Annotated in this window: 70 protein-coding genes and 1 tRNA gene (2 of these 71 running past the window's edge); 37 read left to right on the top strand and 34 right to left on the bottom strand. The window is 62.6% G+C overall.

Translation table 11 applies throughout. The annotated features are described in order from the left end of the window. The 10 genes from JKL46_RS01650 to JKL46_RS01695 all read right to left on the bottom strand — a co-directional run. Positions 1-780 carry the 5' portion of a replicative DNA helicase gene (locus tag JKL46_RS01650; RefSeq protein WP_201829617.1) on the bottom strand. 666 nt of this gene lie to the left of the window's left edge, so the window shows 780 of its 1,446 coding nt (coding positions 1-780); the start codon lies at positions 778-780; its stop codon lies beyond the left edge, outside the window. Then, a complete protein-coding gene (locus tag JKL46_RS01655; RefSeq protein WP_201829619.1) occupies positions 777-1,013 on the bottom strand; it encodes a hypothetical protein in 237 nt (78 codons plus the stop codon). The genes JKL46_RS01650 and JKL46_RS01655 overlap by 4 nt, the downstream gene beginning before the upstream one ends. Further along, positions 1,013-1,312: a hypothetical protein gene (locus JKL46_RS01660; RefSeq protein WP_201829621.1), complete on the bottom strand. Its 300-nt coding sequence runs from the start codon at positions 1,310-1,312 to the stop codon at positions 1,013-1,015. The genes JKL46_RS01655 and JKL46_RS01660 overlap by 1 nt, the downstream gene beginning before the upstream one ends. Beyond that, positions 1,309-1,656: a hypothetical protein gene (locus tag JKL46_RS01665; RefSeq protein WP_201829623.1), complete on the bottom strand. Its 348-nt coding sequence runs from the start codon at positions 1,654-1,656 to the stop codon at positions 1,309-1,311. The genes JKL46_RS01660 and JKL46_RS01665 overlap by 4 nt, the downstream gene beginning before the upstream one ends. Positions 1,657-1,676: 20 nt before the next feature. Continuing rightward, positions 1,677-2,051: a DUF1064 domain-containing protein gene (locus JKL46_RS01670; RefSeq protein WP_201829625.1), complete on the bottom strand. Its 375-nt coding sequence runs from the start codon at positions 2,049-2,051 to the stop codon at positions 1,677-1,679. Then, on the bottom strand, positions 2,051-2,311 hold the full coding sequence (locus JKL46_RS01675; RefSeq protein ID WP_201829626.1) for a DUF2312 domain-containing protein: 261 nt from the start codon (positions 2,309-2,311) through the stop codon (positions 2,051-2,053). The genes JKL46_RS01670 and JKL46_RS01675 overlap by 1 nt, the downstream gene beginning before the upstream one ends. A 10-nt stretch (positions 2,312-2,321) precedes the next feature. Beyond that, positions 2,322-2,612, bottom strand: coding sequence for a helix-turn-helix domain-containing protein (locus JKL46_RS01680; protein ID WP_201829628.1), 291 nt, complete (start codon positions 2,610-2,612; stop codon positions 2,322-2,324). Further along, positions 2,612-3,118: a phage regulatory CII family protein gene (locus JKL46_RS01685; protein WP_201829630.1), complete on the bottom strand. Its 507-nt coding sequence runs from the start codon at positions 3,116-3,118 to the stop codon at positions 2,612-2,614. The genes JKL46_RS01680 and JKL46_RS01685 overlap by 1 nt, the downstream gene beginning before the upstream one ends. 434 nt (positions 3,119-3,552) lie before the next feature. Beyond that, complete coding sequence (locus JKL46_RS01690) at positions 3,553-4,089, bottom strand: GIY-YIG nuclease family protein (protein ID WP_210381148.1); 537 nt, start codon at positions 4,087-4,089, stop codon at positions 3,553-3,555. After that, positions 4,089-4,340 carry a hypothetical protein gene (locus JKL46_RS01695; RefSeq protein ID WP_201829634.1) on the bottom strand — a complete coding sequence of 84 codons (252 nt, stop codon included), beginning with the start codon at positions 4,338-4,340 and terminating at the stop codon, positions 4,089-4,091. Before JKL46_RS01695 ends, JKL46_RS01690 begins: the two co-directional genes overlap by 1 nt. Before the next feature lie 208 nt (positions 4,341-4,548). On the opposite strand from JKL46_RS01695, the gene JKL46_RS01700 reads away from it, so the two are divergent. Genes JKL46_RS01700 through JKL46_RS01710 form a run of 3 tightly spaced genes read left to right on the top strand, consistent with a single transcriptional unit; the run spans position 4,549 to position 6,064 of the window. Further along, positions 4,549-5,214 (top strand): LexA family transcriptional regulator, encoded by a 666-nt coding sequence (locus tag JKL46_RS01700; RefSeq protein WP_201829636.1) that lies wholly within the window; start codon positions 4,549-4,551, stop codon positions 5,212-5,214. Positions 5,215-5,259: 45 nt separating this feature from the next. Then, positions 5,260-5,568, top strand: a complete 309-nt coding sequence (locus tag JKL46_RS01705; RefSeq protein WP_201829638.1) for a hypothetical protein — start codon at positions 5,260-5,262, stop codon at positions 5,566-5,568. Further along, a complete protein-coding gene (locus JKL46_RS01710) occupies positions 5,561-6,064 on the top strand; it encodes a hypothetical protein (RefSeq protein ID WP_201829640.1) in 504 nt (167 codons plus the stop codon). The genes JKL46_RS01705 and JKL46_RS01710 overlap by 8 nt, the downstream gene beginning before the upstream one ends. Before the next feature lie 135 nt (positions 6,065-6,199). On the opposite strand, the gene JKL46_RS01715 is transcribed toward JKL46_RS01710, so the two are convergent. Further along, on the bottom strand, positions 6,200-6,562 hold the full coding sequence (locus JKL46_RS01715; RefSeq protein WP_201829641.1) for a DUF3572 family protein: 363 nt from the start codon (positions 6,560-6,562) through the stop codon (positions 6,200-6,202). Between the two features lie 804 nt (positions 6,563-7,366). On the opposite strand from JKL46_RS01715, the gene JKL46_RS01725 reads away from it, so the two are divergent. The 23 genes from JKL46_RS01725 (at position 7,367) to JKL46_RS01835 (ending at position 17,070) form a co-directional block, all read left to right on the top strand. Further along, positions 7,367-7,816 carry a hypothetical protein gene (locus JKL46_RS01725; protein ID WP_201829643.1) on the top strand — a complete coding sequence of 150 codons (450 nt, stop codon included), beginning with the start codon at positions 7,367-7,369 and terminating at the stop codon, positions 7,814-7,816. Then, positions 7,816-7,962 (top strand): hypothetical protein, encoded by a 147-nt coding sequence (locus JKL46_RS01730; protein WP_201829644.1) that lies wholly within the window; start codon positions 7,816-7,818, stop codon positions 7,960-7,962. The genes JKL46_RS01725 and JKL46_RS01730 overlap by 1 nt, the downstream gene beginning before the upstream one ends. Continuing rightward, positions 7,962-8,144, top strand: a complete 183-nt coding sequence (locus JKL46_RS01735; protein ID WP_201829645.1) for a hypothetical protein — start codon at positions 7,962-7,964, stop codon at positions 8,142-8,144. The genes JKL46_RS01730 and JKL46_RS01735 overlap by 1 nt, the downstream gene beginning before the upstream one ends. After that, entirely contained in the window at positions 8,137-8,361 is a 225-nt protein-coding gene (locus tag JKL46_RS01740; RefSeq protein WP_201829647.1) for a hypothetical protein, read from the top strand. The genes JKL46_RS01735 and JKL46_RS01740 overlap by 8 nt, the downstream gene beginning before the upstream one ends. Before the next feature lie 124 nt (positions 8,362-8,485). After that, positions 8,486-8,737, top strand: coding sequence for a hypothetical protein (locus JKL46_RS01745; RefSeq protein ID WP_201829649.1), 252 nt, complete (start codon positions 8,486-8,488; stop codon positions 8,735-8,737). Between the two features lie 3 nt (positions 8,738-8,740). Further along, positions 8,741-9,475 (top strand): hypothetical protein, encoded by a 735-nt coding sequence (locus JKL46_RS01750; protein WP_201829651.1) that lies wholly within the window; start codon positions 8,741-8,743, stop codon positions 9,473-9,475. After that, positions 9,475-10,140, top strand: coding sequence for a trna delta -isopentenylpyrophosphate transferase (locus JKL46_RS01755; RefSeq protein WP_201829653.1), 666 nt, complete (start codon positions 9,475-9,477; stop codon positions 10,138-10,140). Before JKL46_RS01750 ends, JKL46_RS01755 begins: the two co-directional genes overlap by 1 nt. Before the next feature lies 1 nt (position 10,141). Next, the gene (locus JKL46_RS01760; protein WP_201829655.1) at positions 10,142-10,618 is read left to right on the top strand and encodes a hypothetical protein; all 477 of its coding nucleotides are present in this window, start codon (positions 10,142-10,144) and stop codon (positions 10,616-10,618) included. After that, a complete protein-coding gene (locus JKL46_RS01765; protein WP_201829657.1) occupies positions 10,615-11,013 on the top strand; it encodes an HNH endonuclease signature motif containing protein in 399 nt (132 codons plus the stop codon). The genes JKL46_RS01760 and JKL46_RS01765 overlap by 4 nt, the downstream gene beginning before the upstream one ends. Before the next feature lie 136 nt (positions 11,014-11,149). Beyond that, positions 11,150-11,899 carry a methyltransferase gene (locus JKL46_RS01770; protein WP_201829659.1) on the top strand — a complete coding sequence of 250 codons (750 nt, stop codon included), beginning with the start codon at positions 11,150-11,152 and terminating at the stop codon, positions 11,897-11,899. After that, on the top strand, positions 11,896-12,663 hold the full coding sequence (locus tag JKL46_RS01775) for a hypothetical protein (RefSeq protein ID WP_201829661.1): 768 nt from the start codon (positions 11,896-11,898) through the stop codon (positions 12,661-12,663). Before JKL46_RS01770 ends, JKL46_RS01775 begins: the two co-directional genes overlap by 4 nt. Further along, positions 12,660-12,872 (top strand): hypothetical protein, encoded by a 213-nt coding sequence (locus JKL46_RS01780; RefSeq protein WP_201829663.1) that lies wholly within the window; start codon positions 12,660-12,662, stop codon positions 12,870-12,872. Before JKL46_RS01775 ends, JKL46_RS01780 begins: the two co-directional genes overlap by 4 nt. Next, complete coding sequence (locus tag JKL46_RS01785; protein ID WP_201829666.1) at positions 12,856-13,095, top strand: hypothetical protein; 240 nt, start codon at positions 12,856-12,858, stop codon at positions 13,093-13,095. Before JKL46_RS01780 ends, JKL46_RS01785 begins: the two co-directional genes overlap by 17 nt. Positions 13,096-13,160: 65 nt before the next feature. Beyond that, positions 13,161-13,358, top strand: coding sequence for a hypothetical protein (locus JKL46_RS01790; RefSeq protein ID WP_201829668.1), 198 nt, complete (start codon positions 13,161-13,163; stop codon positions 13,356-13,358). Positions 13,359-13,368: 10 nt separating this feature from the next. Beyond that, complete coding sequence (locus JKL46_RS01795) at positions 13,369-13,599, top strand: hypothetical protein (protein ID WP_201829671.1); 231 nt, start codon at positions 13,369-13,371, stop codon at positions 13,597-13,599. A gap of 223 nt (positions 13,600-13,822) precedes the next feature. Further along, positions 13,823-14,179: a hypothetical protein gene (locus JKL46_RS01800; protein ID WP_201829673.1), complete on the top strand. Its 357-nt coding sequence runs from the start codon at positions 13,823-13,825 to the stop codon at positions 14,177-14,179. A 57-nt stretch (positions 14,180-14,236) separates the two neighbouring features. Then, the gene (locus tag JKL46_RS01805; protein ID WP_201829675.1) at positions 14,237-14,521 is read left to right on the top strand and encodes a DUF551 domain-containing protein; all 285 of its coding nucleotides are present in this window, start codon (positions 14,237-14,239) and stop codon (positions 14,519-14,521) included. Positions 14,522-14,574: 53 nt separating this feature from the next. Further along, positions 14,575-14,805: a hypothetical protein gene (locus tag JKL46_RS01810; protein ID WP_201829676.1), complete on the top strand. Its 231-nt coding sequence runs from the start codon at positions 14,575-14,577 to the stop codon at positions 14,803-14,805. A 5-nt stretch (positions 14,806-14,810) separates the two neighbouring features. After that, the gene (locus JKL46_RS01815) at positions 14,811-15,044 is read left to right on the top strand and encodes a hypothetical protein (RefSeq protein ID WP_201829677.1); all 234 of its coding nucleotides are present in this window, start codon (positions 14,811-14,813) and stop codon (positions 15,042-15,044) included. Positions 15,045-15,190: 146 nt separating this feature from the next. Next, the gene (locus JKL46_RS01820) at positions 15,191-15,373 is read left to right on the top strand and encodes a hypothetical protein (protein ID WP_201829678.1); all 183 of its coding nucleotides are present in this window, start codon (positions 15,191-15,193) and stop codon (positions 15,371-15,373) included. A 41-nt stretch (positions 15,374-15,414) separates the two neighbouring features. Continuing rightward, complete coding sequence (locus JKL46_RS01825) at positions 15,415-15,630, top strand: hypothetical protein (RefSeq protein WP_201829679.1); 216 nt, start codon at positions 15,415-15,417, stop codon at positions 15,628-15,630. A 121-nt stretch (positions 15,631-15,751) separates the two neighbouring features. Continuing rightward, positions 15,752-16,003 (top strand): helix-turn-helix transcriptional regulator, encoded by a 252-nt coding sequence (locus JKL46_RS01830; protein ID WP_201829680.1) that lies wholly within the window; start codon positions 15,752-15,754, stop codon positions 16,001-16,003. Then, entirely contained in the window at positions 16,003-17,070 is a 1,068-nt protein-coding gene (locus JKL46_RS01835) for a site-specific integrase (protein ID WP_201829681.1), read from the top strand. Before JKL46_RS01830 ends, JKL46_RS01835 begins: the two co-directional genes overlap by 1 nt. 22 nt (positions 17,071-17,092) lie before the next feature. On the opposite strand, the gene JKL46_RS01840 is transcribed toward JKL46_RS01835, so the two are convergent. The 7 genes from JKL46_RS01840 to JKL46_RS01870 form a co-directional block, all read right to left on the bottom strand. Further along, a tRNA-Phe gene (locus JKL46_RS01840) sits at positions 17,093-17,168 on the bottom strand. 103 nt (positions 17,169-17,271) lie between these two features. Next, positions 17,272-17,475, bottom strand: coding sequence for a DNA gyrase inhibitor YacG (gene yacG, locus JKL46_RS01845; protein WP_201829682.1), 204 nt, complete (start codon positions 17,473-17,475; stop codon positions 17,272-17,274). Positions 17,476-17,559: 84 nt separating this feature from the next. Further along, a complete protein-coding gene (locus JKL46_RS01850) occupies positions 17,560-18,192 on the bottom strand; it encodes a Maf-like protein (RefSeq protein WP_201829750.1) in 633 nt (210 codons plus the stop codon). Between the two features lie 79 nt (positions 18,193-18,271). After that, positions 18,272-19,126, bottom strand: a complete 855-nt coding sequence (locus tag JKL46_RS01855; protein ID WP_201829683.1) for a CDP-alcohol phosphatidyltransferase family protein — start codon at positions 19,124-19,126, stop codon at positions 18,272-18,274. A 140-nt stretch (positions 19,127-19,266) separates the two neighbouring features. After that, complete coding sequence (locus JKL46_RS01860) at positions 19,267-19,968, bottom strand: phosphatidylserine decarboxylase (protein WP_201829684.1); 702 nt, start codon at positions 19,966-19,968, stop codon at positions 19,267-19,269. A 53-nt stretch (positions 19,969-20,021) separates the two neighbouring features. After that, positions 20,022-21,935 carry an ABCB family ABC transporter ATP-binding protein/permease gene (locus JKL46_RS01865; protein WP_246529083.1) on the bottom strand — a complete coding sequence of 638 codons (1,914 nt, stop codon included), beginning with the start codon at positions 21,933-21,935 and terminating at the stop codon, positions 20,022-20,024. A 291-nt stretch (positions 21,936-22,226) separates the two neighbouring features. Then, the gene (locus JKL46_RS01870) at positions 22,227-23,570 is read right to left on the bottom strand and encodes a LysM peptidoglycan-binding domain-containing protein (protein ID WP_201829685.1); all 1,344 of its coding nucleotides are present in this window, start codon (positions 23,568-23,570) and stop codon (positions 22,227-22,229) included. Positions 23,571-23,699: 129 nt separating this feature from the next. Between JKL46_RS01870 and JKL46_RS01875 the strand changes: the two genes are divergently transcribed. Further along, a complete protein-coding gene (locus tag JKL46_RS01875; protein WP_210381149.1) occupies positions 23,700-24,308 on the top strand; it encodes an LOG family protein in 609 nt (202 codons plus the stop codon). A 91-nt stretch (positions 24,309-24,399) separates the two neighbouring features. Here the strand turns inward: JKL46_RS01875 and JKL46_RS01880 are convergent, their stop codons facing one another. Together JKL46_RS01880 and JKL46_RS01885 are read right to left on the bottom strand one after the other, a co-directional pair. After that, positions 24,400-26,934, bottom strand: coding sequence for a calcium-binding protein (locus tag JKL46_RS01880; protein WP_281399822.1), 2,535 nt, complete (start codon positions 26,932-26,934; stop codon positions 24,400-24,402). Between the two features lie 197 nt (positions 26,935-27,131). Further along, the gene (locus tag JKL46_RS01885; RefSeq protein ID WP_201829687.1) at positions 27,132-27,581 is read right to left on the bottom strand and encodes a DMT family transporter; all 450 of its coding nucleotides are present in this window, start codon (positions 27,579-27,581) and stop codon (positions 27,132-27,134) included. 459 nt (positions 27,582-28,040) lie between these two features. Here JKL46_RS01885 and JKL46_RS36800 point away from each other — a divergent pair, with 459 nt between their 5' ends. Further along, entirely contained in the window at positions 28,041-28,160 is a 120-nt protein-coding gene (locus JKL46_RS36800) for a BA14K family protein (protein ID WP_425493231.1), read from the top strand. 71 nt (positions 28,161-28,231) lie between these two features. On the opposite strand, the gene cimA is transcribed toward JKL46_RS36800, so the two are convergent. The 3 genes from cimA to cysS form a co-directional block, all read right to left on the bottom strand. Next, positions 28,232-29,827 carry a citramalate synthase gene (cimA, locus tag JKL46_RS01895; protein WP_201829689.1) on the bottom strand — a complete coding sequence of 532 codons (1,596 nt, stop codon included), beginning with the start codon at positions 29,825-29,827 and terminating at the stop codon, positions 28,232-28,234. Beyond that, positions 29,824-30,333, bottom strand: a complete 510-nt coding sequence (locus JKL46_RS01900) for a GNAT family N-acetyltransferase (RefSeq protein ID WP_201829753.1) — start codon at positions 30,331-30,333, stop codon at positions 29,824-29,826. The genes cimA and JKL46_RS01900 overlap by 4 nt, the downstream gene beginning before the upstream one ends. Before the next feature lie 178 nt (positions 30,334-30,511). Further along, positions 30,512-31,981, bottom strand: coding sequence for a cysteine--tRNA ligase (gene cysS, locus JKL46_RS01905; protein ID WP_201829690.1), 1,470 nt, complete (start codon positions 31,979-31,981; stop codon positions 30,512-30,514). Between the two features lie 293 nt (positions 31,982-32,274). Between cysS and JKL46_RS01910 the strand changes: the two genes are divergently transcribed. Beyond that, positions 32,275-32,613 (top strand): hypothetical protein, encoded by a 339-nt coding sequence (locus tag JKL46_RS01910; protein WP_201829691.1) that lies wholly within the window; start codon positions 32,275-32,277, stop codon positions 32,611-32,613. 11 nt (positions 32,614-32,624) lie between these two features. Here the strand turns inward: JKL46_RS01910 and JKL46_RS01915 are convergent, their stop codons facing one another. Further along, complete coding sequence (locus tag JKL46_RS01915; protein ID WP_201829692.1) at positions 32,625-33,515, bottom strand: LysR family transcriptional regulator ArgP; 891 nt, start codon at positions 33,513-33,515, stop codon at positions 32,625-32,627. Positions 33,516-33,609: 94 nt separating this feature from the next. Between JKL46_RS01915 and JKL46_RS01920 the strand changes: the two genes are divergently transcribed. Beyond that, the gene (locus JKL46_RS01920; protein ID WP_201829693.1) at positions 33,610-34,221 is read left to right on the top strand and encodes a LysE/ArgO family amino acid transporter; all 612 of its coding nucleotides are present in this window, start codon (positions 33,610-33,612) and stop codon (positions 34,219-34,221) included. A gap of 160 nt (positions 34,222-34,381) precedes the next feature. Here JKL46_RS01920 and JKL46_RS01925 read toward each other — a convergent pair whose 3' ends face one another. Together JKL46_RS01925 and JKL46_RS01930 are read right to left on the bottom strand one after the other, a co-directional pair. Continuing rightward, positions 34,382-34,888 (bottom strand): CreA family protein, encoded by a 507-nt coding sequence (locus JKL46_RS01925; protein WP_201829694.1) that lies wholly within the window; start codon positions 34,886-34,888, stop codon positions 34,382-34,384. 63 nt (positions 34,889-34,951) lie between these two features. Beyond that, positions 34,952-35,335 carry a VOC family protein gene (locus tag JKL46_RS01930; protein WP_201829695.1) on the bottom strand — a complete coding sequence of 128 codons (384 nt, stop codon included), beginning with the start codon at positions 35,333-35,335 and terminating at the stop codon, positions 34,952-34,954. Positions 35,336-35,491: 156 nt separating this feature from the next. Between JKL46_RS01930 and JKL46_RS01935 the strand changes: the two genes are divergently transcribed. The 3 genes from JKL46_RS01935 (at position 35,492) to JKL46_RS01945 (ending at position 38,526) form a co-directional block, all read left to right on the top strand. After that, on the top strand, positions 35,492-36,625 hold the full coding sequence (locus tag JKL46_RS01935; RefSeq protein ID WP_201829696.1) for a DUF2865 domain-containing protein: 1,134 nt from the start codon (positions 35,492-35,494) through the stop codon (positions 36,623-36,625). Positions 36,626-36,820: 195 nt separating this feature from the next. After that, complete coding sequence (locus JKL46_RS01940; RefSeq protein WP_246529084.1) at positions 36,821-37,768, top strand: ABC transporter ATP-binding protein; 948 nt, start codon at positions 36,821-36,823, stop codon at positions 37,766-37,768. Continuing rightward, complete coding sequence (locus JKL46_RS01945) at positions 37,765-38,526, top strand: ABC transporter permease (RefSeq protein WP_201829698.1); 762 nt, start codon at positions 37,765-37,767, stop codon at positions 38,524-38,526. Before JKL46_RS01940 ends, JKL46_RS01945 begins: the two co-directional genes overlap by 4 nt. Positions 38,527-38,650: 124 nt before the next feature. Here JKL46_RS01945 and gltX read toward each other — a convergent pair whose 3' ends face one another. From gltX to gor, 4 genes are all read right to left on the bottom strand, one after another. Then, positions 38,651-39,991: a glutamate--tRNA ligase gene (gene gltX / locus JKL46_RS01950; protein WP_201829699.1), complete on the bottom strand. Its 1,341-nt coding sequence runs from the start codon at positions 39,989-39,991 to the stop codon at positions 38,651-38,653. A 245-nt stretch (positions 39,992-40,236) separates the two neighbouring features. Further along, positions 40,237-41,970, bottom strand: a complete 1,734-nt coding sequence (locus tag JKL46_RS01955; protein WP_201829700.1) for an NAD+ synthase — start codon at positions 41,968-41,970, stop codon at positions 40,237-40,239. Positions 41,971-42,300: 330 nt separating this feature from the next. Further along, positions 42,301-43,686 carry a class II 3-deoxy-7-phosphoheptulonate synthase gene (locus JKL46_RS01960; protein ID WP_201829701.1) on the bottom strand — a complete coding sequence of 462 codons (1,386 nt, stop codon included), beginning with the start codon at positions 43,684-43,686 and terminating at the stop codon, positions 42,301-42,303. Positions 43,687-43,874: 188 nt separating this feature from the next. Then, the gene (gor, locus tag JKL46_RS01965; RefSeq protein ID WP_201829702.1) at positions 43,875-45,260 is read right to left on the bottom strand and encodes a glutathione-disulfide reductase; all 1,386 of its coding nucleotides are present in this window, start codon (positions 45,258-45,260) and stop codon (positions 43,875-43,877) included. Positions 45,261-45,489: 229 nt separating this feature from the next. On the opposite strand from gor, the gene JKL46_RS01970 reads away from it, so the two are divergent. The 3 genes from JKL46_RS01970 to JKL46_RS01980 all read left to right on the top strand — a co-directional run bounded on the left by JKL46_RS01970 (position 45,490) and on the right by JKL46_RS01980 (position 48,512). Beyond that, complete coding sequence (locus tag JKL46_RS01970) at positions 45,490-46,461, top strand: Bug family tripartite tricarboxylate transporter substrate binding protein (protein WP_201829703.1); 972 nt, start codon at positions 45,490-45,492, stop codon at positions 46,459-46,461. Between the two features lie 68 nt (positions 46,462-46,529). Then, complete coding sequence (locus tag JKL46_RS01975; protein WP_201829704.1) at positions 46,530-47,003, top strand: tripartite tricarboxylate transporter TctB family protein; 474 nt, start codon at positions 46,530-46,532, stop codon at positions 47,001-47,003. A 9-nt stretch (positions 47,004-47,012) separates the two neighbouring features. Then, positions 47,013-48,512 carry a tripartite tricarboxylate transporter permease gene (locus JKL46_RS01980; protein WP_201829705.1) on the top strand — a complete coding sequence of 500 codons (1,500 nt, stop codon included), beginning with the start codon at positions 47,013-47,015 and terminating at the stop codon, positions 48,510-48,512. A gap of 121 nt (positions 48,513-48,633) precedes the next feature. On the opposite strand, the gene JKL46_RS01985 is transcribed toward JKL46_RS01980, so the two are convergent. From JKL46_RS01985 to JKL46_RS02000, 4 genes are all read right to left on the bottom strand, one after another. Further along, positions 48,634-48,957 (bottom strand): DUF2853 family protein, encoded by a 324-nt coding sequence (locus JKL46_RS01985; RefSeq protein ID WP_201829706.1) that lies wholly within the window; start codon positions 48,955-48,957, stop codon positions 48,634-48,636. A gap of 197 nt (positions 48,958-49,154) precedes the next feature. Further along, positions 49,155-49,652, bottom strand: coding sequence for a DUF2059 domain-containing protein (locus JKL46_RS01990; RefSeq protein WP_201829707.1), 498 nt, complete (start codon positions 49,650-49,652; stop codon positions 49,155-49,157). Positions 49,653-49,682: 30 nt separating this feature from the next. Beyond that, a complete protein-coding gene (gene rpiA, locus JKL46_RS01995; RefSeq protein WP_201829708.1) occupies positions 49,683-50,378 on the bottom strand; it encodes a ribose-5-phosphate isomerase RpiA in 696 nt (231 codons plus the stop codon). Positions 50,379-50,505: 127 nt separating this feature from the next. Then, complete coding sequence (locus JKL46_RS02000) at positions 50,506-50,976, bottom strand: hypothetical protein (RefSeq protein ID WP_201829709.1); 471 nt, start codon at positions 50,974-50,976, stop codon at positions 50,506-50,508. A gap of 89 nt (positions 50,977-51,065) precedes the next feature. Here JKL46_RS02000 and JKL46_RS02005 point away from each other — a divergent pair, with 89 nt between their 5' ends. Next, on the top strand, positions 51,066-51,626 hold the 5' portion of the coding sequence (locus JKL46_RS02005; protein ID WP_201829710.1) for an HAD family hydrolase. 141 nt of this gene lie beyond the right edge of the window; 561 of the gene's 702 nt are visible here — the first part of the coding sequence; it begins with the start codon at positions 51,066-51,068; its stop codon lies beyond the right edge, outside the window.

The raw sequence follows: 51,626 nt of genomic DNA on the forward strand, positions 1-51,626 counted from the left end.
GAGGCAGCGGGCGCCGATGGCTTCTCTGCCCAATTCCAGGGCGAAGTACCCGACGCCGCAGTGCCGGCCGTCACGGGTCACGTTCGCCGTTGCCAACGCTGAGGATGTCCCAAAGGTTGATTTGCCCATGCCAGGGCGACCGGCAACAATGATGAGCTCTCCGGGACGATAGCCGAGCATCGCGCGGTCCAGATCCGGGAGGCCGGTCGTCGCGCCCGGCTCTTCCTCCTCGCCGTCGGCGATGCGCTCGGCGCGTGCCAGAACATCGGCACCGATGGATCCGATGCTCTCACGGGTGCCGGTAGCGTCGGAGATCTCCATCCGAAGCGTGTCGAGCTTGTCGAAGGCGGTCTTCAGCAGGTTCTCCGGCAATCCGGCCATGTCGACGGAAGCTGTCGCGATCAGGCACCGGATAGCCCAATAGTCCCTGACGGTCCTGGCATAATCTGAGACAGAGAGATGAGTAGTCCCGTCGTCACGGAGCCTGCCGAGATAATCGGTGATGGTGACACCGCCACCAAGATCCTGCGATAGGGCCGTCGCCCCTAGGGCATGCCGCAATTCGCCGAGAGAGCCCTTACGTCCGGCCCTGCGGCATTCCGCCATGGCCTCATACACCTTTCGGTGCAGCGGCTCCGTGAAGTACTCAGGCTTCACAAGGCTTGATGCAAGACCATAGGACTCTGGATTGATCAAGAGGCAGCCCAAAAGCCCCTGCTCGGCATCGAAGGCGAGCTTAAGGCTCTCCGCCCACCGGTCCTGATCTGCTTGGGCCATCATCGAATGCTTGCCTTCCCAGCCTGAATTTCGGACGGGGTGAGCATGCGCAGGGTATCAGGATCACGCGGCCAGCGCTTCTCGACGGAGAGATGGAGATCCATCAACCGCTCGAAGCAACGGGCGGCATAACGAACATCTTCCATGGCAGCTGTCGCAGCGGCCTTCTGACGCGCGGCGACCCAACGATCATATGCCTCGTCGATAGGCGTCCTGAGAGAGACAACCTGACCCATCAGGCAACACTCCGTTGATAGTCCGTCTTGCCGTAGTTGGTCTCGCGACGGACCGGCTCGTTGAGCAATTGCAGGCGATCCACTCGGCCGGCCATGTAGCCGAGGCATGAGGCGATGCGACGAAGGCGCTTAGCCATCAAGAGATGGCAGCGGGCCGCATCGAGCGATCCGCCCTCCATCTTCTGGATTGCGGCCCCAGCCTGTTCGCGCTCCTCAGCCAGTGCTTCTAGAGCCAAAGCATCAGCTTCGATCTCGTCGAACGCCTGAAGCGCATTCAGTGAATACGGGAAGCGGTTCATTCTGCCGCCTCCGCAACCGGGTGACGATCGTTGTAGAACTGGAGCGCTGCGCGGAGCAGATCGGGGTTACCGTAGATCAGCCGCGTATTGTACTTCCCGCTCTCAAGCCCCTTGTCAGGATTGGCGAGGGCGAGCTCCAGGAGCTCGCCCTCCGTCTTGGCCTTCCGCACATGGGTGCACAGAAAAGCGTACGGCCTGCCTGGCTCGTCGATGTCGTCCTTCTTGTTCCGCCTGATCCGGAGATCCTGCTGCGCAGCGCCCAGGATGGCGCCAGGCTTCAAGGTGAAAGCCGCGGTGCCGTGCTTCTGGAGCATCTCTCGTTCTGCTGCTGGCGACATGGACATGGCGGCATCCTTGTGGGGGTTTAAAACTCTTCGGTTTTCCAGCCGCCGCCCTCTTTCTTGGGCAGCTGCTGCACGGCGATGAAGCGGAAGGGGTAGAGGTCGGCGGCAACCTTGGTCTTCACGCGGGCGTCATCGGTCCAGAAGCCCTTGACCTCGTGCATCTCGAGCGTGCCGTCCGCGAGCATGACGGCGAAGTCGACGGTCAGGAAGGTATTGTCTGCCAACCGAAGCTTGAGGCCCTCGAACTTGTACCAGGCGATTTCACTGGCAATCCGGCGCATCTCAAGGTGAGAGGCATAGGCAGCCTCGGTCTTGTTCATCTGACCAGTCTTCAGGCGGCCGAGAGCGAACATCGCCTGCTGGCCCTCGCGTGCACGCACGTGAGGGACCGCCATCAGCCGGCCATCCCGAGGGCCTCAAGGTACAGGTCCATGATGGCCTGCTCCTCTTGGCGCTCCGAATAGTCCCGCTGGCGCAGAGCAATGATCTTCTTCAGCACCTTCGTATTGAAGCCGTTGGCCTTTGCCTCTTTGAACAGATCGGACAGATCGGAGTTGATGCCGTCTTTCTCCTCATTCAGACGCTCAGCGCGTTCGATGAACGACTTGAGCTGATCGGCGGCGACGGACTCTGTGTTGAACGCTTGATCGTCCATGGCGGACCTCTTACGAATGGATGGCGCGGTGAACGGCGGTGGCGCCGCATCCAAGTCGAGCGGCAATCGCCCGGATGCTCAGCCCCTGGTTCTTGAGATCACGGCAGACATTGCGAGCGACGAGCCACCGCTTGCCGGACTTCAACGGTCCATTCGGAAGCTTGATGCCCTGAATATGCCGGGAGACGGTGCCCCTGCCTCTCACCTTCGCCAGAGCCTGGATCTCACTGATGCTGTGCCCCTTGGCACGAAGAGCCTTGATCTCGGCGATCGTCTCCGGGGGAAGCTTGCAGCCGGGCATTAGGCAACACTCCCACGAATGCGCGTGATGTTCTTGCGAGCATCGAGTTTCGCCTGGGCTGCGATCCGCATAGAGGCCGCTGCGTGCTCAGCATCCGTCGCCTGCTTGACGATATTCTCAAGTTCTTCGTCAGTGTCCGTGCCGTCGGCATAGGCTTCGACCGCCGCCTGAACTGCTTCACCCGTCTCTCCGGCAAGGGCGGAGATGTGGACGAGAAGATTGGCGTCAGCTTCGACAGCGATCTTTTTCACCAGCATGTAGCCGCTCATGTCGGCCAGATGCTTTGTGACGATCGGATCACCAATCTCGCGCTCGAGATCTGCAATGACATCAATCGGGGCATGGCAATCCTCTTCCTTCGGATTGCCGTAGCGGTTGAGAGTCTGATGCCGGCCACGCGTGACGAGCTCGGCGGCTTCCTGCCCGCCTGCCCGCTTGAGAAGCTGACGGAAGGACGCCTTCAGCGAGAAGCGATCCTGCTCTGTAGTCGAGCGTGTCGGGTGCATGTGCAAAGTCCCCTACGAGTGCACGGTGACGGCTTGTGGCCACGCTTGCATTGTGGCCGGTATGAAAAATCGGTCCTGGATACGGTCGTGGATGAAGACGCGTGGCAGCAGCTTGGAGACGTTGCCCGCGAGGTCATCGCTCGTGCGTGCACGCGAGCCGAGAAACAAGGCGATGCAGAAACTCGCGAGGCGATTGGCTACACTGGAGGCGAGCCACGAGGCGATGGACCTAAGGCTCGCGACCGCGGAAGTTTTACTCGAGGCCGTTGGCGAGTTCGAAGCCAACGGAGAAGCAGTCACTATCCCTGACCTCTTGGAAAGGATCCGAGAGGAATGGGAAGCGCGGGCGGCCGGGGGGACTGAGCCGCCCGCGCTCTCCACATCGGCAGCTAAGGAGGCGGTACCGATGGAAGGGGGATGAGGGATGGAGGACATCAGGCAGCCTCGCGCTTTTGACTGCTGAGGTGCTCAACTTTCGGAGGGCCGTAGACTTGCTCTTGAACGCGGTGAAAATCCTCTTGCGATACCTTGCGCCTTTCAGCCTGCGCCTCTTTGAGGAAGTCTCGCCAGATGCGCTGGAACTTGCGATCGAGCATCCACTTCGAGCGCCACTCGGGGTTAGCCCAACGCTCGCGGGCTCTGCGGCTTGCTCTTTCCGACCTTTGGAGCTTCCTCTCATGCTCCGCCAAGGACATCAGGCAATCCCAGCCGGGAATTTCCACGTCCTTGCCACGGACTTCCGCAGCAAATGCGGCAACAGGGCCAACGAGGGAGAACCATTCGTTGTGGTGGCGATATTCGCTAAACCGGGCATGGAGCTCACGCTCCTCCGCCTGCGAACCGGGCCACTTCGCAATGAGACGGGCCAGGACGGGGCTATGCGCGGATATCAATGCAGCTCGGCTCTCCGGGACGCGCGAGCAGCCAATCTTGACCAGACCGTTCTGAGCCTCGACGACGTACACGTACATCACGCGGCCTCGCCGGTATGGGAGGACGGCGGTCGAGGAATATCAGCGGGCCATTCCGCTCCAGCAGGCCAGTTGTCCGATAGATACCGAACCGCGCGCTCGAACCGGCCCAGATACAGATCCCGGCCGCGCTCGATGCCTTCCAGCTTGTTGGTGTCCTGAAACAGCCGCCAGCTGACCGTTGTTTGCGGAAGCCCTGATTGATGCCCGAATATGGCTGCCAGCCGGAGAAGATGATCTTTGCCACTCATGCATGAGACTATCGGTATAAATACCGCTAATGTCAACGGCCTTTTTACCGCTCGTGAGTTTTTAGCACCGCGGTTAGATTACCGCCCTATGGAACTCCGTGAGATTTTGGGGCGTATTGAAAAGCGCCTGCAAGCAGTTGGCCTCTCTGCCACCGCCGCATCGAAGGCTGCGGGGAAACCTGACGCTATTCGCAACCTTCAGAGAGCGGTGGAGAAGGACGACCGGCAGGGGGTCAGTACTGCCACGCTGAATGCTCTTGCTCCCATTCTCAAGACTACTGCCGTTTGGCTGTTCGCTGGGGCAGGACCTGAGGAACTGGGTGAAAACACTGCGAGTATTGGGACGCCGACCGAACAGGTCGCCTCTGAAGGAATCGCCATCACCTCCGAGAAGATGCTCCCGATCCCGATCATCGGGCAGGTCGAGGCCGGCGCCTTTAGAGAGGCCCCCGAGTATGATCCGGACGAGACGCGATACATCGCTGCTCCACCGGACAGAGATTTCCCCCATGCTCGGCGGTTCAGCTTCGACGTCTCTGGCGACTCTATGAACGACCTCAAGCCGCGGCCGCTCATGCCAGGCGACCAGGTCTATGGTCCGGTCTTCGACGATATCGACCACCTTGTCGTCCTACGGGAAGGCATGATCGTGGTCATCGAGCAGACCCGGGACGGCGGTCACACCCGCGAATGGTCGGTCAAGCAGCTCGAGATCTATGAGGATCGGTACGAGTTCTGCCCCCGGTCGACCAACAAGAAGCACAAGCCGATCGTAGTGCCGAACACGGTCTTTCGGGATCCGAGCGAGGATGATGGCCGGCGCGTGCGGATCCTATGCCTGGTCAAGGGCTCTCATAGCGCCTTCAGCTACTAGCCCTCACGTGCGTGCAGGCGCGAGGGCATCTCACAGGAACAAGCCATGAGCGACGATCAAGAGGCCGAGCGCAGGAAGCAGCAAGAATTAGGAGAAGATGATTTTCTGGCTTATCTCAAAGCCAAAGGCGTTTCGCCTGAATGTGAACTTTGCAGCCACAATGACTGGGTCGTAACCGAACGAATTACGGATAATTATTGGCCTGTAATATCAGTCGCGACGTTTCGCGGCCCCGATGTCTTCGGCGGGCCCTACATCGAAACCGCCCTTATGGTCTGCAATCACTGCGGCAATGTTCGGCAGTTTGCCAGACGGTTTATCCTAGAGTGGAAAGCGGAGAAGGCGCGTGGATGAGGTACATATTCGCAGGGGCGGTGCGGATATCGTCACTTTTCCTGGCAAGCAAGCGTCAGGGGACTGGACAGTCTTGCCAATCGAGAAGCCGTCACCCATAGTAAGCAATGTTATGGCATCAGACCGAGAGTACATCGATCTCAAACTAGAAGCTGCGGAGGCTCGAACCGAGGCTCGCTTTGTCGAGTTAAACGGGAAGTTTGACCGTCTTTTCGATAACATTGCGGCTATGCGGAGCGACTTCGATGCCAATAGGTTCGAAGTGCGCGCCGATTACAAATCTACCCGCACTACAATTATCGTGACTGTAGTTGGTACGGGCATTGCGCTCGCCGCCCTCTTGGTCAGCGTTATGACCTATGGCGATGCTATCTTCAGCCGAGGCATCCAAATCCGCGATGTTGTAAACTCTGCCGTTACCGAGATTGAGGCAAAGAGAGCACCGCAGACAGTGACCCCATCGCAGCAGCAACCCAACACCACACCCCGGCCATAAGCCGGGGTTTTTGTTTGGCCAAGCTGAAACATCCAAGCCTCGCCTTAGTTGACGCGCGGGAACCATAGACTTCGAGACGGCTCCTTACCTTGGCCTCCTCATCTCCCTTGGCAATGGCGGATGAGGAGGCCTTTCTCATTGGAACAGGTTCCGACGCGGCAACTCCGGTGCCCTTTCATTTGATCTCGTCTCGTTTGGCTGGCCTTCAGGCTGTGGCGCCAGGTGCACGGCCGCCACCAGGATCGCGGCTGGCCTGATGCCGATCTCCTCCTCGATCTTTTTGAGCAGGCCCTCGTCCTTGGACGCATAGTCGAGCACCCCTAGCAGGAAGTGCGCCGATTTAGCCGATTCCCGGATCGTCTCCGGTTGAAGCCCCGTGATGTTCATAAACTGGATGATCCGGTCGACGTCGGCAGTGATGAACTCGAAAACCCGCAGGGCGATGCTCTCGGCATCCCCCCTACCCCGGAACAGATTGCTCGGTTCTGTTTCAGTCATGACGCTTCCTTAGTCTTGGGACGGCACATCGCCCAAGCGGGCGAGGAAGACGGGCTCATCGAAATCACCCATCTCAGGATCGCCGGTCTGGGAGAAAACTAGCACGCCCGCTTTGCTCTCTGCCATCCGCTCCGCCCTGAGGATTGCGGCGCTCTCACTAGGCGCTTGAATGGCCTGCTCTGCCCTTAGTCCACCCCGCTTCCCTCTGATAAATGGCTGAACGACGTAGAAAGTCTTAGCTACGGCTGGCATGGGATCTGTCCTCGGTTTCGGGGAAATAGCTGATTAGTCGATAGGATGCGCTCTCACAGGTCGGGCACGGGCGCCCGATGCGCTCTGCGAACTCAAATACCCTTCTGCTCACCTCGCCATCCGACAGGCGGCGGACGCCCATACAGGCAACTGGATAGCTGTCTGTAAGGCAGTTCATGCAACGCATCCGAAGCTTGTAGCGATGCTCTTTTGGAAGCGGAGTTGCCGGGACGGGAGGAATGAAAGCATGCTGCAAGATGGTCTCCGACTGCGAATGTTCCTATTATGTTCTTTGTCGCATGGGAGTCGAGTCTTAGGAGTTGTGGATAACGGGGAATGGCCTAGCGAGAAGAAAAGCCGTTGTATTGCGGTATTTTTACTGATTTAGCCTTGACGCGGTTTTTTTACCGTTTATGATTTAGCTCATCCACTCAAGACGGATGAGCCCCATGCCCTTCCTCCGATCCTCTCTCGCAAATCTCCTAGAGCTTGCCTGCCTCGGCACCTTCATCAGCGGTGTCGCCTGCCTCGCGATTGGGTTCGGAGGCTGAGATGACGCCAACCGAAATCCGGGACGCTCTCCGCGCCATCGCCAGCAACGTCGGTCCAAAAGCAGAGATCAGCATTGTCATCGGGGCCGAGTATCAGCCCAACTTGGCAATCTATCCGAACGGCATCACTGGCACGGGGCGTGTCTCCGTGGATGCAGATACCTGGGAAGAATTGTTCCATCAGGCTCGCATGGAATGGGACCGGCAGGCCGCCCTGCATCACAAGCAAACGATCCGGGCGATAGCCTTCAAGATTATCGAAGCAACCGAAGAGATGGGACGCTGCACTGAGCAGTCCCTTCGCGCCGAGTTCGATCCATCCACGATAAAGCGCTTTGGTGCCGTCGCTGTCGCAGAAGCGAACCGCCTGGCAGGGAACGGCCCGTTCTCCATCGTGCCAAGCGAACCCGGCAACCGTCGCGATGGCGATACCGATGGGGAGGTCGCGTGATGGCTCTCCAACGCAAGATCAACTGGAACGCAGCCCTGCGCGATCTGCGCCAGGACCGTTCCGTCGCCAGCGGCAAGCGCTGCTCCGAGTTCACCAAGCGACACATCGCAAAGGCTCTCGCCTCCTCCAAGAAGGAGGCGCGCTGATGCCCATGCTCATCACCGCCTTCATCCTCGTCAGCCCGCTTTGGACGCTCATCGGCGCTCTGCTCGGCTGGGCAGACATTCCCGGCTCGGAACTCGCCTTCGCCCTGGCCTACGTCACGCTCGGGCTGAGCCTCTTCTTGATCGCCATCGCCGCATTTGTCCGGAGGTTCAGCCATGGGTGAGGTCATCCGCTTCAAGCCGCGTCTGCGTGTCATCCAATGCGAGCCGGTCGAAGATATCGAGATCCGCGATCTTCTGATCCGCAGCCTGAACTGCTGCAGCATGTGCCTCGACACCGGCTGGGCGCCTTGGACCGATGGCGAAGAGTACTTCCGCGAGCGTTGCCCGTGCGGTGCTCCCGACACCCTCCCTGCTCCCACCTATCCGGGAGCCGCGTGATGTCCTTCACTCATCCCCGCTGCAAGGCCTACTGCCAGACAGCCCGTGCTGTTCTCCTCGGCGCCGTCTGCTGCTCCCTCGCCTTCTATATCATCTTCACAATCTGCATGGCGGCTAAAGCATCATGAGCATCTTCGCAACCTTCGGACATAGGGCCGCTGCACTTAAGCGCTCTGCCCGCGCATTCGCCCAGGATGCCCGCTGCACAGAGATCTACGTCTCCGACACGGCAAACGGCGCCGGCGATGCGGATTACGACCTTCTCTACGCCGCGGCGGATCTAGAGGCTGCCGCCCGTGAGCTTCGCCAGATGCATGCCCGTGTCGAGCAGAGGCGCGCCGATCAAACAAATCCTCATCTTATCGCAGCCGAGTGAACCATGAACGCGACCGCCGCACTTGCCGTAATCGGCCACAACAACCCGCCCGAGCCGACGCCTTTCGAGAGGGCCGAGGCACAGATCATCATGCTGTTCGACGAGGCCAAGAACTGGCTCGATGGCGAGGGGATCGCCACTCAGGCGCAAGCCGATGATGTGTCGAAGCTTCTCGACATGATCCGGAAGGCCAAAAAAGCTGCCGATGAGGCGCGCGTCGAAGAGAAACGCCCTCATGATGAAGCGGCCAAAGAGGTTCAGGAAAAGTATAAGCCGCTTCTCACCCGCTGCGACTTAGCTGCGGATGCCGCCAAGAAGGCTCTTGCCCCCTTCCTCGAGAAGCTAGAGGCCGAGAAGAGGGCCAAGGCCGAGGCTGCCCGCAGAGAGGCTGAGGGAAAGGCGCGTGCGGCCCAGGAAGCCATTCGCGCAGCCCAGGCGACCGATCTTGCCGCACGTGAAGCAGCAGAGGCCCTGATCCAAGATGCCAAGAAGGCCGAGGCAGTAGCCAAGCGCGCCGAGAACGACAAAGCGCACGGCAAGGGCGGCTCGCGGGCAGTGACGCTCCGGACGACCTATCGCCCAGTGCTGAAGGATGCCCGAGAGGCCGCCCGCTACTACTGGAAGACGCGGCAATCGGAACTAGAGGCCTTCCTCCTCACGCTCGCCGAGAAGGACGTGCGCGCCGGTCAGCAGGATATCCCAGGCTTCGACATCATCGTTGAGAAGGTGGCCGTCTGATGAATACCACCGATAAGAAAATCAGCGACACTCTCGCAAAGTTCGGCGAGCCTATGGCCGGCAACGTCTGGCGCGTCCAGGGCACGGCCGTGATCTATCATAAGGCGCTCGAGCGGATTGCCGCTCAGGCCAAGATCACCTTCGACGAGCCCAAGATCATCCGTGCCGAACGCGACGAGTGCGTAATGCAGGTGACCGGCCGGATGGGCGAGCGGACGGAATGGTCGGTGGGCGAGGCGCTGATCGGCGTGAACTACCGCGTCTCCGGCAAGCAGGCGGCTTACGTCTACGCCATGGCAGAGAAGCGCGCCAAGGACCGGGTGATCCTCAAGCTCATCGAGCTCTCTGGCGACGTCTATTCGGAAGAGGAAGCCGACGAGTTCAAGCAAGGCCGACCCGGAGCCCCTGAGGCGCAGCCTGCCCAGCAGGAGCGCAAGCCCGCGAATGATCATTCCATCGATCCGGACAGTCCTGCCGGCATCGAGGTCGCCCTCAAGCAGAAGATCGACAAGTGCAAGACGATCAATGCCGTCACAGATCTCATGCTGCACGCCGACACCCAGAATGACCTAGCCTCCCTGTCTGAGGGCATCCGCGATCAGGTCAGGGATCACGCCAAGCAGAAGCTAGTCTCCCTCGGCTGGCCGACGAAGAAGGCACAGTGACATGAACCGTCCTGAAGCAATCGAGGCTATCGTCCTCGCCACCAGCACCAATGAGACCAAGGCTAAGGGCCGGGTTCGCAAGGTGACATTCGAGATCCCGGCAGAGGGCGCGAACCCGTTCGAGGGCCTCGGCGGCGAGCGGATCCATATCGTCGTCGTCCGTCTAAACAATGACGAGACACCGGTGGAAGAGCCAAAGCAGATCGCCGTCCCGGAGGGTCAGCCATGGGATGCCAAGCCTCTCCCGAAGCAGGCCGCTATTCGCGGGCAAGATCCCGAGTTTCGCCGGTTCCTAGGAGAGAAGATCTGCGCCCCTCGCGGGTGGGAAGCTCCATCAGACGATCAGGAGGCCGCCCAAGTCATTCGCACGGTCTGCAACATCGGAAGCCGCGCAGAGCTTAGCATCAATCCCTACGCCGCCGAGAAATGGCGAGGCTTGGATGCAGACTTCTGGGCTTGGCAGAGGGGCGCACGATGAGCCGATCCGAATTCGCCAAGGCAACGAAGAAGGCCGCGTTCGCACGCTGCTGCCGGCCTGACGGCATTCCGAAATGCGAGGAATGCGGCCAACTTCTTCGCGCCGGACGCTTCCAGTACGACCACGACAAGGCCGACGGCCTCGGAGGCGACAACAGTCTCGAGAACTGTATGGTCCTGTGCTCCGGTTCCAAGACCTCTTGCCATTCCCTGAAGACCGAGCAGCACGACAAGCCCCTGATGCAGAAGGCTGACAACATGCGGGATGCTCACCTCGGGCTGACCCGCAAGAAGGTCAAGATCAAGCAGCCTCCCAAGACGCGCCGCGAGCCGCGAAGCCTTGCTTCCAATCTCCCGCCCCTTCCAAAGCTCTCTCTCTACAGGGATGCATCATAATGAAGATAGATGGAATGGGGTGCCCTCCACTACGAGCTGACGCTCTCCGTTCGGGAAAGATCAACGGCAGTACTGCTAACCGCCATGTAGCGCCGGCCAACTTCATCATCTGAATTAAACCGAGGAAACTAAGACTATGCGAGTAAACACCGACGTCCTTGCTGCACTTGATGCTGCCGAGATTAATGGCGATGCGCTTCGCCTGGTCGGCAAATTGGATCGCAAATTATACGAAACAACAAACAAGGTGATTGAAGCTGCTGGGGGGAAATGGAACCGGAAAGCGCAAGCGCACCTATTCGATGGCTCAGCTGCTGATGCTATTGAGCAAATAATTCTGACCGGCGAAGTCACACTCGTAAAGCAGCAGTTCGGACAGTTCGATACCCCACCATCTCTTGCCGCCAGTGTAATCGAGCGGGCTAGGATCGAGCACGGGATGTCCGTCCTTGAGCCGAGCGCAGGGATTGGCAATCTCGCCCGCGCGGCATCATCTGCCGGGGGTGTCGTCGGTTGCTATGAGATCGACCCGAAGCGAATTGCATCACTCCGGGCGGACGAGGATAAGTTTTCAGTCATACAGCAAGCGGACTTCCTTACTGTCGAACCGCAAGTAATCTATGACCGAGTGGTGATGAACCCGCCGTTCGCGAAGCAGGACGATATTCGGCACGTTCTGCACGCCTACAAGTTCTTGCGTCCGGGCGGCCTGCTGGTTGCGATTATGGCGGCAGGCATTCAGTTCCGCACTAATCAGCTTACAAAGACCTTTCTCGAACACCTGCAGGCCAACGGTGGCACGATTGAGGATCTGCCGCCCGATGCTTTTCGCGCGGCAGGCGCGAATGTACGAACTGTCCTTGTGACGATTGAGGCCACCCAATGACGCAACACAGCGACCGGGTGAGCCCTGGAACGAACTTTCCTGAGGAAGCATCGCAAGAAGTCGAAGGAGGGCACAAAATCCATCCCCCCATTAAAAGCTCAGAGGGGGAGAGAGAGGCCGTCCAATCCGCACTGTCGCACTGGCGCTGCGCTGCTTCCGTCGTGTCTCAATATGGCGAATGCACGCCCGTCGATCTTACCAGATGGACGCCTGTCGAAATGTCTCAGGCCATCCATCGGATAGGCGAGCGCCTCCAATCCTCCGAAGCCAAAGCCGCAAGACTGGAAGCGGAGAGGGATGAGGCACGAGCTCGAAAGACTGAAGAGGTTCTGCTTCGCGAGAAGTGGGTCCATTTCGGTAACGACATGGAAGCACGCCTGAACGCCGCCGAAGCGGAGATAGATGCTCTCAAGCGATCACATGACATTGAAAAGGCGAACAACCGTCGCCTTGCCCGAGAGGTTGTCGAGTACGCTGAATGGGCTGAAAAATCCGAAGCCCGCCTCTCCACCCTGACCAAAGCGCTGGAGCCCTTCGCCAAGGCCGCCGAATTGCTTCCCGCTGATGGCAGGTTGGATAAGGAAATGATCTGGGCTCCCGCGCAGGGAAGGATCATCTACGGCAAGCATTTTCGAGCCGCCCAAGCCGCCCATCAACATAGCGGCGTGCCAGTGACCGAAAACACCACTTTCCCGAGGACGAATGACAGTGAGGACGGCGGGCACATAATCCCTCTCTTCACATCAGAGGAGAGCGGACGATGAGTATTGCAATTGGGATCGGCATAGGCGGCCTGATCGGCTTCCTACTCACGACACCTTTCATCCGGCATCCCTGGTACGAGTTCCCTACCCTCTGGATCAACCTCGGCATTCTGATCGGCGGCGTGGTTTCTGCGGTCCAGTACCGCGCCCTCCTCACATCCCTCCAAGACAGCCAAGACAAGGAGAAAAGCGATGACGCGAAGGCTTAAATGGGAGCCGATGCAGTCTCCTCTACCCGGCATGCAGGTCTGGGGCGCGCGAAGCGACCTAGCGAGTTTCATTATCAGCTACGACGCGAGTTGCATTGAGGATGATCGTTTTTACCGGCGCTATTCCGTCTCGGCCAAGATGCTCGGCAGCGCGACCAACGACCTCGGCCAGCACGACACCCTGGCCCAGGCGCAGGCCGCAGCCGAGGCCTCGCGGGCGTGATCAAACCTTCGTTTGTAGACGCACTCAGGAACGATTTTCCTAAGTAGGAATGTGAAGGGAAGCCTATGCGAACGACCATCAGTTTTCGAGGCGAGGATAGAACCGTCGAGTTCAAGATCATCGATGAGCCCGATGTGAATTACTACGCTGTCGAGTGGTATTTCCCCGATCTGGACGGTGACGGCCACGCCGCTCTCAACGTCACCGAGCAGGAAGAAAACGACATCTGCACCGCCTGCTGTGATGCAGCAGATAACGACTAGGGTGAGAAACATGGCCTACGTAAACGTCGAAGTGCCGACCTATGGCGAGACCAGCGATCGCAGGCAGCTCGCCCTCACCCACGCAGAAATGGAATTCTGGAAGTCCGAGGCTGCGGCCCTCCGCAAGCAACTGGAGAACATCCCGCGAGCCATTGAGGAATGGGGCTATGTCACCGTCACAGACGGGATCCGCTCGGTGACACTCATCGCCAAGCCTGAAGAGGGCGAGCATGCCGAGTAAGCAACGCCTGCGTGAAGCAATCGCCCAGGTCCATGCTCGAATGACACCCGAGGAACGCGAGCGGGTCGCACAGAGGCTCGCGGGGCTCAAGCAGATGCTTGAGCCGCAACCAAGCTGGTTCTCTCGGCTGCTTAGGCGGTTTGTACAGTTTCGGAAGTCATGAGCAAACGATCGTTTGGAAACGTCGCTAGGCCGATTTGAGCTATAACATCACGAGGAATAAATGAAGATTTACACCGCAAGCAAGACGAGCCACGCCGACAAGTGGAAGGCGCTCCGAGCCGATGGCTGGAACGTCATATCGACCTGGATCGACGAGGCCGGAATTGGCGAAACGGAGTGCTTCACAGACCTGTGGCATCGTTGCATTTCGGAGGCTGCGGAGGCGGATTACCTGATCGTCTATCGCGAGCCGGGAGAGGTCCTGAAGGGTGCATTTGTCGAGGTCGGAGCGGCCTTGGCCAGTGGCAGACCAGTCCTCGCCATAGGGTGCGACGAGTTCAGCTTCACCAAGCATGTTTCGGTCTACCCATATCCGACGCTGGAAGCTGCGCTGTCCATTATCCCCAAGGAGAACTGAGCCCGCGCACAACCGATCCTTTGCAGACGTTTCACAACATTATCCGTAGGAGCAAACATGCAGACCACTGAACAAAAATGGCTACCAATTGCGACCGCCCCGAAGGACGGAACGACGATCATAGGCGGCTACTTCAAGCAGCCCTGGGCCGAGAGCCACCGCGAGGGCCGGATCGTCTCGTGCTGGTATCAGCCGGAATTTGAGATCTTCATCTCAGGCTGTCGCGAAATGACCCTGCGGCCTGGGCTGACCTTCGAGGACGGCAGCAGCCGACAGCTTCACTCTCCCGACAAGGAGGATGTGACCCACTGGATGCCGCTTCCTGTCCCACCCACGGAATGAAGTCGGATAGTTATCAAAAGGCATCTTATGCGAATTAACAGGAGGAAATGCGGATGAGCACCGGAGCTTGCCTCTACTGTAAGAAAACATTCGAGCGCCGCCACCCGTCGCAGAGGTTTTGCGGCAAGACCAACGCCGGTCGCCATCTGTGCAAGGACCGCTACCACAACCGGGCGCAGTTCATCGCAGCGAACGCCGAGCGGGAAGCCGAGGCCGAGAAGTGGGACCTCTGGCACGGCGACACGACGCACCCGTTTTCCGAGGATGCATTTCGAAGAGGGTAAAGCAGATGACAGGCAACGACGAAAAGGTCGCGGCTCTTTTGGCAAAACGCATGGAGACCAGAACCTACATGGAAGATCAGCGATACATCGGGGATCTCGCTAACGCGCTGGAAAGCCAGCAGGCCGAGATCAGGCGCCTGACCAAGGCGCTGGAGGAGTCTCACAAGATCATCCGAGCGTATGAGGATGCGCGGCTCAGGGGAGCGGAATGGCCGGCACCTCTGCATCCTTCCAGGTAGCAGCCCCCGCGCACGCGCGGCAGGTGTCGACGGGTGCCAGCCAAGCGTGATCCTAGCCACATCCCGGCTTAAATCACAAGCGCCCATGATATGCGCTGACTTCTTTCCAAAAACGGCCTTATGCGCGGGAGCAGGAGGAAAATCACATGGACGAAGTAAAGGGCGAGTGGCTGGTCATTGTTCATCATGAGCACTGGTGGCACCGGCAGTATTTTCCCACCAAGCAAGAGGCGCTCGACTATGCCGTTGGCTATGACACGGATCGCGGGAGCGTCGAAAAGATCGAGGTCTGTCACGTCATTGAGACGTTCGAGGATCTTCTAGTCTGACTTCTTGTCAGAACAGGCGTTATGCGCGGGAGTGTTAACCAATGAGAACGACCGTCAACTTTCGAGGCGAGGATCGCACGGTAGAGTTTACCGTGGTGGACGAGCCCGACGTGAATTACTACGCCGTCGAGTGGCATTTCCCTGATCTGACGATAGAGCAGCATGATGCGCTCGCCGTCACTGAGCAGGAGGAAAGCGACATCTGCACCGCCTGTTGCGATGCCGCCAGCGACGACGATCCATACGATTACGATTGATAGCGATAAGCGCCAGTTATCGATACCTACCTGCGATTAAACGGACTTTGACTCCTGACCGTATCAACGCCGGATTTCACTACGCCCACCGAACCGAAATGATTCAAAGACGAGTCACTTAATGAGAGCGCAAGTTACACATCAACTGCCGCCTTCGCTTCCGCCTCTCGGGCTCAGCCGGGTTGAGGCGGCGGCTTATATCGGCGTGTCCCCGTCCATGTTCGACCTCATGGTCAAGGACGGCCGGATGCCGGGCCCGAAGCGGATCAACGGCCGCGTTGTCTGGGACCGGAAAAGGGTGGAGGCTTATTGGGCCGCCCTGCCGGATGACGACAGCGCCCAGAACAACCCGTTTGATCAGATTGACATTTGATGCCCCAGAGACTGCCCGAGTACTGCGTGGAGGACCGAGACCGGCACGGCAACATCCGCATCTATTTTAAGAAGCGGGGCTGCCGGAAGGTCCGGCTTCAGGGAACGCCCTGGACGCCCGATTTCATGGAGCAGTACGAGACGGCCAAACGCACTGCGGCGCCGATCAAGCCCAAGCAGGAGACGGCTACGCCCGGAAGTCTGAAATGGCTGTTCGAAGCCTATTACGGCTCTGCCGAGTTCAAGGGCCTGGAGCCGCGGACGCAGAAGGTTAGACGGGGAATTTTGGACAAGGTAGCTGAGAGGGCCGGGCATCTTCCATTCGCGCGCCTGGAGGCCAAGAACGTGAGGAAGTGGCGCGATGCTAGGGCGGAGACGCCCGAGGCCGCCAATGGGCTTGTGAAGGCTTTGAGGCAGGTATTCGGATGGGCCGTGGAGGCGGAAGAGGCCGACAGGAACCCGGCCAAGGATGTGGCCTATCTGAAGACAGGCAGCCAGGGACACCATTCATGGACCCTGGACGAGGTTGAGCAATACGAGGCTGCCCACCCTATTGGGACGAGCGCCCGCCTCGCCTTGGCCCTTCTGATCTATACCGGGCAGCGGCGGTCGGACATCGTGCTCTTCGGGAAGCAGCATCTCAAAAACGGCTGGCTGGTGTTCACCCAGCAAAAGAACAAGAACCGCAAGCCCGTCAAGCTTGAGATCCCACTCGTACCGGAGCTGCGGGAGATTATCGACGCATCGCCCTGCGGGAAGGACGCCTTCCTCGTGACGGAGTTCGGCAAGCCCTTCACGTCAAACGGCTTCGGCAACCGGATGCGGAAATGGTGCGACGAGGCTGGGCTGGGGCATTGCTCCGCACACGGCCTGAGGAAGGCCGCCGCCGCACGATTGGCAGAACGTGGCCGCACAACGCGGGAAATCATGGCCGTGACCGGCCACACAACCTCGAAAGAGGTGGATCGCTACACGCGCGGAGCTGAGCAAAAGCGGCTCGCGGCAAGGGCTCTAGGGGTCGAACCTGAGTCCCACCTTGCGAGTCCCACTTCCGAAGAAGTCAATTAAATCAACAGCTTAAAGGGGGATATGGTGCCCAGGGGCGGAATCGAACCACCGACACTGCGATTTTCAGTCGCATGCTCTACCAACTGAGCTACCTGGGCATCCGATGCGCGGCGGGGCCGTGCGCGTCGTGGAGGGGTGTATAGTCAGACCTGCGGCGCATGTCCAGCGCCTTGGCCGACAAAAGTTCGGAGAATCTTCGGCTCAGGCCTGCCGGTCGTCCTCGTCCCGGTCGTCCTCCTCGCTCTCGACAGCCGGAATGGCATAGTTGCCCGAGAGCCAGCGGTTCAGGTCCACATCGGCACAGCGCTTGGAGCAGAACGGTCGGTAGGCCGGCTCCGTCGGCTTGCCGCAGATCGGGCACTTGCCGGAGGATGCCAGGGGATTGTTCTCGTTGGCAGCGTTCATTCCGCGCCTCCTTTCCTGAACAGGCAACGTGGTCGCCGCGCTCGTCCCGCGCAAGGCCGTCTCACGGGCGGGGGACAAGGTGCCTCAGGCCGCGTCGAGCCAGGAGGAGCGGACCGGATAGCCCTCCCCGTCGAGGAGCGCCGCTGCCTCGTAGAGCGGCAGGCCGACGACGTTCGAATAGGAGCCGACGAGCTTGACCACGAAGGTTCCGGCAAGCCCCTGAATGGCATAGCCGCCGGCCTTGCCGCGCCATTCTCCGGAGGCGAGATAGCGCTCGAACTCATCGCGGGAGAGGCGCTTGAAGCGCACCCGCGTCTCGACGAAGCGCTCGCGGACGGAATCCTTCGGCGTGATCAGGCAGATCGAGGTGTAGACCCGGTGCGCGCGGCCCGAGAGCAGGCGCAGGCAGGCCGCCGCCTCGTCGACCACCTCGGCTTTGGGAAGAACCCGCTTGCCGACAACCACCACCGTATCGGCGGAGAGGATGTAGGAATCCTTCAGGTCCTCGCGGGTGCGGGCGACACGGCGCGCCACCTCCGCCTTCGAACGGGAAAGTCTCTTGGCGAGTTCCTTCGCGCCCTCGTTCTTCAGGGGCGTCTCGTCCACATCGGCGGGCAGAAGCGCGTCGGGCTCGATTCCGGCCTGCTGCAGCAGAGCGAGCCTGCGCGGCGAGGCCGATGCGAGAATGAGCTTCGGACGCCCGCTGGGGTTCGACATCTCGGAAGACGACGCCACTGTTTTCTCCACGCTCTACGCCCGGCAACAGCATGGCACCGGGAACAATTGAATCAAGACGTCAGGCGACCGGCGGCGGCTCGACCCCGGACGGGGTGGATTTGACCTCCGCATCGCGCGAAACGTCCCGCTTATCCAGCTTGCGGTAGCGCATCACGCTGACCGGAATGGTCAGCAGGAAGACGACCGTGATCAGGCTCAGCATCTCCCATGGGAAACTGATCAGAAGCCCGAACGCCGCGACGGACAGGACGAAAATGGGCAGCACCCACTGGCGCGGCACATATTTGCCCATGGTCTTGCCCGAATAGGTCGGGATGGTCGAGACCATCAGGAAGGCGATGCCCACCACATAGACGAGGATGAGCGGCGCCACCGAGGAATCCTGGATCGGCGTGCCGAGGAAGGACAGGTAGAGCGGCAGCAGGGCGCACATGGCGCCCATGGGCGCGGCCATGCCGACGAAGAAGTTCTTCTTCCATTCGGGCCGGTTGGGATCGTCGATCATGACGTTGAACCGGGCAAGCCGCAGAGCCGCCGCGATGGCAAGCACGATGGAGCCGATCCAGCCGACGCGCCCCAGCTCGTGCAGGACGAAACTGTAGATGATCAGCGCCGGGGTGACGCCGAAATTCAGGAAGTCCGCCAGGGAATCGAGCTCGGCACCGAAGCGGGAGGTGCCTTTCAAGAGCCGGGCGATGCGCCCGTCGACGCCGTCCAGAAAGGCCGCGACGATCACTGCCACGACCGCCCTCTCGTATTGCCCGTCGAAAGCCAGCCGGATCGCCCAGAGCCCAAGGCAGAGGGCGATCAGGGTGATGATGTTCGGGGCGATCATCCGGAACGGAACCGGCTTGAACAGCCGCTTGCGCGGTTCGTTCGGATCCGGAGCGAAAGGCGGAAAAAGGTCACTCATGGCACCAACCTAGGGGGAGCCAGCCCGAGCGGCAAGCAGAGCTGGGCAGTTTGCGGGTGATGGGAGAAGCGCAAACTGCTGGAGACGGTTCCGCGCAAAAGACCCGCGGGGAAGAAGATCTTCCCCGCCGGCGCAAGGCATCAGCCCAGGCGATACTGCCGTGCGGGCTCGTTGGCGGTCAGGTCCGCCAGCACGGTCTCGCCCGCGACCGCCGTCTGACCGAGGCCGACCAGAACCTGGGCATTCAGCGGCACGAAGATGTCGAGGCGCGAGCCGAACCGGATCAGGCCGAAGCGCTCGCCGGTGCTCAAATGGTCGCCGATCTTCACGAAGGATACGATGCGGCGCGCCACGAGGCCGGCTATCTGGACTACGCCGATCTTGATGCCCGCCGTCTCGATGACCAGGGCGTTGCGCTCGTTGTCCTCGCTCGCCTTGTCGAGCTCGGCATTGAGGAAAAGGCCCGGCGTGTAGAGGATCTGCTCGATCCGGCCGGTGACCGGCGAGCGGTTCACGTGGCAGTCGAACACGTTCATGAACACCGAGATGCGGGTCATCGGCTCGGCCGGCAGGTTGAGCTCGGCCGGCGGCACGGCGGTGGTGATGAGGTTCACGCGCCCGTCGGCGGGTGACACCACGAGGCCTTCCCGGAGGGGCGTCACCCGCGGGGGATCGCGGAAGAAGTAGCAGACCCACACGGTCAGGATGGCGCCGATCCAGCCCAGCGGCGACCACAGCCAGGCCAGGACGATCGTCGCAAACAGCGCGATCAGAATGAAGGGATAGCCCTCCTTGTGGATCGGCACGAAGATGCGGCGCATCGATTCCAGGATATCGGTCATATTTTCACAGCCTCAGAACGTTTGATCGGGGATGGCAGGGGAAAGAGCGTCCGTCAACCTGCCACGCTCTCGGGGCTGCGCTCTTCCTCCTCGGCCCGCTTGAGGGTTTCGCGGGCCAGATCCGCCTCGCGCTGGCGGTTCCACATGGCCGCATAGACGCCGCCATGGGCCAGCAGACTGGCGTGATTGCCGCGTTCGACCACTCGGCCCTGGTCGAGAACGATGATCTCGTCCGCGCCGATGACTGTGGACAACCGATGCGCGATCACGAGGGTGGTGCGATCCCTGCTGACCCGGTCGAGGGCGTCCTGGATCTCCTTTTCCGTGAAGGTGTCGAGCGCAGAGGTCGCCTCGTCGAGGACCAGGATCGGCGGGCTTTTCAGGATCGTTCGGGCGATGGCCACGCGCTGCTTCTCGCCGCCCGAGAGTTTTAGGCCGCGCTCGCCCACCGGCGTGTCGTAGCCCTCCGGCAAGAGGCCGATGAATCGGTCGATCTGGGCAAGGGTTGCTGCCTCCCTCACCTCCTCCGGTGACGCGTCCCAGCGGCCGTACTGGATGTTGTAGCCGATGGTGTCGTTGAACAGCACCGTGTCCTGCGGGACCATGCCGATGACCTTGCGTAAGGATGCCTGCTGCACCTCGGCGATGTCCTGCCCGTCGATGAGGATGCGGCCGCTGGTGGGCTCGTAGAAGCGGAACAGCAGGCGGGAGATGGTGGATTTGCCGGCCCCCGAGGGCCCGACGATGGCAACCGTATGGCCTGCCGGCACCTCGAAGCTCACGCCCTTGAGGATCGGGCGCTCCGGGACATAGGCGAAATGCACGTTCTCGAAGCGCACGACGCCATCCGGCACATGGAGCGGCTTGGCGCCTGGCTTGTCCTGGATCTCGGGGTTGCGCTCGATGATCGCGAACATGTCGTCGATATCGATCAGGGCCTGTTTGATCTCGCGGTAGAGCATGCCCATGAAGTTCAGCGGAATGTAGAGCTGCACCAGCATGGCGTTGACGAGCACGAAGCTGCCGATGGAGGCGCGCCCGGCGATGATGTCCTGCGCCGCCAGCACCATCACGATGGCCATGCCGATCGAGAAGATCACCGCCTGTCCGGCATTGAGCACGGCGAGCGAGGTATAGGTCTGGGTCGAAGCCTTCTCGAACCGCGCCATGGAGCGGTCGTAGCGAGCGGTTTCCCGCTGCTCGGCCCCAAAGTATTTGACGGTCTCGTAATTGAGCAGCGAATCCACCGCCTTGGTGTTGGCGTCCGTGTCGGAATCGTTCATCTGCCGGCGGATCTCGATCCGCCACTGGGTCGCCTTGTAGGTATAGGCGAGATAGATCACCACCATCACGAAGACGACGGCTGAATAGATCCAGTTGAACTCCCAGGCGAGCAGGCCGAGCACGAGCAGGAATTCGAGGATCGTCGGGAGAAGGGTCAGCACCACGAGGCGCGACAATTCCTCGATCCCCTCGCGGCCGCGCTCGAGAACGCGGGTCAGGCCGCCGGTCTTGCGCTCCAGGTGAAAGCGCAGGGACAAGCGGTGCATGTGCTCGAAGGTCTGCAGGGCGAGCTGTCGCACCGCATGCATGGCGACCTTGGCGAAGATGCCGTCGCGCACCTGTGTCAGCACCGCCATGAGAATGCGGGTGACGCCGTAGATGAGCGTGAGCAGGACCGGCGCCTTCCAGAGCCAGGAACCGGAGGTGGCTGCCGCCTCCGCGCCCCCGCTGGCACCGCCGCTGACCGCCACCAGCGCATCCGTCGCCCATTTGAAGGCGAAGGGCGTGACCATCGTGACGCCCTTCGCGACGAGCAGGAGCCCGAAGGCCAGGAAGACCCGTCGCTGGAGATCGGGCCTGCCGTGCGGCCAGAGATAGGGCCAGAGTTTTTTCCAGGTGGCAGCCAGGCTGTTGGGCTCGGGCTCAGCAGCGCTCGTCGGAGGGACGGCGGTGGAGGGAGGCATCGGGGAGGATCCAATCGAAATATCGGACCCCGATATAGGCGATTGCGGAGATGAATTCACCCCAAGACTGTAATCGTTCCAGGCAACCCAGATAGGCAAGCCAATCGCGGCGAGAGGCGCATGATCCTCCCTCTCCCGTTTGGGAGAGGGTCGGGGTGAGGGAAGGCCGGCGCAGGATGAAATGCATCGGGTGCCATGTCGCGGGTGAAACGACAGCGCTCCACTGGTGAAGCACCCCGCCCTCACCCCTGCCCTGACCGGGAGAGGGGTGATTAGCCGGACCCGATATTATCAGTTGCTCTTGGCTTCCTGATCGCCCGGCAGGACGAAGACCTGACCGGGATAGATCAGATCCGGGTTGCGGATCTGCTCCTGGTTCGCGCCGTAGATCACGGTGTAGCGCAGGCCCTTGCCATAGACCCGCTGGCTGATCCGCCAGAGATTGTCGCCCCGGGAGACGATGGCCGTGTTGATGTTGGGGATCACGACCGTTCCGGCGCCGGCCACCTGCCCCTGAGGCAGGCTGGACGCGCCCTCACGTTGGGCCTGAGGCTGAGTGCCGTTGGACGCGGCCTGCGACGAGGCCGGAGCCTGAGGCTGTGCGGAGGCCACCTGCACGGGCACGTTGAAGCCCACTTCGGCGCGCGACCGGACCTGGCCGGACACGGGATCCACATCGTCGAGGCGGATCCGATAGTCGCCTGGCTTCACGCCGCTGCCGATGGAGAAGGATACCTTGCCGTCGCCTCCGGCGCCGCCGGGCGCGATGAAGCTCTCGTTCAGGTAGAGACGGATCGTGGCTCCCGGTGCGGAGAGGCCGGAGACGAAGAGCTTCCCCTCCTCCGCATCGACCGTCACGATCTTGATCTCGGGACGCGGGGTCGGCGCCGCAGGTTGAGCCGGGGGAGCCGGCGGGGACGTCGGCGTGGCGGAGGCCTGCTGCTGCGGAGCGGGTTGGGCCGGCTGCGGGGCTGCCGGTGTCGTCTCGGCTGTCTTGGGCTCTGTCTTGGGCTCGGCGGGCTTGGCTTCCGCCGCCTTCTCGGGCGGCATCGGGTTCGACAGCACGACCGTCGGCCTGTCCGGCGTCGTCAAGGTCACGAGGGGCGGCGTCCGGGCATCGGCGATGACCACCGTCACGATCTGCACGGACCGCTGGCGGGTGCCGTCGGGCGCGATGGATTGCAGCGCGACCTGGTGCGAGCCCGGCGGCAGGGGCGGCGGAACGATGGCGAACAGGCCCGAGGCGTCGGCTGCCGCGCGGGCATGAACCTGATCGCCCCTGAGAAGCTCGATGGTGGCCCCGGGCGCTGCGCGCCCCGCGATCACGCTCTCCCCATCGGGTTCCACCCGCACGAGGTCGAAGGACGGAACGATGGGTGCATCCTTGGCGGGCGCCGCTGGAGCCGAGCTCGGAGCGGCCGGCTTGGCCTCGGCCTGCTGGCTCGAATTCGGCTGGGCGGGTGCCGTTTGGGATGGAGCGGAGGGCTGTGCCGTTTGGGCCGGAGCCGCGTTTTGCGGAGCCCCGATCTTGCCGGACCAGGACCAATAGAGCACTCCGAGAAGAACTGCGACAACGGCTGCCGCAGCGGCGCCGAGCAGCGCAAGAGTCCCTTTAATTTCCTTCGGATGCGCCATGATGCTAGTTCTCGTACGCGGCACTTTCATGCATTTAAACCGTTTATCTTTCAAAAGGCTACGGCCATAAAGGACAAAATATTGCCCTACGACTCAGCGCGGGAGGCTCCCCGCCTCCCCGAGATGAAAATGCCCTCGATTAAACCTGTTCGATCCATTTGTGTTTACTGCGGCTCCGGCTTCGGAGACGACCCCGTTTTCGCCGAGAACGCGGCGGCATTGGGCCGCGCCATGGCCGAGCGCGGCATCAACCTCGTCTATGGCGGGGGCAATGTCGGCCTCATGGGGACCGTCGCGCAGTCGGTTCTCGACAATGGCGGCTATGTCACGGGAATCATTCCGGATTTCCTGAAATCCCGCGAGAAGCTCCTCGACGACGTGCAGGAGACCATCGTGGTGCCGGACATGCATACCCGCAAGCGCCTGATGTTCGAGAAGGCCGACGCCTTCGTCGCCATGCCCGGCGGAATCGGGACCCTGGAAGAACTCGTCGAGCAGATGACCTGGTCGCAGCTCGGCCGGCACACCAAGCCGATCCTGATGCTCAGCACCAAGGGCTTCTGGAAGCCGCTTCTCACCCTCATCGCCCATATGCGCGAACAGGGTTTCATCCGCCCCGGCCTGGAGCTCAACTATCTCGTGGCCGAGCGCGTCGAGGAGGTGATCCCGATGCTGGAAGCCGCCGCGCGGCGGGTCGGGATTGTCGAGAATGCGGAGATGATCGAGACGAAGTTTTAGACAAAGCTCGGCATATTTCGAACGCTCAAACATCGAGAGCCGGCCTCGCGGCCGGCTCTTTTGCTTATCTCGTGGCTTCGAACGCGATGGGTCAGAGTGTGTAGAGCTGGAAATTAGCCTCTGTCAGTACCGTGCCTGCGGCCACCTTGGCGAACAGGATCTGGCTGTTCAAGCTCGCCAAGCCATCCGCATCGAAGTAGATTGAGCCCGTCGCCTGATCGTAGACGATGCGCTGGGCCAACGTCGTGGCTTGCGTCCCGACGCCGAACTCGAAGTAAGCAAGCCCATAATAGGCTCCCGGCGGAGCCGTCGGAAACGCCTGGATGACGGTTCCGTCTGAGCTATAGCCATGGAACTGGGTGGTGTTGATCGAGATCCAATCACCTTCCGCTCCGTTGAAGTCTGCGAGTGTATCCACATTCTGCGGTGATGTGCTCGTGCCGCCGACCCAGGGATCCGTATTCATTCGAAACTCGTCCGCGCCGGCATTGCCCAGGAGCCAGTCGAGGCCCACGCCGCCGGAGATCACGTCATCCCCGCTTCCGCCCTCGATGTAGTCGTTGCCCGCAACCCCGAAGAGCTGATCGTTGCCACCCCAGCCATAGAGTGTGTTGCCGTCGTCACCGCCGTAGAGCCTATCGCCGTAGTTAGAACCCTGGAGGCCTTCGATGCGGATAAGGAGATCTCCGGATGCATCGCCTGCATAACCTTGCCCTGCCACCAGGCTGGCGTACACGCCCGACGAAGCGTTCCAGTATGAAACGAAATCGAAGCCCTCGCCACCATCGAGCAGGTCGCCGCCCTGGCATCCCTGGAGCACATCGTCGCCAGCCCCGCCAAAGAGGGAATCGACGCCAGCCGTGCCGGAGAGGTTGTCACTATGGCTTGAGCCTATGACGCCCTCGATCGAGACATACGTATCTCCAACCGCATCACCGGTGTTGAAACCAGTGTTGAGCATGTCGACCACAACCCCAGAACTTGAATTGTCATAGCTCGCATAGTCGAGGCCCTCGCCGCCATCGAGCCGGTCGCCGCCGCCGCGGCCCTCGAGCCAATCGTCGCCCGCTCCGCCAGACAAGCTCTCCGAGCCATTCGCACCGCGCAACTGATCGTCATAGGACGAGCCTATCAGACCCTCGATCGACACATGGATGTCACCCGCCGCCTCGCCCCTGTTGCGGGATCCGTCGAGCAAATCCGCCGTCACGCCGGAGGTCGCAGCGGCATAGGATGCAACGTCGAAACCGTCACCGCCGTCGAGATGGTCGTTGCCCACGCCACCCTGAAGATAATCGTTGCCGCCTCCGCCATAAAGCGAGTTGTGGTCCGCGTCACCGTAGAGCGTATCGGCGTAATCCGAACCCTTGAGGCCTTCGATGCCGAAATAGAGGTCTCCGTTCGCATCGCCCACGAAGCCACCTCCTGCCGCCAGGTTAGCGGTCACGCCCGAGGAAGCATACGAGTATGAAGCGATATCGGAAGAGCCTGTGCCGCCATAGAGCAGGTCGCCACCCTTTCCGCCTTCGAGGACGTCATCGCCATCCCCGCCATAGAGATACTCGGTGCCAAGCGCGCCGAAGATGGTGTCGTTGTGGCTCGAGCCGATGACTTTCTCGATCGAAATATACTTATCTCCCACCGCATCACCTGTGTTGCGGCCGGTATTGATCAGGTCGACCAAGACTCCATAAGTCGCACTCTCGTAACTCGCATAGTCGATGCCCTCGCCACCATCGAGCACGTCACCGCCACCGCGGCCTTCGAGAGTGTCGTTTCCGTTTCCGCCATATAGCTCATCCCCCTCATGCGTACCGCCCAAAATGTCGCTATAGGACGAGCCGATCAGGCCCTCGATCGACGCATGGACATCGCCCAATGCGTCGCCCACGTTGCGGGATCGGTCGAGCAGATCCACCAGCACGCCCGAGGCTGCATCGGCATAGGACACAATGTCGAAGCCGGCACCGCCGTCGAGATGGTCCGCGCCCTCACCTCCGAAAAGATGATCGTTGCCGGCGCCGCCGGAGAGCGAGTCCGCTCCGACACCGCCTTTGAGCAGGTCGTGGCCGGCGTCGCCCCAAAAGGCATCGGATCCAGTGCTGCCCTCGATCGTGTCGTCATATGTCGAGCCGTCGATCACCTCGATGGAGACATAACTGTCGCGGGCCGCATCTCCGGTATTGCGTGTGATATTCCAGAGATAGACTCCGACGCCGGCGGCGGCACCGTAATAGCTCGCCGTGTCCAGGCCACCCTCTCCGCCGTCGAGCAAATCCGCACCGGCGCCGCCATAAAGCTTGTCGTTCCCGAGGCCACCGAGGAGGCTGTCGTCACCACCATGGCCGAAAAGTTGGTCGTCGCCGTCATTGCCGGTGATCAGATCGTTGCCCTCACCGCCCTGCAGAAGGTCGTTGTCCATGCCGCCGGTAAGGGTGCTGCCCAAGCTCGCATTCGTCTGCGACGGCTTGTGCGCGCCATCGTCGGTGGGCTCGTCGAGGATCGCAGCGATCATCTCTTCGAGCGAGAGGTCGATGTCATCGCGGATCCGGGGGCCTTTGGAAACTCCAGCCTTCGCGTCGTGACGAAGATGACCCATTGCGACTTCAAGCGGCGTGCGATCCATGGCCGAGCCCTCCTTGTCCCCATCGGGGCAAATTGCTCCGCCAAGCTTTATTGGGATTATCGTCCTGCACCACTCTATGAATATGGGGGAGAGGCTACGAAATAGACGCCTTTTCGAGGGCTCGTCGTTGCCATGTGCGTATTCGCACATGGCAACTGCGTTCAAGCGGTCCACTTCCTTAGAGGAAGAGACCTACATCATCCCGCTCGCGACAACACGAGCCCGCCCAGGATCATGCCTGCCGCCAGGAGACGTTGCCACGTGATCGCCTGGACCGGAAGGCCGAAGGCGCCGGTGGCGTCGAGGATCAGGGCGGCAGCGACCTGGCCGAAGACGAGGGCGGCCACAGTGCTCACCACGCCGAGTTGCGGTACGCCCCAGATCACGATGGCGACGTAGAAGGCGCCGAGAAAGCCGCCGAGCCAGGACCACCAAGGCGCCGCGGAAATGGCGGCGCCTGATGGCCCCGCGCCGCGAAGAGCGCTGATTGCAGCGAGAACGATAAAACCGATCCCGAAGGAGATGCAGGCGGCGAGCACCGGGTCGCCCAGCGTCCGTGCGAGGGCGGCATTGATCGGTGCCTGGGTGGAAAGAAACACGCCGCCCACAAGGACGCCGAGAAGCGGCAGCAGGATCGAGATGTTCATGACGATTCCATTGTGGCGGACGACTGCTTGTATAAAGCGGATCCAGACACAATCCATACAAACCGCAGCTCCACGTTCACGGATGGCGCGGCTGGCTTTGTTCAAGCTAGGCTCTTGGAGAGACTGCCGACCGAGTATCGCAAACGTGATTTCCAATCCCGTATTTGCACCAATTTCCCAGCGCATTTTCGCAAGCGATTGCAATCTCCACCGAGGGAGATAGCCGTGAAAACCTCGCTTACGCTTATAGCAGCCTGTGGCTTGGCCTTTGGTTTCTTGACCCCCGTCCATGCCCAGGACGTAAACCTTGATTGCACAGCAGTTCCGGATTCGCTGTCCTATTACTGCAACCATCGGGATCAGTTCGGCAAGAACGGTCCGACGACCACCAGGAATCCATATGATCCCGATCTCCCGGGTGTCGCAGGCCCTCTATCGACCGGCAGCGTTGCAGGAAGCATGCCGCACGCTGGCTCGGTACAAACCCACGCATTCAATTGCTCGCAGAGATTCCGGACCTACGACCCAGGCTCGAATACATTCATGGGAAACGATGGTCATCGGCATGCTTGCCGCTGAATGATCGTGAAGGATCGATCGGGAACTTGCTCAGGCTGATGCCGACATCAGCGTGAAGTCGAGGTTAATCGTCATAGCGATGCGCCGCCCTTCAAGAGCTTGTAGACCATGGAGTCCGTCAGTGCCTGGAAGGAGGCGTCGATGATGTTGGCGGAGACGCCGATGGTGGTCCAGTGCTCGCCGGAGGCGTCCATGAACTCGATCAGCACGCGCGTCACCGCATCCGAGCCGCCCTGATAGATGCGCACCTTATAATCGACGAGTTCGAGATCCTGGATCAGGTTCTGGTACTTGCCGAGATCCTTGCGCAGAGCGACATCGAGCGCATTGACGGGGCCATTGCCTTCGGCTGCCGAGATCAGCACCTCGTCGCCGACACGCACCTTCACGATGGCCTCCGACGCGGTGACGAGTTCGCCGACCGCGTTGAAGCGGCGCTCCACGTTGACCGAGAAGCGCTCTACGTCGAAGAAGGCCGGCACCTCGCCGAGCATGCGCTTGACCAGCACGTAGAACGACGCGTCCGCGCCCTCGAAGGCAAAGCCCTCGGCTTCTTTCCGCTTGACCTCGTCGAGCACGCGCGCGATGCGCGGATCGCCCTTCTCCAGCTCGAAGCCGCAGCGCTTCATCTCGGCGAGGACATTCGACTGGCCGCCCTGGTCGGAGACCAAAACCTTTCGCGCATTGCCGACGATTTCCGGCTCCACATGCTCGTAGGTGCGCGGATCTTTGAGCACGGCGGAGGCATGGATGCCGGCCTTTGTTGCGAAGGCGCTGGCGCCGACGAAGGGCGCGTGCCGGTTCGGCTGCCGGTTGAGGATCTCGTCCACCTGCCGCGACACATGGGTGAGCTGGCTCAAACCCTCGTCGGTGACGCCGAGATCGAAGCGGGCGGCATAATTGTCCTTCAGCTTCAACGCGCCGATCAGCGTGATGAGATTGGCGTTGCCGCAGCGCTCGCCGAGGCCGTTGAGCGTGCCCTGGATGTGGCGGGCGCCGGCTTCCACGGCGGCAAGAGAGTTGGCGACCGCGCAGCCGCAATCGTCATGGGCGTGGATGCCGATATGCGAGCCGGGTACCGTCTTCGTCACGGCGGTGACGATCTCCGTCACCTCGTGCGGCAGCGTCCCGCCATTGGTGTCGCAGAGCACGATCCAGCGCGCGCCGGCCTCATAGGCCGTCTTCACGCAGGAGAGCGCGTAAGCGGGGTTGGCCTTGTAGCCATCGAAGAAATGTTCGCAATCGACGAGAACCTCGCGGCCCTTCGCGCGCGCGGCCTCGACGCTGTCCTGGATTCCGGTGAGGTTTTCTTCCGGCGTCGTCTCGAGCGCCACGCGCACATGATAATCCCAGGCCTTGGCGACGAAGCAGATCGCATCGGCCTGCGCTTCGAGCAGAGCCGCGACTCCCGGATCGTTCGACACGGAGCGCCCTGCCCGCTTCGTCATGCCGAAGGCGGTGAACTTGGCGCTCGTCGTGCGCTTCTCGGCAAAAAAGGCGGTATCGAGCGGGTTCGCCCCCGGATAGCCGCCTTCCACGTAGTCGATGCCGAGCCGGTCGAGGAGCGTCGCGATCGCCTTCTTGTCCTCGAGGGAGAAATCGACGCCGGTGGTCTGCGCACCGTCGCGCAGAGTGGTGTCGAAGAGATAGACGCGTTCACGACTCATGACGACAACTTCCTGTCTTCGGGCGGTGCCAGGCGCTTTTCCATGGTGGTGGTGCCGAGCCATTCGTCGCCGAGCGGCATGGTGTTGCGGCGCTGCGGCTGGAAACCATGCTTCTGAAAGAAGGGCAGCGCGTTGTCGCTGACCTCGGCGACGAGGCGCGCGGCGTTGCGCGCGCCGGCGAGCTTTTCGATCGCGTCGTAGAGCATCGTGCCGATCCCCTGCCCCGCTGCGGCCGGGTGCACATAGAACAGCTCGATGACCTCGTTGTCCTTCAACGCGATGAAGCCGACGGGAGAGCCCTCGACGGTCGCGATCAGGGTCAGACTCTTCGCCAGCTTCTCGGCGAAGGAATCATCCTCGGCGCGTGCGATCCACGCTTCCTGCTGGCTCTCGCTGTAATCCTCGCCGGTCAACTCCGCGATGCTCTCCTCGTAGATGTCGACGAGGGCGGCCAAGTCCGCCGGCAGGAAGGGACGAAGCCCGGGTTTCGGCATGGCCTGTCCCATCAGCATGACCCTCCCACACGTTCACGATATTCGATCGCCTCATCCTGAGAAGGTCGCGTAGCGACCGTCTCGAAGGAGGATCCAGCGCGCACTGGAAGCTCCTTCGAGACGGCGCTGCGCGCCTCCTCAGGATGAGGACAGAGGAAGAGGAGGATGGGGACTTGGAGAATGTTGCAGCTCATCGCGCCACCTCCCAGGTGGTGGTGCCATCCTTGTTGTCCTTCACCACGACGCTCAGCGCAGCAAGCTCGTCGCGGATGCGGTCGGATTCGGCCCAGTTCTTCGCGGCGCGCGCGTCCTTGCGGGCAGCGATCAGGGCTTCGACCTGCTCAGGGTCGATACTCAATGCAGCCCGCCTGCGTGCCTTCCAGCCCTCCGCTCCTTCGAGCAGGAAGCCGAGCGAGCGAAGGTTGGCGCCGAGCTCCTCATAAGCGCCCTGCCCATCGAGAGCATGAAGCTCCGCCAGCATCTTCGGCGTATTGAGGTCGTCCGCGAGGGCATCGACGATCTGATCTGAAAGGAAAGCTGCCTCGCCCCTGCCCGCCAATTCATACCAGCGGTCGAGAGTCTTCTCGCTTTCCTCGAGTCCCTTCACCGTCCAGTCGATGGGCTGGCGGTAATGGGTGCGCAGCATGTTGAAGCGCAAGACTTCGCCGGGCCAGTCCTGCAGCAGCTCGTTGATGGTGAAGAAGTTGCCGAGAGACTTCGACATCTTCTCGCCTTCCACCTGCAGGAAGCCGTTGTGCATCCACACATTGGCCATGCGCGGCGTGTCGAAGGCGCAGCAGGATTGCGCGATCTCGTTCTCGTGGTGCGGGAAGACGAGGTCGATGCCGCCGCCGTGGATGTCGAAGATCTCGCGGCTCGTCGGATCGGCGCAGGTGAGCCGCGTCTCGAAGGCCTGGACCAGATGCCGCCACGCCATGGCCGAGCACTCGATGTGCCAGCCTGGGCGGCCGGGGGTCGCGATGCCGGCAGGTGAGGCCCAGGCGGGGTCCGTCGGTCCGGAAGGCTTCCAGAGCACGAAATCCATCGGGTCGCGCTTGTAGGGCGCCACGTCCACGCGGGCGCCGGAGAGCAGCTCGTCGAGGGAGCGCTTCGAGAAGGCGCCGTATTGCGGGACGTTCGGCAGGTTCTGCATGGCCGCGACCGAGAAGAGCACGTGCTCCTCGGCCACATAGGCAGCCCCCCGCGCGATCAGCCGCTCGATGATCATGCGCATCTCGTCGATATGCTCGGTCGCCCGGGGCTCGACGAAAAGCGGGGCCTCCCCCGCCTCGTTCACGTCCTCCGGCATGAGCACGCCGAGCGCCCGGATGTCGGCATGGAACTGCGCCTCGGTCTTACGCGTGACCTCGCGGATGGCCTCGTTGTGAGGCAGGTCCGGGTAATCCCGGGCGGCGCGGGCGTTAATCTTGTCGTCCACATCCGTGATATTGCGCACATACGTTACGGCAGCTGTGCCGTAAACATGTCTCAACAGACGGAAGAGAAGGTCGAAGACGATGATCGGGCGGGCGTTGCCGATGTGGGCGTAGTCGTAAACGGTGGGTCCGCAGACGTAGAGGCGCACGTTCCGAGGGTCGATCGGGACAAAATCGTCCTTCGACCGGGTCAGCGTGTTGTAGAGCCTAAGCTGGACCGCCATGAAACCAAACCCCTGTCAGGCCGCAGGCCGGAGGATGGTTTCGATCTTGGAATGAGAACGAGACGGCTCCAGCCAGCGAAGTGCGCTAGCCGCAAATAATCCCGGAAATGAGGATTGCTGCCGTGTTCATGAAGCCATCAATGCCTTTTCGCCCCTTGGACGTCAAGGTTTCCGATTTGGTAAGCATGTTTTATTTGCAACTGCGCATGAAACGCGTTCCGGCCAAGCGCGTTAGAGCTTTGTTCACGCACACTCGTGACATAATGGCACGAGTTCAACCAATGAGGTCTTCGATGCGCCGCGCATTCACCATGCTCGGGATGGGTACTGCTGTGTTTTTTGCCGCCGCGTCCCTGACGCTGCTTCCCAACGGCTCCCAGGCCTCTTCGACCCAAGATTCTTTAACTCAGGCCACCTTCATGGTCCCCGCCGCCGATGGCTATGGCGTCGCGGAATGCCTGATCTCTAACCAGGCTTGTGGCCAAGTTGTGGCTAATGCCTGGTGCGAAGCCCATGGCTACGCCAAGGCGGTCTCCTTCCATCAGGTGACGCCTGAAGAGTTCACCGGCAACATCCAGAAGGCCTCCCTCGCCCCCAAGGAGCGGCCTGTCTCGGTGACCTGCTCGAACTGAGCCCCACCCGCCTAAGTCCGCATCGGCGAGAGCATGGCCCGGGCTGTCGTCAGGACAGCTCGGTTCACATCGGACAGCAGAGGACCGACGATTCGGCTCTGCTGCCAGAACAGGGGCACATCCAGCGGCTCCGACGGCGCCAAAGCCACAAGCCGGCCGGCGCGGATATGATCCTCGACCGTCGTCCCTACGTTCATTCCCCATCCCAGCCCCGCGAGAGCCGCATCCACGAAGGCCTGCGATGACGGCAGCCAGTGGGCCGGCGGCCTGACGTCCACGCCGAGCGCCCTCCGGAGCCAGAGCGCCTGGAGCTGATCCTTCCGGTTGAAGACGAGGCACGGGGCCAGGGCGGCCGTTTCCCGGGTCAGCCCACCCGGCAGCCAGCGCTCGACATAGGCCGGACTGGCCGTCGCGAGATAGCTCAGGAAGCCCAGGGCAAAGCAGTCGCAGCCCTGGATCGGCTTGCCATGAGAGGTCACGGCGGCAACGACATCGCCGCGCCGCAGCCATTCGGCGCTGTGGTCCTGATCGTCCACCACGAGATCGAACAGGAACCCTTCCGTCGCCGCCATCGCGGGAACGAACCAGGTGGCGAGGCTGTCGGCATTGACCGCAATGCGCAGGGTCACCGGGCGCCTGTCGGGCGCGAGGCCGGGCAGGCTCCGGCGCAGGGAACTCTCGAGCAGGGAGACCTGCTCCACATGCTGGCACAGGCGCTGGCCTGCTTCAGTCGCGAGACACGGCTGGCCGCGGACCACGAGAACGGTTCCGATCCTCTCCTCCAGCAGCTTGATCCTCTGGGAGATTGCGGACGAGGTCACATGCAGCACTTCTGCTGCCCGCTCGAAGCTGCCGGTACGGACGACCGCGGCGAGCGCAGAAAGAAGGGCATAGTCGAGCATCGGATTAGTTTTGGTAAATCGAGATCAGAGACTTTAACTGTCCTAAACCGAATGGCGCGTCTAGGGAAATGGCGATTCCTCTCCGGGCCATGACATGACCTCTCCCTTTCTCGCCGGCTTCCTGCTTTCGCTCAGTCTGATCCTCCCCATCGGGGCGCAGAACGCCTTCGTGCTGCGCATCGGCCTGCGCGGCGAGCATGTTCTCGCCGTCTGCCTGACCTGCGCAGTCTCGGACGCGGTGCTGATCCTGGCTGGCGTTTCCGGCTTCGCGCAGCTCAGTGCACGGGTGCCCTGGGTCGAGACCATCCTGCTCTATGGCGGCGCCGCCTTCCTACTCGCTTATGGAGCCCGCAGCTTCCTGGCCGCCTTCCACGCCGAATCCTTAAGGCCGTCGGAGGAGGCCCCCGCCGCGCTCGGCCGCGTCCTGCTCACCTGCCTCGCCCTGACCTGGCTCAACCCGCATGTCTATCTCGACACGCTGATCCTGATCGGCTCCATCTCGACCCAGTTCGACGACGGCAAGGGCCTGTTCGCTGCAGGGGCCATGCTAGCCTCCCTCACCTTCTTCCTGTCGCTCGGATTCGGCGCCCGGCTGCTGAAGCCGCTCTTCGCCCGGCCGGTCACCTGGCGCATCCTCGACATTGCCATCGGGCTCATCATGTGGGCGACGGCGGCGCGGCTGCTGCTGAATGACGGCTCTGTCTAAGGGGCTGCTTCTTGACTCTACCTCATCCTGAGGAGGTCGCGCAGCGACCGTCTCGAAGGAGGATCCAGTGCTCTCTGACGCTCCTTCGAGACGCAGCTTCGCTGCTCCTCAGGATGAGGGAAGAGTGAAAGTTTTCAGAGCCGAACCGGCGCCGGTCTGCTTACTTATTCAGCCACTCCCCGCATTTCGAGGGAGCCTCCGTACCCCACGGCATCAGCGGCACGGTCGAGGTCGAGTTCTTGGGCGAGCCCTCGATGGGACGGTCGGAATAGACCATGTAGACCAGGGTGTTGCGCTTCGCGTCGCAGCCTCGGACGATCTGCATCTTCTTGAAGATCAGCGACCGGCGCTCGCTGAACACCACGTCGCCCTGGCCGAATTTCTGCTTGAACTTCACCGGGCCGACCTGGCGGCACGATAGCGAGATGTCGGAAACCTCCTCGGCAACGCCGAAGGTGCCGGAGATGCCGCCGCGCTCAGGGGTCGTGTAATGGCAAGCCACGCCCTCCACGAGCGGGTCGTCGATGCCGTAGACGGCGAGCTTGTCGTCGGGCGTCAAAGCGCGCCAGACCGTCGACTTCTTGAAGATCAGGTCCGGGTCCTGGGCAGCGGCACCGGTCACGGCGCCGATCGTCAGGGTCAGGGCCAAGGCAACTCGAGCAAGCATCGTTTCGTTCAACTCCCACGGTTACGCTGTCATGTGGGGATGATTTACACGTTTGACGAGGGCCTATTCCGATTGGTGGCAGACGACGCAGATCTTGTTGCCGTCGAGATCGCGAAAATAGGCGCCGTAGTAGTTGCGATGATATTGCGGCCGAAGGCCCGGCGCGCCCTCGTTCAGCCCGCCCTGAGCCATGGCGGCGGCATAACAGGCATCGACGATGCTGCGCTTTTCGGCAAGCAGGGCGATCATGGAGCCGTTGCCGACGCTCGGATCCCCGCCGTCGAAAGGCCGCACCACCAGGAATTGCGGCCGCGCGCCGGGAAGGCCCCAGCCGATGATGCCGCCGCCGGAAAAGCGCACCTCGAGGCCGAGGGGCTCGAGCACCGCATCGTAGAAATCCTTGGCCCGGGCGAGGTCGTTTGCTCCGACGGTCGTGTGGGAGTACATGCGGGATCCCCTTCGGCCACTGCGATCACGAAGTAGCTAGACAGCTTCCCTCGAAGCGGGCAAGGCGTTAATCACAATAGGGTCAAATTCCACCGGCACATGAAAGGCTCGCTCAAGCCCATGACGCCGCAACGGACCGGTTCTGCGATCAGCTTTATGACAAAGACATTCCTTCTCCGCTCTCTCATCGCCGTGACGGCCTTCCTGGCCGCCGGCCAGGCGGCTTTTGCCCAGTCGCCGCAGTGCCAGCGCTTCCAGGCCGAGCTGGCGGCGCTCGACCGCGGCGGCAATGTCGGCGGCCCGCCCACCGGGCAGATGCAGGCGCAGCGGGCGGAGATCAACCGTCTCGTCGGCTATTACCGCAGCATCGGCTGCGAGCGTGGGCCGCTCGGCTTCCTGGCTGGCCCGGCACCCGCCGAGTGCGGCTCGATCGCGCAGCAGATCCGCCAGCTCGAGGGCGGTTATGCCCGCCTTGCCTCGCAGTCCCTCGATCAGGGTCAGGTCGAGGCCCGACGCCGGCAGTTGCAGGTTGCGATCCAGCAGACCTGTTCGACCGATCAGCCGCGCGGCTTCTTCGAATCGCTCTTCGGCGTTCCGCGTCAGCAGCAGCCGCAGCAGCAGATCATGCCCGAGGGCCAGCCGATCATCGCCGATGACGGACCGCCCTCCCTCGGCGGCGGACGCCTGATCTGCGTGAAGACCTGCGACGGCTCCTTCTTCCCGCTCGTCACCCCGCCCGGCGGCGGCCAGAGCGCCAACGAGATGTGCCAGTCCCTCTGCCCCGGCACGGAGACCCTCGCCTATGCCTATCCGGGCGGCGACAGCGGCCTCAACCGGGCGGCCTCGCTGTCGAGCAACCAGCCCTATACGTCGCTGGCGAACGCTTTCAAGTTCCGGAAGTCCTTCGACGAAAGCTGCGCCTGCAAGAAATCCGACGAGAGCTGGGCCGTGGTCCTGCGCAAGGCGGAAAGCATGCTCCAGCAGCGCAAGGGCGACCTGATCGTCACCGCCGAGAAGGCGGAGGAGATGTCGCGCCCCAAGGTGGTCCAGGCCCGCAAGGCGGCCGACAAGAAGGCCGACGAGGAGACCAAGGAAGCCGCGGAGACCGCCGCCGCCGCTCCGACCGCCAGCAAGGAATCCGCCGGCATCGGCCCGCAATCGATCGAGACCAACGCGGTGGTCGGCCAGGGCGAGGGCTCAAAGCAGGAAGTCGTGGCAGGCGACGGCCAGAAGAAGACCGTCCGGGTGATCGCGCCGAACCTGATCCCGGTTCCTCACGCTCAGAATTGAGGCAGGTAGCCTCCCCTCGACGTCATGGCCGGCCTTGTGCCGGCCATCCCGATCCTGTGAAGCGCCGCGCCTTTCTTAATCGAGATCACCGGCACGAGGCCGGTGATGACAACTGACAGGTAAAGGCGGCCTCCATTCCGCACCGCCTCCCGTCATGCTATCACCCCCCGCATGAAACCGCTCGAATCCCCCCATATGCCCCGGCCGACGGGCGCATCGGATCCCATCATCACCGTCTCCAGCCTCAGCAAGACCTATGCGTCAGGCTTCCAGGCGCTGAAGACGGTCGACCTGACGATCCGGCGTGGCGAGATCTTCGCGCTGCTCGGCCCCAACGGCGCCGGCAAGACGACCCTGATCAGCATCGTGTGCGGGATCGTCAATCCGAGCACGGGGCAGGTCACCGCCGACGGCCACGACATCATCCGCGACTATCGCGCGGCGCGGACCAAGATCGGCCTCGTTCCGCAGGAGCTGACCACCGATGCCTTCGAGAGCGTGTGGGCGACGGTCAATTTCAGCCGGGGCCTCTTCGGCAAGCCGCCGAACCCCGCCTATATCGAAAAGATCCTGAAGGATCTATCGCTGTGGGAAAAGCGCGACAGCAAGATCATGACGCTCTCCGGCGGCATGAAGCGCCGGGTGATGATCGCCAAGGCCCTGTCGCATGAGCCGACCATCCTCTTCCTCGACGAGCCGACCGCAGGCGTCGATGTCGAGCTGCGCCGCGACATGTGGAACATGGTGCGCGCCTTGCGCGAGAACGGTGTCACCATCATCCTGACCACCCACTACATCGAGGAGGCCGAGGAGATGGCCGACCGGATCGGGGTGATCAACAAGGGTGAGATCATCCTGGTCGAAGACAAGAATGTCCTGATGCAGAAACTCGGCAAGAAACAGCTGACCCTGCACCTGCAGAGCCCGCTTTCGACCCTACCGACCGAACTGCAGTCGGAAAGCCTGCAGCTCTCCGCCGACGGCACGGAGCTGGTCTACACTTTCGACACCCAAAGCAACGAGACCGGCATCGCCGGCCTGCTGCGGCGCCTGAACGAGCAAGGCATCGATTTCAAGGATCTGCAGACGTCCGAGTCGTCGCTCGAAGAGATCTTCGTCAGCCTGGTCAGGGGGCGCCCGTGAATTTTTATGCCATCAAGGCCATCTACCTCTTCGAGATGGCGCGCACCTGGCGCACGCTGATGCAGAGCATCGCCTCGCCGGTGCTTTCGACCTCGCTCTATTTCATCGTCTTCGGCTCCGCCATCGGCTCGCGCATGGCGAGTATCGACGGCGTCAGCTACGGTGCCTTCATCGTGCCGGGCCTCATCATGCTCTCCATCCTGACGGAGAGCATCTCGAACGCCTCCTTCGGCATCTACATGCCGAAATTCTCCGGCACCATCTACGAGCTCCTGTCCGCACCGATCTCGGCGCTGGAGACCGTGATCGGCTATGTGGGCGCCGCCGCGACGAAGTCGGTGATCATCGGCATCATCATCCTGGTCACCGCGCGGCTCTTCGTGGATTTTTCCATCCAGCACCCCTTCTGGATGATCGCCTTCCTGGTGCTGACCTCCATCACCTTCAGCCTGTTCGGCTTCATCATCGGCATCTGGGCCGACAGCTTCCAGAAGCTGCAGGTCGTGCCTTTGATGATCGTGACGCCGCTGGCCTTCCTCGGCGGCAGCTTCTACTCGATCAACATGCTGCCGCCCTTCTGGCAGACGGTCGCCCTGTTCAACCCGGTGGTCTATCTGGTCAGCGGCTTCCGCTGGAGCTTCTTCGGCGTCGCGGATGTCGGCGTGGGATTGAGCCTCGCCATGACGCTCGTCTTCATGCTGACCTGCCTCGCCGCCGTCTGGTGGATTTTTCGGACGGGCTACAAGATCAAGGCGTAACTCTCGACGTCATCAGCTCCCCGGACTTGATCCGGGGATCGGTGCCGGTGATCTCGATGTGAGAGGCGCTGCGCTTCACAGGGTCGGGATGGCCGGCACAAGGCCGGCCATGACGCAGAGGCCTTTACGCCACCTGCCCCGAAAGCCGCGCCCTCGCCCGCTCAGGGCCGATCAACGGCAGCAGCGCTGCCAGTTCCGGACCATGGCCAAGCCCGGTGAGCGCGAGGCGGAGCGGCATGAACAGCGCCTTGCCCTTCACGCCGGTGGCAGCCTTCACGGCCTCCGTCCAGGCCTTCCAGGTCGCGGCGTCCCACGGATCCGCCGGCAGCACCTTCGTGGCGGCCTCGATGAAGGCCTTGTCGTCGATGACCGGCGTTACCGGACCGCGCACGACCTTGGCCCATTCGACCGCGTCCCGAACCTTCGTCAGGTTGCCGCGCACGGCGTTCCAGAACGTCTCGCCCTCATCCGCGCCGAGCTGCGCCAGCCTCTCGCGGGCGATGTCGTAGGGCATCTCGTGGATGAGGCGGGCATTGAGATGATCGAGCTCGCTCTCGTCGAACTTCGCTGGGGCGCGGGAGATGTGGGCGAAATCGATCAGGCGGGTGAGGTCGTTTTGGTCAGCCACCGGCCGCACGGCCTCCGCCGAGCCGACGAGCACCGCCAATGAGGCCACCGCCTGCGGCTCGAGACCGGCATCGCGCAAACCCTTGATCGAGAGATGGCCGAGGCGTTTCGACAGGCCCTCGCCGCTCGCGGTGATCAGCAGGCTGTGATGGGCGAAAGTGGGAGCGTCCGCCCCGAGCGCGTCGAAGATCTGGATCTGCACCGCCGTGTTGGTGACGTGATCCTCGCCGCGGATCACGTGTGTCACGTTGAGCTCGATGTCGTCCACCACGGACGGCAGGGTGTAGAGATAGGTCGCGTCCTCGCGCACCAGCACCGGATCCGAGAGCGAGCTGCAATCCACGTGGCAATGGCCGCGCACGAGATCGTCCCAGGTCACGGTCGTCGGCTCGAGGCGAAAGCGCCAATGGGGCCTGCGCCCCTCTTTCTCGAGCGCCTTGCGCTCATCGTCGGTCAGCTTGAGGGCCGCCCGGTCGTAGATCGGCGGCAGGCCGCGCGCGAGCTGGCGCTTGCGGCGGAATTCCAGCTCCTCCGGCGTCTCGTAGCAGGGATAGAGCCGACCGACCGCCTTCAGCCTGTCGGCTGCGGCATCGTAAAGCTCGAACCGGTCCGACTGGCGCACGGTCATATCGGGCGGGATGCCGAGCCATTCCAGATCGGCCTGAATCGACTCCGCATATTCCTGCTTCGACCGCGCCAGGTCCGTATCGTCGAAGCGCAGGATGAAGGTGCCGCCTTCCCGTCGCGCATAGAGCGCGTTCAGCAGGGCGACGCGGGTGTTGCCGATATGGATGTGCCCGGTCGGTGACGGGGCGAAGCGGACGATGGGCTTGGACATGTGAATGCTATGGCGAAGCGCGAAGGGCGGCGCAAGGGGTGAGCCTCATTTCCCCTCCCCCTTGCGGGGAGGGGTTAGGGGTGGGGGTGGCTCGACCGGGTGAATGATTGCGGAGATGCGCGATCCTCCCTCTCCCGCTCGGGAGAGGGGTGCACGGTATTCACCTCGCGTCTTCTCGATCAGACGCACCGCGCCGACTTTGCGACCCCCACCCTTCATCCCCCACGCAAGGGGGAGGGAAAAGCTCACACGTCCACCGACCCCGTGCGCGGCGTGCCGATGGCGCGTTCCAGCGCCTCGTCCTTGCGGTGCGTCTCCAGCCCCTGGTCGCGGAAACGGTTGATGATCGGGTAGCGGCGGTCGCGGCCGAAATTCTTGCGGGTGACCTTCACGCCGGGCGCGGCCTGGCGGCGCTTGTATTCGGCGATGTAGAGCAGGCGCTCCACCTTCTTGACGACCTCCAGATCATAGCCCTTCGCCACGATCTCGGAGACGCGCAGCTCCTCCTCCACGAGTCCGCGCAGGATCTCGTCGAGATCCTCGTAGGGCGGAAGCGAATCCTGATCCTTCTGCCCCTCGCGCAATTCGGCGGTCGGAGCCTTTATGAGGATGTTTTCGGGGATGACGATGCCGTCCGGCCCGAGCGCACCCTTCGGCTTCCAGCGATTGCGCAGAGCCGAGATGCGGTAGACCTCCATCTTGTAGAGGTCCTTGATCGGGTTGAAGCCACCGTTCATGTCGCCGTAGATCGTGGCGTAGCCCACCGACATTTCCGACTTGTTGCCGGTGGTCACCACCATGGCGCCGAACTTGTTGGAGATCGCCATCAGGATGGTGCCGCGGGCGCGGCTCTGGAGGTTCTCCTCCGTGATGTCGCGCGCACGGCCTTCGAAGAGGGGCGCCAGCGCCGCCTCGAACCCCTCCACGGGCTCGGCGATCGGCAGGATGTCGTAGCGGACGCCGAGCGCCTCGGCGCATTCCTCGGCATCCTTGAGCGACTCGCCCGAGGTGTAGCGGTAAGGCAGCATCACGCAATGGACCCGCTCAGGCCCGAGCGCATCCACCGCCATGGCGGCGCAGATGGCGGAATCGATGCCGCCGGAGAGACCGAGCACGACGCCGGGAAAGCGGTTCTTGTTCACATAGTCGCGCAGGCCGAGCACGCAGGCGGCGTAATCGGCCTCCTCGCCCTCCTCCACCGTCACAATCGGCGCCTCGCGGCAGGCCCAGCCATCCTCGCCCTTCACCCAGGTTGTGAGCGCGACGATTTCCTCGTTGGCCGGCAGCTGGCAGGCAAGCGAGCAATCCGCGTTGAGCACGAAGGAGGCGCCGTCGAAGACCAGCTCGTCCTGGCCGCCGACCTGATTGAGATAGACCAGCGGAAGCCCGCTCTCCGTCACCCGCGCCGCCGCGATGTTGAACCGCTCCTCGGTCTTGCCGCGCCAATAGGGCGAACCGTTGGGCACGAGCAGCATCTCGGCGCCGGTCTCGGCAAGGCACTCGACAACGTCCCCGGTCCAGATGTCCTCGCAAATCGGCAGGCCCAAGCGAATGCCGCGGAAGTTCACCGGTCCCGGCAGAGGCCCGGCGGCGAAATTCCGCTTTTCGTCGAAGACCCCGTAATTGGGCAGGTCGACCTTGAAGCGCACGGAAACCGAACCGCGATCCAGCAGAGCATAGGCGTTGTAGAGTTCGCCCTCCTCGCGCCAGGGCAGGCCGATGAGCACACCGGGTCCGCCATCGGCCGTCTCGCGGGCGAGGCGCTCGAGCGCGGCGCGGCAGGAATCCTGGAAGGCCGGCTTCAGCACCAGGTCCTCGGCGGGATAGCCTGCCAGGAACTGCTCGGCGAACATCACGATGTCTGCGCCGAGCCGGGCTGCTTCCGCACGGGCCTCGCGAGCCTTCTGCTCGTTGCCAGCCACGTCGCCGACGATGGGATTGAGCTGAGCGAGGGCGATCTTGAGAATGTTCTGAGCCATGCTCCGGATTTAGCGCGCAGATCCTTGCTCAGCAATGAGGACGGCAACCTTTCCCCGACAGCCTTTTCCGGATCCGCACGACTGATTTTTTGAAAGCTCAAGCTTTATGGGAACCCGCAACAGTTCAGTTCGTTGTTCCTGCACAAATTACATGGGAGACTGACAATGATGAAAGGTGGCCTGCTCTGGCTCATCGGCATCCCGCTGCCGATCATTCTTATCCTCTTCTTCATGGGCTATCTGAGCTGACGTTTAATTTCAGTAGAGTAGCGTATGCGTAAAACAAAAGGGGCGCCGAAAGCGCCCCTTTTGCTTAATCTGCCCAGTCGTTTACTCCGCCGCGAGGGCGGCCGGTTGTTCCCTTGACTGGCGCTCGCGCTTGATCAGTTCCGAGGTCAGGAAGGCGATTTCCAGCGCCTGCTCGGCATTGAGGCGCGGATCGCAATAGGTGTGGTAGCGGTCGCGCAGATCTGCATCGGTGAGCGCGCGGGCGCCGCCGGTGCATTCCGTTACGTTCTTGCCGGTCATTTCCAGGTGAATGCCGCCCGCATGGGTGCCCTCGGCCTGATGGATGGCGAAGAAGTCCTGCACCTCGCCCATGACCCGCTCGAACGGCCGCGTCTTGTAGCCCGAGGCCGCCTTGATGGTATTGCCGTGCATCGGGTCGCAGGACCACACCACCGTGCGCCCTTCCTTCTGCACCGCCCGGATGAGCCCCGGCAGGTGATCGCCCACCTTGTCGGCGCCGAAGCGGCAGATCAGGGTGAGGCGGCCGGCCTCGTCCTCGGGGTTAAGCGCATCGATGAGCTTGAGCAGCCCATCCGGCGAGAGCGACGGGCCGCATTTGAGGCCGATCGGGTTCTTGATGCCGCGCATGTATTCCACATGGGCGTGGTCGACCTGGCGGGTGCGGTCGCCGATCCAGAGCATGTGGCCGGAGGTGGCATACCAGTCGCCGGTCGTGGAATCGACCCGGGTCATGGCCTCCTCGTAGCCGAGCAGCAGAGCCTCGTGGCTGGTGTAGAAATCGGTCGAGCGCATCTCGGGATGCGTCTCGGGATCGATGCCGATGGCCCGCATGAAGTTCAGGCTCTCGGTGATGCGCTCGGCAAGCTCGCTGTAGCGCGAGGATTGCGGCGAATCCTTCACGAAGCCCAGCATCCAGCGATGGGCATTCTCGAGATTGGCGTAGCCGCCGGTCGCGAAGGCGCGGATCAGGTTCAGCGTCGCCGCCGACTGGCGATAGGCCATGAGCTGGCGGCGCGGATCCGGCGTGCGGGCTTCCGGCGTGAAGGCGATGTCGCTGATGATGTCGCCTCGGTAGCTCGGCAGTTCGACACCGTCGATGGTCTCGGTCGGGGCCGAGCGCGGCTTGGCGAACTGACCGGCGGCGCGGCCGACCTTCACCACCGGCGAGCCGCCGGCATAGGTAAGCACCACGGCCATCTGCAGGAACAGGCGGAAGAAATCGCGGATGTTGTCGGCCGAATGCTCGGCGAAGCTCTCGGCGCAGTCGCCGCCCTGAAGCAGGAAGGCCTCGCCCTTGGCGACTTTCGCCAAGGTCCGCTTCAGCTTGCGGGCCTCGCCCGCAAACACGAGCGGGGGAAAGCCGGCGAGCTGCTGCTCGACGCTCTCAAGCGCCTCAAGGTCCGGAAAGGCCGGAACCTGCTGGATCGGCTTGTTTCTCCAGCTATCGGGCGTCCACCGCTCGCTCATGACACTAACCCCCGTGTCCTTTCGTCAATGCTCATCATGCACCGCAACAAGCGGCATGAACGGGCACCTATACACGACATATTCAAAAAGGCGAGTGCCGAAAGGCCGCGACTTGGCCTCCCATGGCTCACCGGAGTTTTCAACACTTCACATGCAAAACCAGAGGATGTGTTGAACCCCCTGACCGATCACCCCACAGCCACCGGCTTCTTGACGATCACCGGCGTGCGCATGGTCACCAGCTCTTCAGCTGCCGTTGGGTGAACGGCGACGGTGCGGTCGAAGTCGGCCTTGGTGGCGCCCATGGTCACGGCGATGCCGGCGAGCTGGATCATCTCGCCCGCGTCATGGCCCATGACGTGCACACCCCGCACCTTGTCGGTGGCCTTCTCGACGATGAGCTTCATGAAGACCCGGTCTTTGCCGCCGGAGAGCGTGCCCTTCATGGGCCGGAAGGCGGTCTTGTAGACGTCGATCTCGCCATAGATCGCGCGCGCCGCATCCTCGCCGCAGCCGATGACGCCGATCTCCGGGGTCGAGAAGACGGCGGTGGGGATCAGATCATGCTCGACCATGGTCGGCTTGCCGCCGAAGACCGTGTCCGCGAAGGCATGGCCCTCGCGGATGGCGATGGGAGTCAGGTTGGCCCGGTTGGTGACGTCGCCCACGGCGTAGATCGACGGGGTGAGGGTCTGGGAATAGCCGTCGACCGGGATGGCGCCGACCTCGTCGACGGTGATGCCCGCGTTCTCCAGCCCGAGCCCCTTGGTGTTGGGGCGACGGCCTGTGGCGACGAGAACCTGGTCGACCGTGAGGATGGAACCGTCCGACAGGGTCGCGGCGATGCCCTCGGCCGTCTTTTCTAGGCTCGTGAGAGTTTTTCCGAGGGCAAGCCCGATGCCGCGCTGAGCATAGGCCTCGCCGAGCGCATCGCGCACATCCTCGTCGAAGCCGCGCAGGAGCTTCTCACCCCGGTGCAGGAGCGTGACCTCGCTGCCGAGGCCGGCAAATACGCCGGCGAATTCGACCGCAATGTAGCCGCCGCCGACCACCAGGATGCGCTTCGGCAGGCTTTCCAAATGGAAGACTTCGTTCGAGGTGATGCCGAGGTCGCCGCCGGGAATGACAGGCTCCAGGACCGGATGGGCTCCGACCGCCACCAGGATATAGCGAGCTCGGATGCGGGCGCCGGACTTCAGAAGATGGACCGTATGCGCGTCCTCGATCACGGCGCGGCTGTCGACGATCTCGACGCCGGCCTTGTCGAGATTGGTGCGATAGATACCCTCCAGCCTGTCGATCTCCTTGTCCTTGTTGCGGATCAGGGTCGCCCAGTCGAAGCGGGCCTCGCCAAGGCTCCAGCCGAAGCCCTCCGCATCGTGGAAATCGTCGGCGAAGCGGCTGGCATAGACCAGCAGCTTCTTCGGCACGCAGCCGCGGATCACGCAGGTGCCGCCGACGCGATACTCCTCCGCCAGCATGACCTTCGCGCCGTATCCGGCCGCGATCCGCGCCGCACGCACGCCGCCGGAGCCGCCTCCGATCACGAAGAGGTCAACATCGAATGACGACATGGTGCGGTCTCCGCTCAATTCTTGTCTCAGAACCATTCATATAAGAACGGTTTCGGGCGAAGTCGCCCGCCAGCTCTGCTTCCGGGACATGGCTGCTCGCCGAAAGGAGAAGCTCTTACGCTAAGGTTCAACGGCGATAAAGGTGCAAGGCGCTTGCCGCTCCTCCGTTCCCTCATTAGGGTCTGCCCCGGACGCGCTGACCCACTTTCAGCGCCAACGGAGGAAACTAATGAGCCAGTTCCGCAAAGGTCTTTGGCGCAGCGCGATTGCTGCGGCGGCCGTGGCAGGATTCGTGACATCGGCCGCAGCTCAGATGGAGCTCAAGATCATGGCTCCGGCAGCGCCCGGCGGCGGCTGGGACCAGACTGCCCGCTCGATGCAGCAGGCCCTCACCCAGTCCGGTACCGCCAAGAGCGTGCAGGTCACGAACGTCCCGGGCGCCGGCGGCTCCATCGGCATCGCCCAGCTCGTCAACAATTCCAAGGGCGACGGCAACCAGCTCATGGTCATGGGCTACGTGATGGTGGGCGCTCTGCTGACCAACAATTCGCCCGTCACCCTCGCTCAGACCACGCCGATCGCCCGCCTGACGACGGAATACGAGGCGATCGTGGTTCCGGCCAACTCGCCGATCAAGGACGCCAAGGATCTCGCCGCGGCCATCAAGGCCGATCCGGCCAAGGTGACCTGGGCCGGCGGCTCGGCCGGCGGCGTCGACCACATCGCCGCGGCGCTCTTCGCCAAGGCGGCGGGTGCCGATCCGACCAAGATCAACTACATCCCCTTCTCCGGCGGCGGCGAAGCCCTCGCGGCCATCCTCGGCGGCAAGGTGACGGCCGGCATCTCCGGCTACGGTGAGTTCGAGAGCCAGGTGAAGGCGGGCAAGCTGCGCCTGATCGGCCTGACCTCGGCCAAGAAGACGGCGAATGTGGACGTTCCGTCCATCAAGGAGCAGGGCATCGACCTCGAGATCGCCAACTGGCGTGCGGTCGTCGCCCCTCCCGGCATCTCCGCCGACCAGAAGAAGGCTCTGACCGAGGTCGTCGACAAGCTGGCGAAGTCGAAGGAGTGGCAGGAGATCCTGAAGGCCAAGGGCTGGGAGGACGCCTACATCTCGGGCGACGCCTTCGCCAAGATTCTTGCGGATGAGCAGACGCGCACGAAAGAAGTGCTCACTGCGGTGGGACTGGTGAAGTCCTAAATTTCACGATAAAGCCGGTTGGAAGCGCCGCGTTCTCGGAGCGCGGCGCTTCTTTTTTGGGATATTCCATGAGCACATCTCCTCGACGGCGCGTCGACGTGGCGGGTCTCGCCATCGCCCTCATTCTTCTCGTCCTGGCCGGCATCGTCTGGTGGGACATGACCAAGCTCCAGATTTTATCTCCCTATGATCTCGGCCCCAAGGTCATGCCCATCGTGGTCTCGGGCGGCCTGGTGCTGCTCGCCATCGGCAACGCCATCGGCGCCCTGCGCGGCGACCTGCCGGCCCGCGACAGCCTCGACTGGACCCCGATCGTCCTGATCCTCGGCGGCCTCGCGGCCCTGATCATCCTGATCGCCGTCGGCGGCGGCTTCATGATCGGCACCGCCCTGCTGTTCGCGACCACCTCCACCGCGTTCGGACGCCGGGCCTTCGTGACCGATTTCATCATCGGCGCGGTGATCGCCGTCTTCGTCTATGTGCTTTTCGCCAAGCTCCTGACCCTGTCGCTTCCGGCAGGTCCGCTCGAGCGGCTTTTCTGAGGCCTCGCCATGGAAGCCTTCGTCTCTCTCGCCAACGGCCTGTCCGTCGCGATCCAGCCGATGAACCTGCTCTTCGCCCTCATCGGCGTCCTGCTCGGCACCGCCGTCGGCGTGCTGCCCGGCATCGGCCCGGCGCTCACCGTGGCGCTGCTTTTGCCGATCACCTTCAAGCTCGATCCGGCGGGCTCGATCATCATGTTCGCCGGCATCTATTACGGCGGCATGTATGGCGGCTCGACCACTGCGATCCTGATTAATACCCCCGGAGAAAGCGCCTCGATGGCCACGGCCCTCGAAGGCAACAAGATGGCCAAGGCCGGCCGCGGCGGCCCCGCGCTCGCCACCGCCGCCATCGGCTCCTTCGTCGCCGGCACCATCGCGACGCTCGGCCTGACCTTCCTCGCTCCCTATCTGGTCGACATCGCCGTCAGCTTCGGGCCGGAAGATTATTTCGCGCTCATGTGCGTGGCCTTCGTCACCGTCTCGGCCACCTTCGGCGATTCACCGGTGCGCGGCCTCACCAGCCTGGCCATCGGCCTGCTGCTCGGCCTGATCGGCATCGACATCCTTTCCGGCCAGTCGCGCCTGAGCTTCGGCGTGCCGGAACTCTACGACAACATCGAGGTGACGACGCTCGCCGTCGGTCTCTTCGCGGTCGGCGAAGCGCTCTACGTCGCCTCGCGCCGGCACGTGCACGAGGAGAAGCTCGAAGCGGTCCGGGGCTCGCTCTGGATGACCAAGGAGGATTGGAAGCGTTCCTGGAAGCCCTGGCTGCGCGGAACCGCCTTCGGCTTCCCCATCGGCGCGCTTCCCGCCGGCGGCGCGGAAATCCCGACCTTCCTGTCCTATTCCACCGAGAAGCGGCTGACGAAGTATCCCGATGAATTCGGCAAGGGTGCCATCGAAGGCGTCGCCGGTCCGGAAGCCGCCAACAACGCGGCTGCGGCCGGCACGCTCGTGCCGCTGCTGACTCTCGGCCTGCCGACCTCGGCGACGGCGGCGATGATGCTGGCCGGCTTCCAGCAATACGGCCTCAATCCCGGCCCGCTGCTCTTCGCCGACCAGCCGAATCTCGTCTGGGGCCTGATCGCCAGCCTGTTCATCGCCAATGCCATGCTGCTGGTGCTGAACCTGCCGCTGGTCGGCCTGTGGGTGAAGCTGCTCGCGATCCCGCAGCCCTGGCTCTATGCCGGCATTCTGGTCTTCGCCACCATGGGCACGATCGCGGCAAACCCGTCGCCGGTCGAGCTGATCATGCTCACGATCTTCGGCGTGCTCGGCTTCCTGATGCGTCGCTTCGACTTCCCGATCGCACCGGTCGTGGTCGGCCTGATCCTCGGCCCGATCGCGGAAAGCCAGCTGCGGCGGGCCCTCTCGATCAGCCTCGGCGACCCGATGGTGCTGATGCAGAGCCCGATCTCGGCGACGCTCCTCGTCATCGCCGCGATCGCTCTCATCCTGCCCTTCTTCCTGAAGGGATTGAGCCGCTTCAAGGCGGTCGAGGATTAAAACGAACAGCACTTCCCACGTCATGGCCGGCCTTGGGCCGGCCATCTCGATACGGTGAAGCGCCACGCCTTTCGGGTCGGGATCACCGGCACGAGGCCGGTGATGACGTGGCAGGTGAGCTCTACGCCGAGAAGGCCGACAGTTTCCCATACTGGTCGGCGAGCAGGTAATAGACCGTCACCCGGTTCTTGCTGCGGTCGCCCTTCAGCTTTTCTCCGACGGCCGTAATGGCCTTGTCCAATTCGGAATCGGGCGCCGTCAGCCCGAGCTTCTTCTTCAGGAAGTTGTCGCGCACCCGCGTCACTTCATCCTTGTCCGAGAACGAGACCAGGGCGGAATCGCGATTCTGCAGTGCAATGCCGAGATACCGCACGAGTCCGGCAATCGCCTTGTCATCGGCATTCGGGGCATATTTCTTGACGTCGACAGCCCAATCTTCAGCCATGCTCCACTCCTTCGTGGCCCCTGCATCGACGAGCAGGGTCGGAAGGCTTCCTCTGTCGGGCCGGGCACGAGGGCCCGACCATGGCGATGAGAAGCCCTGCCGAGAAAGGGTAGCGCCGAGCTTGGCAGCGGCAAGGACGGCATCCGCAAAAGAAAAAGCCCGGCGAGCCGGGCTTTCTGTATCGAAGCTGAGGATTGTCAGTTCAGCTGATGGCCACGCTTGCCCATTTCCTCGCGGGCGCGGGTCATGATGAACTCGGCCGTCTGCTGGGTCCAGGTGGCGAGGTCGCGCACGATGTCGTCGAGCACGCCCGGCTGGACCTGTACGTATTTCACGCCGGCCGGAGACTTGTAGAAGGTCGAGATGTCCTTCAGCTCGGCTTCGGTCAGGCGGGCGGCGAAAGCCCTGGCCGCATTGTCGATCATCTTCTGCTTCTGCTGCTCGAGCTCCGGCCGGATGGTGGCGACGACCTGCTGCAGATCCTGCCGGATCTCGGGACGGGTCACGTTCATCTGCTGCAGCTGCTCGAGGAAAGGCTCGGACATGGAGTCGAAGGAACGGGTCATGCCGGAGCTGATGGCGACCTCGCGGGCGAGTGCGAGATGGCTCGCGCTCGGCTGGGTCTGGGCGAAGGCGGGGCTGGCGAGCATGAACAGCGCGACCGAGGTCGCAGCCAGGCGGGTGATGAGGTTCATAGAAGTGGCTCCAATCGTCATAGCTTAGGGTCAGAGCTGACCGAGTTCGACGAGCCCGTCAGCCGTGGCGAGGATCGCGCCGGTGGCAAGGCCCAGGAAAAGACCGTGCTCGACGACGCCGGGAATGTTGTTCAGCGTCGAAGCGAGCACGTTCGGCTTGTCGATGCGCTCGAGATGCGCATCGAGGATGAAATGGCCGCCGTCGGTGACGTAAGGAGCGCCGTCGGGGGCATGGCGCAGGCGCAGCTCGCCGGTCATCCCGAGGCTGTCCAGGAGCCTGACGATGGCCCGCTCGGTGGCGGTGAGGCCGAAGGGCACCACCTCGATGGGGAGCGGAAAGCGGCCGAGCTTCGTCACATGCTTCGAGGCGTCGGCGATGACGATCATCCGCTGGCTGGCGGAAGCGACGATCTTCTCCCGCAGGAGCGCGCCGCCGCCGCCCTTGATCAGGCGCAGATCGTCGTCGAGCTCGTCGGCGCCGTCGACCGTCAGGTCGAGGTCGGGCGTCTCGTCGAGGGTGGACAAGGGAATCCCCTCGCGCTGCGCCTGGTCACGGGTCGCCTCGGAGGTGGGAACGCCCACCACCTTGAGACCGCCCCGGACCCGCTCGCCGATGGCGGCGACGAAATGCGCCGCCGTGGAGCCGGTGCCGAGACCAAGCCTCATGCCGTCGGTGACGAGCTCGGCAGCCCTCTCGGCCGCAGCGCGCTTGAGATTGTCGCTCACTGAAATCCTCTAAGAATGCGTCCGCCCTGGCCCGCCCGGAGGCTTTTTCTCGCCTCTAGCATGCCAGGGCGGTTTGAAGAAAGAACGTTTCATGCCCCATGGGTGCAGGAAATTGCCGCTCCGATGGTCAGGGACGCTGCGGCGAGGCCCCGGTGCCCGGATTGACGCTCGGCGTGGCCACCGGTGCCGCGGCCGACGAGGTGGCAGGCGATGGGGTCGTCTGGGGGGTGCACACCACCCGCTCGTCGAAGACGTAGCAGATGCTCATCTGGCCGGTCCGGTAATTGACCCGGAAGATGCCGCCCTCCCGCTCGTGGCGGGATGCGACCAGTCCGTATTCCCCGGGCGTCTGGGGCCCGGCGCCGTCGCCCGCGCTGAAGCACAGCGTCACCCCAATTGTGCCTTCCTGTAGTCCATACTGGCAGGAGCTCACCTCGCCCGTGATCCGGTCGATCCGGTAAATCCGGTTCAGATCGGTCTGGGGTGCGGGGACGAAATCATAAGGAGCAGCCAGCGCGGGGCCGACAAGGCCTCCCAGCGCCAAGGTTGCCGAAAACAACGCCGCAGAAATCAACGCCGCGGAACCAAGGGGCCGCATCCATCACTCCATTGGTAAGAACGAATCAACCTTAAGACCATATCATCCCAAAGCTTGATTCCCTTGCCTCCAGCAGGTAGCCGACCTTCATGGCCATTGATATCCCGCACATCGTCTCGCCCATCGCCGTCTTCGACCTCGATGGTACCCTGGCCGATACGGCCGGCGACCTCGTCGGGACCCTGAACGTGATCCTCAAACAGGAGGGGCTGGCTCCCCTGCCCGTGTCGAAGGCGCGCGACATGATCGGCGCCGGCGCCCGCGCCCTGATCCAGCGCGGCTTCGAGGCCGCCGGCAAGGAGCTGACGCCGGATTATCTGGACGAGCTGTTCAAGCAGTTCATGGTCCATTACGGAGAGAATATCTGCGTCCAGACGCGGCTCTATCCGGGCGTTCTCGAGGCCCTCGGCAGGCTGGAGCAGGCGGGCTTCATCCTCGCGGTCTGCACCAACAAGATGGAGGAGCACTCGATCAAGCTTCTGGACGAGCTCGGCGTCGGCCACCGCTTTGCCGCCAATTGCGGCCGCGACACCTTCCCCTACTTCAAGCCCGACCCGCGCCACCTGACCCTGACGATCGAGCGGGCCGGCGGCAATCCGGCGCGGGCGGTGATGATCGGCGATTCCCGGACGGATATCGTCACGGCGCAG

This window comes from Microvirga zambiensis WSM3693 (assembly GCF_016735695.1).
Taxonomy (GTDB): domain Bacteria; phylum Pseudomonadota; class Alphaproteobacteria; order Rhizobiales; family Beijerinckiaceae; genus Microvirga; species Microvirga zambiensis.

What these genes read in the sequence shown, in the direction of transcription:
- JKL46_RS01865 (WP_246529083.1), bottom strand. Translation starts at nt 21,935, where the DNA reads ATGCCTCCCTCCACCGCCGTCCCTCCGACGAGCGCTGCTGAGCCCGAG.
- JKL46_RS01670 (WP_201829625.1), bottom strand. Translation starts at nt 2,051, where the DNA reads ATGGCGGTCCCTCACGTGCGTGCACGCGAGGGCCAGCAGGCGATGTTC.
- JKL46_RS01705 (WP_201829638.1), top strand. Translation starts at nt 5,260, where the DNA reads ATGAGCGACGATCAAGAGGCCGAGCGCAGGAAGCAGCAAGAATTAGGA.
- JKL46_RS01665 (WP_201829623.1), bottom strand. Translation starts at nt 1,656, where the DNA reads ATGTCCATGTCGCCAGCAGCAGAACGAGAGATGCTCCAGAAGCACGGC.
- JKL46_RS01875 (WP_210381149.1), top strand. Translation starts at nt 23,700, where the DNA reads ATGCCCTCGATTAAACCTGTTCGATCCATTTGTGTTTACTGCGGCTCC.
- JKL46_RS01910 (WP_201829691.1), top strand. Translation starts at nt 32,275, where the DNA reads ATGCGCCGCGCATTCACCATGCTCGGGATGGGTACTGCTGTGTTTTTT.
- JKL46_RS01925 (WP_201829694.1), bottom strand. Translation starts at nt 34,888, where the DNA reads ATGCTTGCTCGAGTTGCCTTGGCCCTGACCCTGACGATCGGCGCCGTG.
- JKL46_RS01920 (WP_201829693.1), top strand. Translation starts at nt 33,610, where the DNA reads ATGACCTCTCCCTTTCTCGCCGGCTTCCTGCTTTCGCTCAGTCTGATC.
- JKL46_RS36800 (WP_425493231.1), top strand. Translation starts at nt 28,041, where the DNA reads ATGCCGCACGCTGGCTCGGTACAAACCCACGCATTCAATTGCTCGCAG.
- JKL46_RS01880 (WP_281399822.1), bottom strand. Translation starts at nt 26,934, where the DNA reads ATGGATCGCACGCCGCTTGAAGTCGCAATGGGTCATCTTCGTCACGAC.
- JKL46_RS01755 (WP_201829653.1), top strand. Translation starts at nt 9,475, where the DNA reads ATGAATACCACCGATAAGAAAATCAGCGACACTCTCGCAAAGTTCGGC.
- JKL46_RS01735 (WP_201829645.1), top strand. Translation starts at nt 7,962, where the DNA reads ATGCCCATGCTCATCACCGCCTTCATCCTCGTCAGCCCGCTTTGGACG.
- JKL46_RS01975 (WP_201829704.1), top strand. Translation starts at nt 46,530, where the DNA reads ATGAGCACATCTCCTCGACGGCGCGTCGACGTGGCGGGTCTCGCCATC.
- JKL46_RS01980 (WP_201829705.1), top strand. Translation starts at nt 47,013, where the DNA reads ATGGAAGCCTTCGTCTCTCTCGCCAACGGCCTGTCCGTCGCGATCCAG.
- JKL46_RS01775 (WP_201829661.1), top strand. Translation starts at nt 11,896, where the DNA reads ATGACGCAACACAGCGACCGGGTGAGCCCTGGAACGAACTTTCCTGAG.
- JKL46_RS01940 (WP_246529084.1), top strand. Translation starts at nt 36,821, where the DNA reads ATGCCCCGGCCGACGGGCGCATCGGATCCCATCATCACCGTCTCCAGC.
- JKL46_RS01750 (WP_201829651.1), top strand. Translation starts at nt 8,741, where the DNA reads ATGAACGCGACCGCCGCACTTGCCGTAATCGGCCACAACAACCCGCCC.
- JKL46_RS01790 (WP_201829668.1), top strand. Translation starts at nt 13,161, where the DNA reads ATGCGAACGACCATCAGTTTTCGAGGCGAGGATAGAACCGTCGAGTTC.
- JKL46_RS01955 (WP_201829700.1), bottom strand. Translation starts at nt 41,970, where the DNA reads ATGGCTCAGAACATTCTCAAGATCGCCCTCGCTCAGCTCAATCCCATC.
- cysS (WP_201829690.1), bottom strand. Translation starts at nt 31,981, where the DNA reads ATGGCGGTCCAGCTTAGGCTCTACAACACGCTGACCCGGTCGAAGGAC.
- JKL46_RS01760 (WP_201829655.1), top strand. Translation starts at nt 10,142, where the DNA reads ATGAACCGTCCTGAAGCAATCGAGGCTATCGTCCTCGCCACCAGCACC.
- gltX (WP_201829699.1), bottom strand. Translation starts at nt 39,991, where the DNA reads ATGTCCAAGCCCATCGTCCGCTTCGCCCCGTCACCGACCGGGCACATC.
- JKL46_RS01725 (WP_201829643.1), top strand. Translation starts at nt 7,367, where the DNA reads ATGACGCCAACCGAAATCCGGGACGCTCTCCGCGCCATCGCCAGCAAC.
- JKL46_RS01855 (WP_201829683.1), bottom strand. Translation starts at nt 19,126, where the DNA reads ATGAGTGACCTTTTTCCGCCTTTCGCTCCGGATCCGAACGAACCGCGC.
- JKL46_RS01815 (WP_201829677.1), top strand. Translation starts at nt 14,811, where the DNA reads ATGACAGGCAACGACGAAAAGGTCGCGGCTCTTTTGGCAAAACGCATG.
- JKL46_RS01800 (WP_201829673.1), top strand. Translation starts at nt 13,823, where the DNA reads ATGAAGATTTACACCGCAAGCAAGACGAGCCACGCCGACAAGTGGAAG.
- JKL46_RS01795 (WP_201829671.1), top strand. Translation starts at nt 13,369, where the DNA reads ATGGCCTACGTAAACGTCGAAGTGCCGACCTATGGCGAGACCAGCGAT.
- JKL46_RS01675 (WP_201829626.1), bottom strand. Translation starts at nt 2,311, where the DNA reads ATGGACGATCAAGCGTTCAACACAGAGTCCGTCGCCGCCGATCAGCTC.
- JKL46_RS01860 (WP_201829684.1), bottom strand. Translation starts at nt 19,968, where the DNA reads ATGACCGATATCCTGGAATCGATGCGCCGCATCTTCGTGCCGATCCAC.
- JKL46_RS01930 (WP_201829695.1), bottom strand. Translation starts at nt 35,335, where the DNA reads ATGTACTCCCACACGACCGTCGGAGCAAACGACCTCGCCCGGGCCAAG.
- JKL46_RS01960 (WP_201829701.1), bottom strand. Translation starts at nt 43,686, where the DNA reads ATGAGCGAGCGGTGGACGCCCGATAGCTGGAGAAACAAGCCGATCCAG.
- JKL46_RS01690 (WP_210381148.1), bottom strand. Translation starts at nt 4,089, where the DNA reads ATGTACGTGTACGTCGTCGAGGCTCAGAACGGTCTGGTCAAGATTGGC.
- JKL46_RS01820 (WP_201829678.1), top strand. Translation starts at nt 15,191, where the DNA reads ATGGACGAAGTAAAGGGCGAGTGGCTGGTCATTGTTCATCATGAGCAC.
- JKL46_RS01740 (WP_201829647.1), top strand. Translation starts at nt 8,137, where the DNA reads ATGGGTGAGGTCATCCGCTTCAAGCCGCGTCTGCGTGTCATCCAATGC.
- JKL46_RS01990 (WP_201829707.1), bottom strand. Translation starts at nt 49,652, where the DNA reads ATGAACCTCATCACCCGCCTGGCTGCGACCTCGGTCGCGCTGTTCATG.
- JKL46_RS01830 (WP_201829680.1), top strand. Translation starts at nt 15,752, where the DNA reads ATGAGAGCGCAAGTTACACATCAACTGCCGCCTTCGCTTCCGCCTCTC.
- JKL46_RS01970 (WP_201829703.1), top strand. Translation starts at nt 45,490, where the DNA reads ATGAGCCAGTTCCGCAAAGGTCTTTGGCGCAGCGCGATTGCTGCGGCG.
- JKL46_RS01685 (WP_201829630.1), bottom strand. Translation starts at nt 3,118, where the DNA reads ATGCACCCGACACGCTCGACTACAGAGCAGGATCGCTTCTCGCTGAAG.
- yacG (WP_201829682.1), bottom strand. Translation starts at nt 17,475, where the DNA reads ATGAACGCTGCCAACGAGAACAATCCCCTGGCATCCTCCGGCAAGTGC.
- JKL46_RS01870 (WP_201829685.1), bottom strand. Translation starts at nt 23,570, where the DNA reads ATGGCGCATCCGAAGGAAATTAAAGGGACTCTTGCGCTGCTCGGCGCC.
- JKL46_RS01825 (WP_201829679.1), top strand. Translation starts at nt 15,415, where the DNA reads ATGAGAACGACCGTCAACTTTCGAGGCGAGGATCGCACGGTAGAGTTT.
- JKL46_RS01770 (WP_201829659.1), top strand. Translation starts at nt 11,150, where the DNA reads ATGCGAGTAAACACCGACGTCCTTGCTGCACTTGATGCTGCCGAGATT.
- JKL46_RS01885 (WP_201829687.1), bottom strand. Translation starts at nt 27,581, where the DNA reads ATGAACATCTCGATCCTGCTGCCGCTTCTCGGCGTCCTTGTGGGCGGC.
- JKL46_RS01745 (WP_201829649.1), top strand. Translation starts at nt 8,486, where the DNA reads ATGAGCATCTTCGCAACCTTCGGACATAGGGCCGCTGCACTTAAGCGC.
- JKL46_RS01780 (WP_201829663.1), top strand. Translation starts at nt 12,660, where the DNA reads ATGAGTATTGCAATTGGGATCGGCATAGGCGGCCTGATCGGCTTCCTA.
- gor (WP_201829702.1), bottom strand. Translation starts at nt 45,260, where the DNA reads ATGTCGTCATTCGATGTTGACCTCTTCGTGATCGGAGGCGGCTCCGGC.
- JKL46_RS01850 (WP_201829750.1), bottom strand. Translation starts at nt 18,192, where the DNA reads ATGTCGAACCCCAGCGGGCGTCCGAAGCTCATTCTCGCATCGGCCTCG.
- JKL46_RS01835 (WP_201829681.1), top strand. Translation starts at nt 16,003, where the DNA reads ATGCCCCAGAGACTGCCCGAGTACTGCGTGGAGGACCGAGACCGGCAC.
- JKL46_RS01730 (WP_201829644.1), top strand. Translation starts at nt 7,816, where the DNA reads ATGGCTCTCCAACGCAAGATCAACTGGAACGCAGCCCTGCGCGATCTG.
- JKL46_RS02000 (WP_201829709.1), bottom strand. Translation starts at nt 50,976, where the DNA reads ATGCGGCCCCTTGGTTCCGCGGCGTTGATTTCTGCGGCGTTGTTTTCG.
- JKL46_RS01655 (WP_201829619.1), bottom strand. Translation starts at nt 1,013, where the DNA reads ATGGGTCAGGTTGTCTCTCTCAGGACGCCTATCGACGAGGCATATGAT.
- JKL46_RS01805 (WP_201829675.1), top strand. Translation starts at nt 14,237, where the DNA reads ATGCAGACCACTGAACAAAAATGGCTACCAATTGCGACCGCCCCGAAG.
- JKL46_RS01810 (WP_201829676.1), top strand. Translation starts at nt 14,575, where the DNA reads ATGAGCACCGGAGCTTGCCTCTACTGTAAGAAAACATTCGAGCGCCGC.
- JKL46_RS01660 (WP_201829621.1), bottom strand. Translation starts at nt 1,312, where the DNA reads ATGAACCGCTTCCCGTATTCACTGAATGCGCTTCAGGCGTTCGACGAG.
- JKL46_RS01985 (WP_201829706.1), bottom strand. Translation starts at nt 48,957, where the DNA reads ATGGCTGAAGATTGGGCTGTCGACGTCAAGAAATATGCCCCGAATGCC.
- JKL46_RS01765 (WP_201829657.1), top strand. Translation starts at nt 10,615, where the DNA reads ATGAGCCGATCCGAATTCGCCAAGGCAACGAAGAAGGCCGCGTTCGCA.
- JKL46_RS01715 (WP_201829641.1), bottom strand. Translation starts at nt 6,562, where the DNA reads ATGACTGAAACAGAACCGAGCAATCTGTTCCGGGGTAGGGGGGATGCC.
- JKL46_RS01900 (WP_201829753.1), bottom strand. Translation starts at nt 30,333, where the DNA reads ATGGGACAGGCCATGCCGAAACCCGGGCTTCGTCCCTTCCTGCCGGCG.
- JKL46_RS01695 (WP_201829634.1), bottom strand. Translation starts at nt 4,340, where the DNA reads ATGAGTGGCAAAGATCATCTTCTCCGGCTGGCAGCCATATTCGGGCAT.
- JKL46_RS01935 (WP_201829696.1), top strand. Translation starts at nt 35,492, where the DNA reads ATGACAAAGACATTCCTTCTCCGCTCTCTCATCGCCGTGACGGCCTTC.
- JKL46_RS01680 (WP_201829628.1), bottom strand. Translation starts at nt 2,612, where the DNA reads ATGCCCGGCTGCAAGCTTCCCCCGGAGACGATCGCCGAGATCAAGGCT.
- JKL46_RS01915 (WP_201829692.1), bottom strand. Translation starts at nt 33,515, where the DNA reads ATGCTCGACTATGCCCTTCTTTCTGCGCTCGCCGCGGTCGTCCGTACC.
- JKL46_RS01785 (WP_201829666.1), top strand. Translation starts at nt 12,856, where the DNA reads ATGACGCGAAGGCTTAAATGGGAGCCGATGCAGTCTCCTCTACCCGGC.
- cimA (WP_201829689.1), bottom strand. Translation starts at nt 29,827, where the DNA reads ATGAGTCGTGAACGCGTCTATCTCTTCGACACCACTCTGCGCGACGGT.